39 protein-coding genes and 1 tRNA gene are annotated in these 44,833 nt (G+C 57.7%); 33 read left to right on the top strand and 7 right to left on the bottom strand.

Translation table 11 applies throughout. From position 1 onward, the window contains the following. Nucleotides 1–662 precede the first annotated feature (662 nt). Entirely contained in the window at nt 663–2,585 is a 1,923-nt protein-coding gene (locus CF137_RS11800) for an EAL domain-containing protein (RefSeq protein ID WP_162515922.1), read from the top strand. Nucleotides 2,586–2,606: 21 nt separating this feature from the next. On the opposite strand, the gene CF137_RS11795 is transcribed toward CF137_RS11800, so the two are convergent. Next, on the bottom strand, nt 2,607–3,530 hold the full coding sequence (locus CF137_RS11795; RefSeq protein WP_139719180.1) for a 1-aminocyclopropane-1-carboxylate deaminase/D-cysteine desulfhydrase: 924 nt from the start codon (nt 3,528–3,530) through the stop codon (nt 2,607–2,609). Nucleotides 3,531–3,616: 86 nt separating this feature from the next. On the opposite strand from CF137_RS11795, the gene CF137_RS11790 reads away from it, so the two are divergent. The 26 genes from CF137_RS11790 (at nt 3,617) to tldD (ending at nt 32,551) form a co-directional block, all read left to right on the top strand. After that, entirely contained in the window at nt 3,617–4,480 is an 864-nt protein-coding gene (locus tag CF137_RS11790; protein WP_139719178.1) for an MSHA biogenesis protein MshI, read from the top strand. Further along, nucleotides 4,480–5,073 carry a PilN domain-containing protein gene (locus tag CF137_RS11785; RefSeq protein WP_101346008.1) on the top strand — a complete coding sequence of 198 codons (594 nt, stop codon included), beginning with the start codon at nt 4,480–4,482 and terminating at the stop codon, nt 5,071–5,073. The genes CF137_RS11790 and CF137_RS11785 overlap by 1 nt, the downstream gene beginning before the upstream one ends. Beyond that, the gene (locus tag CF137_RS11780; protein WP_042019678.1) at nt 5,073–5,720 is read left to right on the top strand and encodes a hypothetical protein; all 648 of its coding nucleotides are present in this window, start codon (nt 5,073–5,075) and stop codon (nt 5,718–5,720) included. Before CF137_RS11785 ends, CF137_RS11780 begins: the two co-directional genes overlap by 1 nt. Next, complete coding sequence (locus CF137_RS11775; protein WP_139719176.1) at nt 5,713–6,042, top strand: SctD/MshK family protein; 330 nt, start codon at nt 5,713–5,715, stop codon at nt 6,040–6,042. Before CF137_RS11780 ends, CF137_RS11775 begins: the two co-directional genes overlap by 8 nt. Before the next feature lie 70 nt (nt 6,043–6,112). Continuing rightward, nucleotides 6,113–7,786, top strand: a complete 1,674-nt coding sequence (gene mshL, locus CF137_RS11770) for a pilus (MSHA type) biogenesis protein MshL (protein ID WP_139719174.1) — start codon at nt 6,113–6,115, stop codon at nt 7,784–7,786. Nucleotides 7,787–7,878: 92 nt separating this feature from the next. Then, nucleotides 7,879–8,769, top strand: a complete 891-nt coding sequence (locus CF137_RS11765; protein WP_101316750.1) for an ExeA family protein — start codon at nt 7,879–7,881, stop codon at nt 8,767–8,769. Then, nucleotides 8,766–9,893 carry a tetratricopeptide repeat protein gene (locus tag CF137_RS11760; RefSeq protein WP_139719172.1) on the top strand — a complete coding sequence of 376 codons (1,128 nt, stop codon included), beginning with the start codon at nt 8,766–8,768 and terminating at the stop codon, nt 9,891–9,893. The genes CF137_RS11765 and CF137_RS11760 overlap by 4 nt, the downstream gene beginning before the upstream one ends. Nucleotides 9,894–9,961: 68 nt before the next feature. Beyond that, a complete protein-coding gene (gene mshE, locus CF137_RS11755) occupies nt 9,962–11,671 on the top strand; it encodes an MSHA fimbrial ATPase MshE (RefSeq protein WP_068978345.1) in 1,710 nt (569 codons plus the stop codon). 74 nt (nt 11,672–11,745) lie between these two features. Next, entirely contained in the window at nt 11,746–12,966 is a 1,221-nt protein-coding gene (locus CF137_RS11750; RefSeq protein ID WP_098971035.1) for a type II secretion system F family protein, read from the top strand. A 202-nt stretch (nt 12,967–13,168) separates the two neighbouring features. Further along, nucleotides 13,169–13,630 (top strand): hypothetical protein, encoded by a 462-nt coding sequence (locus CF137_RS11745; RefSeq protein ID WP_139719170.1) that lies wholly within the window; start codon nt 13,169–13,171, stop codon nt 13,628–13,630. Nucleotides 13,631–13,707: 77 nt separating this feature from the next. Next, complete coding sequence (locus CF137_RS11740; RefSeq protein ID WP_098971030.1) at nt 13,708–14,379, top strand: prepilin-type N-terminal cleavage/methylation domain-containing protein; 672 nt, start codon at nt 13,708–13,710, stop codon at nt 14,377–14,379. Nucleotides 14,380–14,393: 14 nt separating this feature from the next. Next, a complete protein-coding gene (locus CF137_RS11735; protein ID WP_139719168.1) occupies nt 14,394–14,852 on the top strand; it encodes a prepilin-type N-terminal cleavage/methylation domain-containing protein in 459 nt (152 codons plus the stop codon). A 59-nt stretch (nt 14,853–14,911) separates the two neighbouring features. Next, nucleotides 14,912–15,403 (top strand): prepilin-type N-terminal cleavage/methylation domain-containing protein, encoded by a 492-nt coding sequence (locus CF137_RS11730; RefSeq protein ID WP_139719166.1) that lies wholly within the window; start codon nt 14,912–14,914, stop codon nt 15,401–15,403. Further along, the gene (locus CF137_RS11725; protein WP_139719163.1) at nt 15,390–15,950 is read left to right on the top strand and encodes a prepilin-type N-terminal cleavage/methylation domain-containing protein; all 561 of its coding nucleotides are present in this window, start codon (nt 15,390–15,392) and stop codon (nt 15,948–15,950) included. The genes CF137_RS11730 and CF137_RS11725 overlap by 14 nt, the downstream gene beginning before the upstream one ends. After that, nucleotides 15,950–16,864, top strand: coding sequence for a PilW family protein (locus CF137_RS11720; RefSeq protein ID WP_139719161.1), 915 nt, complete (start codon nt 15,950–15,952; stop codon nt 16,862–16,864). Before CF137_RS11725 ends, CF137_RS11720 begins: the two co-directional genes overlap by 1 nt. 37 nt (nt 16,865–16,901) lie before the next feature. After that, nucleotides 16,902–17,327 carry an MSHA biogenesis protein MshP gene (locus CF137_RS11715; RefSeq protein WP_139719186.1) on the top strand — a complete coding sequence of 142 codons (426 nt, stop codon included), beginning with the start codon at nt 16,902–16,904 and terminating at the stop codon, nt 17,325–17,327. Next, nucleotides 17,324–20,989 carry a DUF6701 domain-containing protein gene (locus CF137_RS11710; RefSeq protein ID WP_139719159.1) on the top strand — a complete coding sequence of 1,222 codons (3,666 nt, stop codon included), beginning with the start codon at nt 17,324–17,326 and terminating at the stop codon, nt 20,987–20,989. The genes CF137_RS11715 and CF137_RS11710 overlap by 4 nt, the downstream gene beginning before the upstream one ends. 204 nt (nt 20,990–21,193) lie before the next feature. Next, nucleotides 21,194–22,234 carry a rod shape-determining protein gene (locus tag CF137_RS11705; protein WP_042019651.1) on the top strand — a complete coding sequence of 347 codons (1,041 nt, stop codon included), beginning with the start codon at nt 21,194–21,196 and terminating at the stop codon, nt 22,232–22,234. A gap of 42 nt (nt 22,235–22,276) precedes the next feature. After that, nucleotides 22,277–23,167 carry a rod shape-determining protein MreC gene (gene mreC / locus CF137_RS11700; protein ID WP_042019650.1) on the top strand — a complete coding sequence of 297 codons (891 nt, stop codon included), beginning with the start codon at nt 22,277–22,279 and terminating at the stop codon, nt 23,165–23,167. Further along, nucleotides 23,167–23,652: a rod shape-determining protein MreD gene (mreD, locus tag CF137_RS11695; RefSeq protein WP_068978355.1), complete on the top strand. Its 486-nt coding sequence runs from the start codon at nt 23,167–23,169 to the stop codon at nt 23,650–23,652. Before mreC ends, mreD begins: the two co-directional genes overlap by 1 nt. Nucleotides 23,653–23,654: 2 nt before the next feature. Beyond that, the gene (locus tag CF137_RS11690; protein WP_042019646.1) at nt 23,655–24,242 is read left to right on the top strand and encodes a Maf family protein; all 588 of its coding nucleotides are present in this window, start codon (nt 23,655–23,657) and stop codon (nt 24,240–24,242) included. Nucleotides 24,243–24,335: 93 nt separating this feature from the next. Beyond that, complete coding sequence (rng, locus tag CF137_RS11685) at nt 24,336–25,805, top strand: ribonuclease G (RefSeq protein ID WP_042019644.1); 1,470 nt, start codon at nt 24,336–24,338, stop codon at nt 25,803–25,805. Beyond that, on the top strand, nt 25,806–29,696 hold the full coding sequence (locus tag CF137_RS11680; RefSeq protein ID WP_139719155.1) for a YhdP family protein: 3,891 nt from the start codon (nt 25,806–25,808) through the stop codon (nt 29,694–29,696). It begins immediately after the preceding gene. 48 nt (nt 29,697–29,744) lie between these two features. Continuing rightward, nucleotides 29,745–30,065 carry a Dabb family protein gene (locus CF137_RS11675; RefSeq protein ID WP_139719153.1) on the top strand — a complete coding sequence of 107 codons (321 nt, stop codon included), beginning with the start codon at nt 29,745–29,747 and terminating at the stop codon, nt 30,063–30,065. A gap of 37 nt (nt 30,066–30,102) precedes the next feature. Then, nucleotides 30,103–30,924, top strand: coding sequence for a carbon-nitrogen hydrolase family protein (locus CF137_RS11670; RefSeq protein ID WP_139719151.1), 822 nt, complete (start codon nt 30,103–30,105; stop codon nt 30,922–30,924). A gap of 178 nt (nt 30,925–31,102) precedes the next feature. Beyond that, nucleotides 31,103–32,551 carry a metalloprotease TldD gene (gene tldD, locus CF137_RS11665; protein ID WP_068978361.1) on the top strand — a complete coding sequence of 483 codons (1,449 nt, stop codon included), beginning with the start codon at nt 31,103–31,105 and terminating at the stop codon, nt 32,549–32,551. A gap of 131 nt (nt 32,552–32,682) precedes the next feature. On the opposite strand, the gene CF137_RS11660 is transcribed toward tldD, so the two are convergent. From CF137_RS11660 to pepA, 5 genes are all read right to left on the bottom strand, one after another. Continuing rightward, complete coding sequence (locus CF137_RS11660) at nt 32,683–32,886, bottom strand: hypothetical protein (RefSeq protein ID WP_042019766.1); 204 nt, start codon at nt 32,884–32,886, stop codon at nt 32,683–32,685. 159 nt (nt 32,887–33,045) lie between these two features. After that, nucleotides 33,046–33,768 carry a MarC family NAAT transporter gene (locus CF137_RS11655; protein WP_101326149.1) on the bottom strand — a complete coding sequence of 241 codons (723 nt, stop codon included), beginning with the start codon at nt 33,766–33,768 and terminating at the stop codon, nt 33,046–33,048. Nucleotides 33,769–34,120: 352 nt separating this feature from the next. Further along, nucleotides 34,121–36,985 carry a valine--tRNA ligase gene (locus CF137_RS11650; protein ID WP_139719148.1) on the bottom strand — a complete coding sequence of 955 codons (2,865 nt, stop codon included), beginning with the start codon at nt 36,983–36,985 and terminating at the stop codon, nt 34,121–34,123. Between the two features lie 65 nt (nt 36,986–37,050). After that, nucleotides 37,051–37,506: a DNA polymerase III subunit chi gene (locus CF137_RS11645; protein WP_098971001.1), complete on the bottom strand. Its 456-nt coding sequence runs from the start codon at nt 37,504–37,506 to the stop codon at nt 37,051–37,053. 174 nt (nt 37,507–37,680) lie between these two features. After that, nucleotides 37,681–39,189, bottom strand: a complete 1,509-nt coding sequence (pepA, locus tag CF137_RS11640) for a leucyl aminopeptidase (RefSeq protein WP_042019624.1) — start codon at nt 39,187–39,189, stop codon at nt 37,681–37,683. 172 nt (nt 39,190–39,361) lie between these two features. Here pepA and lptF point away from each other — a divergent pair, with 172 nt between their 5' ends. Continuing rightward, nucleotides 39,362–40,474 (top strand): LPS export ABC transporter permease LptF, encoded by a 1,113-nt coding sequence (lptF, locus tag CF137_RS11635; RefSeq protein ID WP_162515921.1) that lies wholly within the window; start codon nt 39,362–39,364, stop codon nt 40,472–40,474. 25 nt (nt 40,475–40,499) lie between these two features. After that, entirely contained in the window at nt 40,500–41,570 is a 1,071-nt protein-coding gene (gene lptG, locus CF137_RS11630; RefSeq protein WP_139719144.1) for an LPS export ABC transporter permease LptG, read from the top strand. Between the two features lie 84 nt (nt 41,571–41,654). Here lptG and CF137_RS11625 read toward each other — a convergent pair whose 3' ends face one another. After that, nucleotides 41,655–42,182: an RDD family protein gene (locus CF137_RS11625; protein ID WP_139719142.1), complete on the bottom strand. Its 528-nt coding sequence runs from the start codon at nt 42,180–42,182 to the stop codon at nt 41,655–41,657. 142 nt (nt 42,183–42,324) lie between these two features. On the opposite strand from CF137_RS11625, the gene CF137_RS11620 reads away from it, so the two are divergent. The 4 genes from CF137_RS11620 (at nt 42,325) to CF137_RS11605 (ending at nt 44,590) form a co-directional block, all read left to right on the top strand. Next, nucleotides 42,325–42,410, top strand: a tRNA-Leu gene (locus tag CF137_RS11620). A gap of 251 nt (nt 42,411–42,661) precedes the next feature. Continuing rightward, the gene (locus tag CF137_RS11615) at nt 42,662–43,720 is read left to right on the top strand and encodes a hypothetical protein (RefSeq protein ID WP_139719140.1); all 1,059 of its coding nucleotides are present in this window, start codon (nt 42,662–42,664) and stop codon (nt 43,718–43,720) included. Then, nucleotides 43,717–44,049 carry an STAS-like domain-containing protein gene (locus tag CF137_RS11610; RefSeq protein WP_139719138.1) on the top strand — a complete coding sequence of 111 codons (333 nt, stop codon included), beginning with the start codon at nt 43,717–43,719 and terminating at the stop codon, nt 44,047–44,049. Before CF137_RS11615 ends, CF137_RS11610 begins: the two co-directional genes overlap by 4 nt. Then, entirely contained in the window at nt 44,027–44,590 is a 564-nt protein-coding gene (locus CF137_RS11605; protein ID WP_139719135.1) for a hypothetical protein, read from the top strand. Before CF137_RS11610 ends, CF137_RS11605 begins: the two co-directional genes overlap by 23 nt. Nucleotides 44,591–44,833 lie beyond the last annotated feature (243 nt).

The following is a 44,833-nucleotide window of genomic DNA, read 5'->3' as shown; positions in this document are numbered from 1 at the left end:
GTAATTGGGACATAGCCTTTAATTTCGGCCATTTTTTGGCTAAGCAGATGGTGTGCCATCGGTTGGCTGAGCAATGGCACCAGAGCTTGGCTGATGACCACAGGCGCCATGAACAGCAACACACTGAGCCAAACGGGTGAGATGCGTAACAAGGGATACCTGCCAGTTTCATAAGACACAGTTGGAGATTGTCATCATAATGCATTAGTACAATCAATTTGAATCAGAGTTATCAAACTGATTGGGGTTGATATTAATCATTTGATTTGTAATGAATTTTATAACTTTCACGCAAGATTCAATCGCTGACCTGTCATAAATGACAATTGCTCGGCTTATCCGAACTGGATTAGAGTGACTGTGCGGTTTGACTCACCGTGTGTTCAATACTCCTGTATCTGTTTTTTTATCAGTAGCACAGAGTGTTAGTTTTGATATGAGTGTTCCTTTTGGTCCCCGTTGAGGGACCATTTTTCTGCTGGCTATCTCCCCTCGTACCGCATCAGCCCCGCATCAGCGCCCCCCATTCTTGGTATTCTCTCCGTGCTTTGGTTATGCTGCCCGCTTAAATTGCAGAAGCGGGCGCTTCATCCATAGCTGCGGTACTGACGCCGCTGCTAGCATGAGGTCACATGGATGGTACCGGGCATACGGAAAGGTGCATGAAACTCACAACACAGCTTGTCTCCTTTATCACCCTGTGCGTGATCGCCGCCATGGCGACCGTGCTGATTGGCGGGGTGTTCAGCTTTCGCCAGCTGGGCATGGAGTTGCAGCAAAAGAAGGTCGATGCGCTGGTCGAGGTGATCGACAAGCAGCTGGATGTGGCTCATGACATGGAGGATATGAGCCGTTGGCTGCCCACCCTGTTGCGAGCCGCTCATGTGGTGGAGCTGGAGGTTCGTCAGAACGACCAGCGGGTCTACTGGTTCCGCAACGTGCAGGATTCAGTCGATGAACAGCTGTTGCAGCCATACAGCCTGCCGTTGCCCCACCAGGCCGACATGCAGGCCAATTTCAAGCTGGAGCGCCCTTTCAAGGAGGCGGAGTACTCCATCAGGGCGATGTCCGGCATCTCGTTCGGCGTCTTTATCGTGGTGTTCGGTCTCTGGTACTCCATTCGCTGGCTGCGCCAGCAGTTGCTCGGTGCCGAGCTGTTGAGCATTCGCGCCCAGCTGATCCTCGATGACAAACTCTCCAAGCTGAATCATGACCCCGCCGAAGAGTGGCCTGTGGCTGCCAGTCAGGCCATCGATCACCTGCTCGCCGAGCTGGCGGATGCTCGCAAGGAGCGCAGCCGCTTCGACAACTTTATCCGCAGCAACGCCTATGTCGACAAGATGACCGGTATCGGCAACCGGTTGTTTTTTGACAACCGGCTGGAGAGCGCCATCATGGAGGCGAGCGTGATGAGTGGTGGCGTGTTGCTGATCGATCTCGCTTGCCTTGAAGAGCTGGAGTCCGAGCCGCTCGAGCTGCAGAGCCGTGACCTGCTGTTAGAAGCTAGTGCCACCATCGGTGCCTTCGTGCGCAAGCATAATGGTGCTCTGCAGGCCCGTTATGCCGGACAAGTGTTTGCCGTGTTGCTGCCCAATATGTCCGAAAGTGAAATGGTGGAGGGGGCGAACCAGCTGCTCAAGAGCCTGCAACGGCTGCACTGGCCACAGACAGTCAATCCCGAAACAGCAGTGTATCTCGGTGCCGTCTGTTATCAGGCCGAAGATAGCCTGCTCAAGGTACAGGAGGAGGCTGAGCTGGCCCTCAAGAGTGCCCGCCTGCAGGGCCACAATGGCTGGTTCCTCTATGAGAAGCAGTTGAATGAGGAGCAGAGCAGCAAGGGCTCGGTGCGCTGGCGCACCCTGATCAGCCGTCGCCTGGAAGAGCAGGGCATCGAGTTCTATAGCCAGCCGATCCAGCAGGATCGGGACCAGGTGGTGCTGCAGCAGGAGTTGCTGACCTATCTCCATGACGAGCAGGGACGGGCCCTGCAGGCGGGGATTTTCATGCCGATGGCGGAGAAGGTGGGGCTGTTGTTGCCACTGGATCGCTGGGTGGCAGAGCAGACCCTGGTCCTGCTGCGCCAGCGCCCCGAGCAGAGCTGCCCCATCAGCCTGACCCTGAGTGCCCAGAGCCTGCTCAACCGCGAGTTTCAGCGCTGGCTGTTCTTCGCCCTGTTCCAGCTGCCCCGCAGCACCAACGAGCGGTTGGTTCTGCAGTTGTCAGAATCCCAGGTCACTCGCCATTTTGAGGCGCTCAAACGGCCGCTGCGCTCCCTGCGGATGCTCGGTTGTCGGCTGGCCATTGATCACGCCGGTCAGGATGTGGTGAGCACCCAGTACATCAAAGAGTTTGAAATTAACTTCCTCAAACTGCATCCCAGTCTGGTGCGGGAGATCCATCTCCGTCAGGTCAACCAGATGGCGGTGCGCAGTCTGGTGGGGGGCTGTGCCAATACCGGCACCCGGGTGCTGGCGGTGGGAGTGGAGAGTGGCGACGAGTGGAAGATGCTGCGCCACCTCGGGGTGCATGCCGGTCAGGGCCCCTGGTTTGCTCCGCCTCAGCGGCTGTTTATTGAGCCAGCCTGATCCTGAAAAGAGGGTTGCGGCTTAGAGGCGGCCTTGCTCTTTCAAGCCCGCCAATCCCTGCATGCCGCCGGTGTGGATAAAGATGATCTTGCTGCCGGGGGCGATGCGGCCCGCCGCCAATTCGCGAAACAGTCCCCACATCGCCTTGCCGCTGTAGATGGGTTCAAGGGGCAGACCGGTTTGGGCGTTGAAATCCTGCACCCACAGCCAGAGGTCAGGGCTGAATTTGGCGTAGCCACCATCGTGGTGATCCAGCGCGATCCGCCAGCCGGGGATGCTGGTGGCCGCAGGATGAAGGCGGCACACCTCGTCGGCGATAAAGCCACCTCCCTTGAGCACCGCAATGGCGAGGATCTGTTCTTGTTGCCGCTTGCCTGCAATCAGCCCTGCCAGGGTGCCGCCGCTGGCGCAAGGCAGGACCCAGAGATCCGGCGAAAAGGGCACTTCAGCCACCAATTCGGCGACGCCGGGGATGGCCAGCGGGCTGCTGCCCCCTTCCGGCACGATCAGGGTGTCGCTGGCCGCAAATTGGGCTAGCCACTCGGGGTGTTGCCGCTGCCGATAGCTCTGACGGTCGACGAAAACGAGATCCATACCCCAGCGTCTGGCATCCTGCAGGGTAGAGTTACTGACGGCATGGGATTCGCCCCGTATGATACCAGTGGTACGAAGACCAGCTTGGCACCCTGCCGCCGCCAAGGCGTGGATATGATTGGAGTAGGCGCCGCCAAACGACAGCAGATGCTGCTTGCCCTGCGCTTTGGCGTGCAGCAGATGGTGTTTGAGCTTGCGCCACTTGTTGCCTGATATGGTGGGATGGATCAGGTCATCTCGCTTGCACCAGAGCTCGACACCATAGCGGTGCAGCAAGGGGTGATGGAGGCGTTGCAGGGGCGAGGGCAGGATCGCGGCGTCATCTGACTCAGCTGGAAACTTGGCTTGCAATGGTGAGTCCGTCTTTTATATGGAAGCTAATTTGCTGTTTATGTTAATATTTCAAACATTTAACCACTATTGATGGGCGAGCTCACATGAAACAACTGTTCAGGGGATCGACGCCAAGCCGCCAGGTGGGGCTGTTGCTGGCCAATGACAGGATCATGCTGGCTGCGGTGGGCAATTCCCCCGTTTTTGCGACTCGTTCTATTAACGGTCCACAGGAGTGGGCGGTTGCCATCAATGAGCTGTTCAGTCGTCATGGGCTGGCCAAGTCTAAGGTGCGGGTAGCCCTCGCCGCCAGCCTTTATCAACAGATCCAGATCGACAAGCCCGCGGTGCCCGATGCCGAGATGGCGGGGGCGCTCCCCTGGGCGGTAAAAGATTATGTCAGCGAGCCGGTGCTGCAACTGGCAATGGATTATGTCGATTTGCCGACCGCGCCGGCCGGTCGGCCGCGCATCAATGTGATCTGCCTGCCCAAGAGCCGGGTGCAACAGCTGGCCGATGCCATCAATGGTATTGCCACTCTGCAATCCATCATCAGCGACGAGCTGGCACTGACCTCTCTTTATGATGCGGACGAGACGGTGCGCATGCTGCTGTGGCAGCCGAAGGGGCAGGATCTGCAACTGCTGGTCTTCCATCAGGGGGGTCTCTGCTTCTCTCGCCAGTTGCGCGGTTTTACCAGCCTGACTGGCGAGCATGAGCCGGACAGCATGCTGCTCGACTCGCTGGCGCTGGAGATCCAGCGCTCTCTTGACTATCTGGCGGGCCAGCTCAAGTTGCCGGAGCTCGGTCAGATGCAGCTGGCCATTGCCTCGTCCTTTATCGGCACCCTTTCCCACCACATGCAGCAGACCTTCGGCTTTGCCGTCTCCGCCATGGCCAACAAAGCGGTGCTGGCTGGCGTTGAGTATCTCTCGGCCTATGCCGCCGCCATCGGGGAGGATGCGTGATGAAACGTCAGATAAACCTCTATGGCGCCGAGTTTCGCCCCAAACGGCAGTGGGCCAGCCTCAATCAGATGGCGCTGGTATGGGGCTGCGCGCTGCTGCTGATCTTGCTGGTCGGCGTCGGTTACAGCTGGCAGCAGCAACAGGTCAGCCGAGCGCTGGCGCAGCGCAATGTCGAACTGGAGCTCAAACGCGGCGAGGCCCAGCGACTGGACGCCGAGTTGGCTCGTCATCAGGCGGATCCCCGCCTGCAGCAGCAACTCACCAACCAGCAGGATGAGCTGACCGCCAAGCAGGGGCTGATGCGTCAGCTGGGCAGTCTGAGCCTGCAAAAATCCCAGGGCTACGCCAGCCTGATGGCGGACTTGTCCCGCATTCGCAACAGCAACCTGTCGTTGCAGCGTATTGAAATCAACGAAGGGCGGATCAACCTCTCCGGCTTTGCTGGCCGCAGTCAGGATGTGCCGGCCTGGGTCAACCGCTTCAAGCAGACCCCGAGTCTGGTAGGCAAGGAGTTTGGTGAACTGACCCTGAGCCGTGACAAGGAGGGTCGCCTGACCTTCCAGTTGAGCGGCATCGCGCGGGAGAAACCCTGATGAACCTGAAAGCACAATGGCAAGCATGGGGCCAGCGCATCGCCGTGTTGAGCCAGCGGGAGCGGGTGTTAATGCTGCTGACCGGTCTGGTGTTGCTGGGGGCTGCCGGATTTTATGGTTGGCTCGATGACGCCGATATCCGTTTGCAACAGGATCGCATCGCCCTGAGCGCCGCCGAGCGCGACCTCGAAATCATGACGTTGGAAAACCTCGGCAAGCAGGCCCGGCTCAAGCGGGATCCCAACCAGGGGGTTCACGACCAGCTGGCGCAGGTGGCGGTCGATCTGGCCCGGGTCGATGGTGAGCTCAAGGCCCAGACCGTGGATCTGATCCCGGCGCACGAGATGCCGCTGGTGCTGGAGGCGTTGCTCTCCCGCTCCGCCAATCTTCATATGCTGGCCCTCAGTTCGCTGGAACCGACCCCGCTGATGGCGGGAGAGCAGCAGGTCAATCTCTACAAGCACGGTATCCGGCTGCAGCTTGAAGGCGGCTATTTCGATGTCTATCAATATCTTAAAGCGCTAGAAGCCTTGCCGCGCCACTTCTACTGGAAGCAGTTCGACTATCAGGTCAAAGCCTATCCCGGCGCCGTGGTGGAGATGGAGATCTACACCCTGAGTACCAGTAAGGAGTTTATCCGTGGCTAGAGTGTTTGCATTGTGCTGTTGCCTGTTCAGCTTGCTGGTACAGGCGGAGCAGGTCGAGGTATTGCAGGATCCCACCGCGCCGCTGGCGGGTGTGGCGGTCGGTGCCAGTGCGACTGGCGAGAGCAGTGCCGGGTTGCCGAAGCTGCAGAGCGTCATGCTGGGTAATGGCCCGGCACTGGCAGTGCTCAATGGCAAGAGTTATCGGGTCGGGCAGCAGGTGGATGGCTATATGCTGCTGGCCATCAATGCCGATGCCGTGGTGCTGGAAAAGGCGGGAAAACGCCATACGGTGGCACTGTTTGCCAGCAAGATCCGGGTTTGAATCGGTGTTGCCTCCTGTGAGGTGAGCCTGTTTTATCGAGTTTAATTGCAAGTCAGGGTGCCCTAATTACATGAAAACACACCGTCTCTGTCTGATCACTTTGGCCATGATGGCCGCGGGCTGTACCACGTATCAGCACCCCGAGCCGACCCAGGCCAAGGATGCGCTCAAGCATGCCATGAACGAACAGCAGAAGCAGGCTGCCCCTCTGACGACGCTGCCCAAATCGGTGCAGAGTGAATTGCTGCAGCTGAACCGGCCCCAGATGCCGGTAGGCATGCCTGAGAAGCGGCTGCGGATTGCGGCCAATGATGTGGAAGCGGTGGAGTTTTTCGGTTCCCTGTTCAAAGGCTCCCGTTACAGCGTGGCAGTCCATCCCGGGGTTGCCGGGCTGGTGTCGGTCGAGCTCAAGGATGTGACCCTGCCGGAAGTACTGGCGGTGGTGGGCGACATGTATGGCTTCGATGTGCAGCGCAAGGGCAATATATTCCATATCTATCCGGCTGGCCTGCGCACCGAGACCATCCCGGTCAACTACCTGATGATGTCCCGTCGTGGTCTCTCCCGCACCTCGGTCAGCACTGGCGGGGTGACCGCCAATGACAGCAATAACAGCAGCAGCGATAGCAGTTTTGATAGTGCGTCCAACAACAGCGGCAGCAACAGCTCATCCAGCAGCAGTTCGGGCGGTGACAACAACAACGGCACCCGTATCGAGACCGATACCAACAGCGACTACTGGACCGATCTGCGCGACTCCCTGCAGACCCTGATCGGTAGTGGTGACGGCCGCGCGGTGATCACCAGTCCGCAGGCGGGTCTGGTCACCATTCGTGCCTACCCGAAAGAGCTCAAGGCGGTCCGTGAGTTCCTCACCCAGTCCGAAAGCCACCTCAAGCGTCAGGTGGTGCTGGAGGCGCGGATCATCGAAGTGGCCCTCAACGAAGGCTACGAGCAGGGGGTGGACTGGAGCGGTCTCTCCGCCAGCTGGGATGGCAACAAGGGAATCACCGGTGGTGGCTCGGCGGCTAATTCAGGGTTGCCCACCACCCCTAACCAGATTTTCAGCGCGCTGGGGGGCGGTGCAGGCTTTACCATCTCCGACGGCAACTTCAACGTGGCGGTCAACCTGCTCAAGACCCAGGGTGATGTGAATACCCTCTCCAGCCCCCGTGTCACCGCAACCAATAACCAGAAGGCGGTGATCAAGGTGGGGACGGACGAGTATTACGTCACCAATGCGTCCACCACCATTACCACTACCTCGACGGGCACAGACAAGACGCCCAATGTGGAGCTGACCCCCTTCTTCTCCGGTATCGCGCTGGACGTGACGCCGCAGATCGATGAAGAGGGTAAGGTGCTGCTGCACATCCATCCCTCCGTTATCGATACCGAAGAGCAAAACAAGGTGATCGACATGGGCACCTCGGGTGGCAAGTTGCAACTGCCGCTCGCCAAGAGTTCGATCCGCGAGTCCGATACCGTGGTGCAGGCCAATAACGGCGACATCATCGTCATCGGCGGTCTGATGAAGACCGACAAGCAGGAGATCGTCAGCAAGGTGCCGCTGTTGGGTGACATCCCCTGGATTGGCGAGGCCTTCACCAACCGCCGTGAAAGCACCAAGAAGGTGGAGCTGGTGATCATGCTCAAACCAACCGTGGTGGAGAAAGATACCTGGCAGAATGAGCTGAAACGGTCTTCCGATCTGCTCGACAAGTGGTATCCGGCCAAGGGCTGAACCATGACACACGATGCGGTCACCCTTATCCCGAGCGGCCTGTGCTGCCTTGCCAGCACAGGCCGCTTGTGCGCCTTGGCAGGTGACGCCTGATGTACCTGACCCACTTCGGCCTGCAGGAGGCGCCGTTCAGCCTCACCCCCAATACCGGCTTCTACTACGGCCTGCCGCCCCACGAAGAGGCGCTGCAGGTACTCAACTGGGCGTTGGCGCAGGGGGAGGGGTTTATCAAGGTGACCGGCGAGGTGGGCACCGGCAAGACCCTGCTCTGCCGCAAGTTGCTGAGCGAACTGGGCTCGGAAGCGTGCCCGGTGCGCCTCGCCTGGTTGCCCAATCCCCATCTCACCCCGGCCGAACTGCGTATCGCATTGGCGCTGGAGCTGGGGTTGGCAGTGCGGGATCAGAGCGAGCTGGATCTTACCGATCGGATCCATCGCCACCTGATCAGCCTGCATCAGCAGGGCAGTCGGGTGGTGGTGCTTATTGATGAGGCGCAGGCGCTACCGGACGAAACCCTGGAGGCGATCCGCCTGTTTGGCAATCTCGAGACCGAATCGAGCAAGCTGCTGCAGATCGTGCTGTTCGGCCAACCGGAGCTGGATGCCAGACTGGCCAAGCCGCACCTGCGCCAACTGCGCCAGCGGATTGGCTTCTCTTACTGCCTGCGTCCGCTGCGTTTTGACGAGACCCGCGCCTATCTGGAGCACAGATTGCAGGTATCCGGTTATCGCGGTGCGCCGCTGTTTGCCAGCAGCGCCATGCGCAGGTTGTGGCGGGCATCGCGCGGTATCCCGAGACTTATCAATGTGCTGGCGCAGAAGTGCCTGATGCTGGCCTACGGTCAGGGGGCGCGCCAGATCGACAGCCGTCTGGTGCGGCTCGCCATTCGTGACACCGAAGATGCCAGCCGCCTTGCGCCGTGGCGTTGGTGGCCGCTGTTACTGTTGCTGGGGTGCGCCCTGGCTTATGGAGTCTGGCCATGAGTGTAATCAACCAGATGCTCAAAGATCTGGATCAGCGCCAGCAAGGATCCGATGGCGCTGCCGTCTATATTGCCCCTGCACGGCAGCAGGGATGGTGGATGTTGCTGCTGACCCTGATCTGTGGTCTGGCGCTGGGGATCCTCGGCTGGCGAAGCTGGATCTACTGGCAGCAGACCCATTTCGTTGCGGCACCCAGCGAAGTGGTCGCCCCCGATGCGGTGACCCCCGATGTGGTTACAAGGGTCGCCGCGCCGGTTAGTCAGCCCGAGCCGGTCGAGGTGGCCGCAGCCCTGCCATTGCCCCGTCATCAGGCTATCGCTGACGACCTGGCCGACGAAGATCAAGATGCTGTGTATCAAGATGCAGGGGATGACGAGAGCGAGCTGGCTGATGGCGCGCCCTTCGATGCCTCCAGTGATGTCGATGAGTCTGAACCTAGCGCCGAAGAGCTGCAGCCCGAGCTCTACGCCGAACTGGCGGCAGAGCAGCAGGCGGTCGCTAGCGCGCCGCGCAAACCGAGTGTATTGAAGATTGAGACGGTAGAGCTGTCGGCCAAAGAGCTGGCGGCACTGGCGGATCGCAAGGCAACCACCGCCATGGCCAAGGGCAGCCTGCGCGATGCCCAGGACAACTACTATCAGGTGCTGGCCCACGACCCTTACAGCCAGGGGGCGCGCGAGCAGCTGGCCGGGTTGCTTTACGGCGAAGGCCGCCTGACCGAGGCCCGTCAGCTGCTGGAGGAGGGGATCCGGCTCAACCCGCAACAGCCTGATTTTCGCCTGCTGCTGACCCGCCTTGCCATCAGCGAGGGGCAACAGCAGCAGGCCCTTGGCTGGTTAGCCGGTTATCAGCCGGATCTGGCCAGCAACATGGACTATTACGCCACCTGGGCCGGGCTGACTCAGGAGCTGGGCCAGAATGCCGATGCGGCGGCGCTCTACGTGAAGCTGCTGCATCAGCAGCCGGATCAGGGCCGCTGGTGGCTTGGCCTCGGCGTTGCAGAAGATGGTCAGGGCCACAGTCAGCGGGCGCTTGATGCTTATCGCAATGCGCTGCTGCACGGCAACCTCGGCGAGGCGTCAACCAGCTGGCTGGAACAACGTATTGGCCAACTAACCCCTTGATAAATCGTAGATTCGATTAGCGAAGCGGGCTTGGTGGCGGGTTTTGAATCACATTTATCGGAGTAGTAATGGCACAACCCAGACTGAAAATGCGCCTCGGCGACCTGCTGGTACAAGAGCAGATCATCTCTGATGATCAGCTGCAGCTTGCCCTGCAGCAGCAGCGTCAGACCGGTCGCAAGCTGGGCTCGACCCTGATTGACCTCGGTTTTATCAGTGAAGTGCAGTTGCTGCAGTTCCTGGCTCGCCAGCTGAATGTGCCCTTCTTCGATCTCAACAACCTCACCATCGATGCCGCCGCAGTGCCGCTGCTGCCTGAAGTGCAGGCGCGTCGCTATCGGGCGTTGGCGGTCAATCTGACCGACGACCGGGTCACGGTGGCGATGTCGGACCCGGCTGATTTGAGCGCCCTCGATGCCATCGCCGCGCTGCTCAGTCCGCGCATCATGGTGCTGGCGGTGGCGCGGGAAGGGCAACTGCTGGAGTATTTCGACCGCCTCTATCGCCGTACCCGCGAGATCGAGAGCTTCGCCGAACAGCTGCAGGAGGAGTATCAGGACTCCGGTTTCGAGCTGGGCTCCAGCAATCTGGGCGCCAATGACGAGGGTGAGGCGACGGTGGCCAAGCTGCTGCGCTCCCTGTTCGAAGATGCGGTGCAGGTGGGTGCCTCGGATATCCACATCGAACCGGACGAAAAGGTGCTGCGCATTCGTCAGCGGATCGACGGTATCCTTCACGAGAACATCCTCAACGAGGTGCGGATCGCCCAGGCGCTGGTGCTGCGCCTCAAGCTGGTGGCGGGGCTCGATATCTCCGAGAAACGCTTGCCGCAAGATGGCCGCTTCAACATGAAGGTGCGTGGCCGCGATGTGGATGTGCGGATGTCGACCATGCCGGTGCAGTATGGTGAGTCGGTGGTAATGCGTCTGCTGGATCAATCCTCCGGCATCCTGTCACTGACCGACAGTGGCATGCCGCCGGATATCCTGACCCGCTTCCGCCGCCAACTCCATCGTCCTCACGGCATGATCCTGGTGACCGGCCCGACCGGTAGCGGCAAGACCACCACCCTCTATGGTGCGCTTTCCGAGCTCAACCAGGCCAGCAACAAGATCATCACGGTGGAAGACCCGGTGGAGTATCGCCTCTCTCGCGTCAATCAGGTGCAGGTTAACCCCAAGATCGGTCTCACCTTTTCTCAGGTGCTGCGCTCCACCCTGCGTCAGGATCCGGACATCCTGCTGGTGGGGGAGATGCGGGACAACGAAACCGTGGAGATCGGCCTGCGGGGCGCCATCACCGGTCACCTGGTGCTGACCACCTTGCACACCAACGATGCCATCACCAGTGCCCTGCGCCTGATCGACATGGGCGCGCCGGGTTATCTGGTGGCGAGCGCCCTGCGGGCGGTGGTCGCCCAGCGGCTGGTGCGGCGGGTGTGTGAGCACTGCGTCGAGGAGAGTGCGCCGGACGAAGGGCAGGCCACCTGGCTCACCGTGCTCTCTGGCGAAGCGCCGGGCCAGCACACGTATCACAAGGGCCGTGGCTGCCAGAGCTGCAACTTTACCGGCTACTCTGGTCGGATCGGGGTGTACGAACTGCTGGAGCTGGATCAACCCATGATGGATGCCCTGCGCCGTAACGATGCAGAAGGATTTGCCAAGGCGGCCCGTCAGCACGAACACTTCCGCCCGCTGGCGCTGACGGCGCTCGATTATGCCCGCCAGGGGATCACCTCGGTGGACGAGGTGCTGCGACTGGCCGAGGATCTGGGGTAAGCCATGACTCACTTCATCGCCAACACCTGCTATGGCTGCCATGACGCTAGCGCGCTGTGGGGCAGGTACATCTTATGAGTTCCTTTGCCTACAAGGGGCGTGACAGTCAGGGCAATGCCACCAGTGGCGTCGTTGAGGCGGCCAACGAGATGGCCGCTGCCGAACAGCTGATGCGCCGCGGGGTGATGCCGACCGAGCTTAAACCGGGCAAGGCCAAATCTGCCGCCATCGATTGGTCACTGCTGCTGGAAGGGGGCGTCAAGCTGGATGAGCTGGTGATTTTCAGCCGCCAGATGTATGCCCTGACCCGGGCCGGGATCCCGATCCTGCGCGCCATCGCCGGATTGGAGGAGAGCTCCCACAGCAAGCCGCTCAAGCGGGCACTCCATTCACTGGGGGAGGATCTGGGTAACGGTCGGCCACTGTCGAGCTCGATGCAGGCTCACCCCAAGGTGTTTAATAGCCTGTTTGTCGCCATCATCCATGTGGGTGAGAACACCGGTCAGCTGGAAGAGGCCTTCTTGCAGCTTGCCACCTATTTCGAACTGGAGCTGGAGACCCGCAAGCGGATCAAGACCGCCATGCGTTACCCCAGTTTCGTGATGATCGCCATCGGTATCGCCATGGTGATACTCAATATCATGGTGATCCCGGTGTTTGCCGGTATGTTCGCCAAATTCGGGGTGGAGTTGCCGCTGGCGACCCGCATTCTGCTCGCCACTTCCCACTTTTTCGTCAACTACTGGTGGCTGCTGCTCGCCATGCTGGCGGGCATGGTGTTTGGTTGGCGTCGCTGGGTTGCCACCACCAAGGGCAAGCTGACCTGGCACAGATGGCAACTCAAATTGCCGATTGTCGGCACCATCATAGAGCGTTCCCTGCTGGCCCGGTTTGCCCGCAGTTTTTCGATGATGCTTAAAGCCGGCGTCCCGCTGAATACCGCCTTGACCCTGGTGGCCGATGCGGTGGATAACGCCTTTATGGCTGGCAAGGTGCGGGACATGCGCGCCGGTATCGAACGGGGCGAGAGCCTGCTGCGCACCGCTGGTAGCAGCGGCTTGTTTACCCCGCTGGTGATGCAGATGATTTCGGTAGGGGAAGAGACTGGTCAGGTCGATGACCTGTTGCACGAGGCGGCCGAGTATTACGAGCGGGAGGTGGATTATGACCTCAAGAGCCTTACCGCCCGCATCGAGCCGATCCTGATCGGGATCGTGGCGGTGATGGTGCTGATCCTGGCGCTCGGTATCTTTACGCCAATGTGGGACATGATGCGCGCGGTTCGCGGTAAGTAATCTTGCTGGAACTGGAGATCTTCACGTCTGAGTGGTGGGACGTGATGAGAGCAGTAAGAGGCAAGTAATCCCCTGTCATTGGGTATCTTCACGTCTGAGTGGTGGGACGTGATGGGCGCCGTAAGAGGCAAGTAACTCGGTATCTTCACTCTTGAGTGTTTTTACGTGATTAGCAGGTGTGATCGGTGGAGTCGAGGGCTGGATGAGCAGACAGACGCAGCAAGATGATCGCTGGCTGGCGGGATATCGGCAGATTGCCGCTGTGATCCTGCTACTGGTGATCGTCGCAACCTTGGTGCGCAGCTATCAGAGCAACCGGGAGGAGGCGCAGCAGCTCACCCTTACCCTGCTGGGGGAGCAGTTTGCCGAACGGGCACAGCGTTTGCACGGACTTTGGCTTGATGAGCGGCGTCCACCAGTGCTGCATGTGGTGGGAAAGGGGTGGCAGTTTGACGCCCGGGGTTGGCCCCTGGGGCTAGTGCCACTGCAATCCCCTTCGGAAAATTGCCGCCAGTTGTGGCTGGCACTGGTGGGTGAGACGGACGGTGGCATGCCTCCCCTGCAGTTTCTGGCCCGCCCCGATGGCAGCGGTTGCGAGATGGGTTGGGATGGTTATTGGCTCTTTTATCAGTTTGCTGACGGGCGGGTGATGAAAAAGCCTTGAATGAAGCTAATCATATGACCCAACTACATGATTTTTTTAGGCCAGCATGGAATAATGTCGGCCCTTACCAAGGGAGCATGTCAATGAAACCAATGGCACCATCAATGCCACAGAACGGGATGATGAGAGACGCATCGGGCTTCTCCCTGATTGAGCTGGTGATCGTTATCGTGATCCTGGGGATCCTTGCGGTAACCGCGTTGCCCCGTTTTCTCGATGTGACAGATGAAGCGAAAAAGGCCAGTGTGGAAGGGGTTTCCGGCGGTTTTGCTACCGGTGTCTCGCTGGTGCGGGCCCAGTGGGAAGCTGAGGGGCGAGCCAAGCAGGATAGCCTCAATACCGTGCTCTATGATGGCAGCCGTTTCTATCTGACCACACCGACCGAAACCCAGATCAGCAATGGCGAACTGTCCCCCGGTTATCCGATGGATAGCGCCGCCAGCGGCACACCGGATGTGGACCCGACCAATCTGACCGCAGATCGTTGTCTCAATATTTGGGAGGGGTTACTGCAAAACCCGCCCAAGGCTACGGCCAGCTTCAATGAAGTGCGCGGTAGCGGGAATGACCTGAAATACTATGCCACAGTGAGCAGTAATGGCCTGAGTTCGGTCTGCCGCTACTATCTGGTCAATAGTCTGAGTAAGGGTAGTGATGGCAAGTATCAGGATCCGCAAGGCAAAACTGATGCATTTATGAGTTTCAGTTACCGTCCGGCCTCCGGTCAGGTGACCACCAATATTAATTAACAGAGGAAAGTGAAATGAAAAAACAGGCGGGTTTTACCCTGATCGAACTGGTTATCGTGATTATCATTCTGGGTATTCTGGCAGTTACCGCTGCACCCAAGTTCCTGAATCTGCAGGATGATGCGCGTACATCCACTCTAAAAGGTGTGGAAGGTTCTCTGAACTCCGCAGGTGCTATGGTGTATAGCAAATCGGTTATCGCAGGTAATGATAAGTTGCCTGATACTACTCTGGATATTGGCAATGGTGTAAATGTTGCGATTGCTTATGGCTATCCGAAAGCTACCGAGGCAGACCTCAAAAAGGTACTCGATTTGAGTGCTGGCGATTGGAGTTTTGGTACCCCAGTATCAAGTAGCATCAAGATTTTCCCAGCTGGAGTTTCTGCTAGCACTGCGACAAATTGCTTTGTTACCTATACCGAAGCAGCATCTGGCTCTTTGCCGACTACAGAAGTTAAAGATTGTAAATAAGCCTTATACACACAAAGATGGAGAGCGACTGTCTCTCCATCTTTTTTAAAGGGCTACATATGCCAGAAAAAAATCGAGGCTTTACCCTGATTGAACTGGTACTGGTGATCCTGTTACTCGGGATTCTGGCCGCCTTTGCCGTGCCAAAATGGCTGGGCAAAGGCGGCTTTGAAACTCAAACCGTCCGTGACGAACTGCTGACCCGGCTACGGCTGGTACAGACCGTCAATATGCATGAACCCGCCAACCGCTGTACCCAGCTGGTGGTTGCTTCTCCCCGTTTTGCCCACCGTACTTATGCTGCGTGTCCTGCCAGCGATGATCTGAGCAGTGGCTGGACCGATAATCTGCGCACTCGTGGTCGGCTGGTGACCGCGTCGACGGGTATGACAATTTCCCTTAATAGCAACAACAGCTTCGTGCTGCGCTTCGATCAGATGGGGCGTCCGCTAGGCACCTGTGCGACGGGTTGTACCTTGCAAGTAACCGATGGCCGTGAGACTAGCCGTATCCAGATCGAACGCGAGGGGTTTATCCATGAGATCCCTTAAGCGCGGTTTCACCCTGATTGAACTGATCGTCGGCATCGTGCTGCTGGCGGTGGCGCTGACCGGAATTTTGGGGTTGTTGATCAATCAGGCGCCGCAGGCGGTGGATCCGGTGCAGCAGGTGCGTGCCGCCCAGCTAGCCCAGCGCCTCTCCGGCGAGATCCTGCAAAAATCGTTTGATGAACAGTCGGATCATAACGGTGGTCGCTATCGCTGTGGCGAGCAGGTTGTGGGGGTGACCATCTCTCCTTGCTCCAGCAGTTATGGCACGGATGGCGAGCCCGCCCCCTATGCCTATAACGATGTGGATGATTTTGATACCGCAGATAACTGGCTGAATGCCAACACGCTTACCCAGACTGCGGCGGGGATCAGCGGCGAGGAGTATCGCAACTATCAGGTCAAGATTGTGGTCAGTGCCGTCGATTTCAGCGATGGCACCTTCAAGAGTTGCACCGCCCCCTGCTCTGTGGGCAAGCGCATCGATCTGCAGATCAAGCTGCCGGATGGGAGCGTGCTCGAATTCTCCTTCTATCGGGGGAACTACTGATGGACTGCTCCGCTGTTGGGTGTTGCCTGCCTGCCCAAATGTCCGCTCCTGCAGCCACTTCTGTCGTCCGATTACGCCTACCGACTAATCGAACCTACCGTAAACCTCGGGGTAACCGCGGTTTTACTCTGGTCGAGTTGGTGATGGTGATCCTGCTGCTCGGCATCATGGCGACCTTTACCAGCCAGTTTATCGGTATCGGCACCCAGATTTATGGTGATGCCAGCAGCCGTGAGCAGCTGATGAGCGACGCCCGCTTCGCCATGGAGCGGCTTAACCGCGAACTGCGTGATGCGGTGCCGGGCTCGGAGCGAATTGAAGATCAGGGTGGCAACTGGCTGGACCAAGGACCCTGTCTGCGGTTCTGGCCGATCAGCAACTCTGGCCGCTATCTTGCCCTTAATCGCCCGTCTGGCTCCTCATCCACACTTGAGTTGGTGATGGTGGCGCCGCCTGTTTCGGTTGAGCAAAACAAGGACTGGTTGGCGGTGTTTCCCCAACCCGTTTCCAGCGGTACGCAGTCGATATGGGACCGCTGTGATTATGGCCGCTGCGTGGCGCAGGTCGCTGCTGTGGGGCCAGTGATCTCTGGCGCCCAGGCAATCGGATATAGCGGTGCGCCGCTGGACGGCCAATCGCCTGGCAGCCGGGTCTATTTTGCTCGTGAGCAGGTGCGTTATTGCGTGCAAAACGGAGCCTTATATCGCGCCAGTGCTGCGATCAGTACTGTAGGCGGTAGCATGCCGTTAGGTACTTTGATGGCTGAGTCGCTCCGGCCTGGCAATGTCTTCTATCGGGAGACCTCTGCCTCGACTTTTAATGCTGCAGGGGGATTTGGCATGCGCTTTATCTTTGAGCGCAAGGGCGAGTCGGTCACCTTCAACCACAAGATAGAGGTGCTGAATGTCCCTTGATCCGCACTCTTTCGGCCGGATGCGCGGCAGTGCCCTGATGATCGCCCTGTTTGTGATTGTGGTGATGGCGCTACTGGCTGCTGCCATGGGCCGTTTTCTGGTGGATAGTGGCGAGAAAAATACCGTGGAGGTGCGCAGTGTGCGTGCCCTGCTGGCTGCCCAAAGCGGGCTTGAAGTGGCGCTATATCGATTGTTCCCCAATCGCACGCTCGCCCAACCGACACCAACTGCGGTCTGCCCTGCAACCAGCACGCTGAACTTTGCCAACAATCCCGGGCTAACCAACTGCCAGGCTGCGATTCGTTGCGCCATGGTGCCGGTGACCTATAACGGATCAGTGACCAATGGCTATCGTCTCGAGAGTGTCGGAACCTGTGGTAGCTCGGACCTCAACAGTGCCAACCCCGATTTTGCTGTAAGCAGAACCCTGATGGCCGAAGCTTATGATGGAGCTAACCCATGATTCGTTACATGATCAATTGCTGTGTTCTAATTGGCCTGTTATTTAGTTCGCTGTCATGGGCGGATGTTTTTTTGCCTGGTAAATTTTACATTGGTAATAATAATGGTGATGCGTTACTCCCTACTGTAATGGTGCGGCAGAGCGGGGGGGTATTTATCCCTGTTGCGCCCATTAATTTTTCACTATCAGAAGCATTAACTATTAGTGAGGTGAAACTGGATGGAGCTGCAGGATTAGATGCTGGGGTTAATGTTGTTATATGGAATGAAAACGCTGATGTGTTGTTTGACAAGAAGTCAAACGATTTAACACCAGACCTCATATCCAGTCCAATATCGCTTCCAGCTGGCGAATATAAAATGGCGGTTTGGGGGGGGTGCTTCAGAAATGGTATATATCAGTGGCGTTATCAATCAAATTGTTCTGACTGGGATGATTTTCAGTTTAATGGTATAAGGCTCGTGTCTGCAGGAATAAGTGATGCTTTTCATTTTATCGAGCGGACTCATCTTGGTGATAACTCGGATGGAAGTCGTTGGTATCCACCTTCTCCAAGTGGAACGTACGTTAAGCACTTATTTACACTCAATCAAAAATCAAAATTAAAAAATCTCAGTTTATTTAATTTAAGAGACTGGGGTGTGCCGAATGGCAGTCGGATGTTTATAAGGACGCAAGGGTCTGTCGATACACCGCTGGTCTTCTATTTTTCTGGAAATGGTGAGGTCAACTGGCCAATTGAGTACGAGTTAGCTGCGGGTACCTATGAGTTATGGTTAGAGACATTAGGGAGAGGTGATCTCGATGATATTTCTTGGGATGACATCATCTTACGGTATGAACCGAGTCCTCAGCAAAATGACTTTTCTGCTCTTTGCAAGCAAGCATTCCCTTATCCAGCACAAGGACGAGCAGCAAATCATCAGATTGACTTGAGCGGGAGTGAGTGGTCGCTGATGGGCTTGATAAAAGGAACAACCCGTGGTGCGCTGGGGTATAAAAATAGTGGGCAAATCAGGGGGGATCATCCTCAGTCCTGTGATGGTGGAAGATGCTTGCCATCAGACAATACAGCTAATCTGTCATTTCCAGCTTTTCCATCATCATGGCCAACCAGCCCCAACATTGGTATTCAAGAAGGGGTCGATAGGTATTTAACAGTCGCAGATGGTAAATCATTCGGAACTATATCGACAAAGAATGGTTCTTCACTAGACATCAGGCAGGCTGGTCTGACTATAAATATACTTGATTTGGGGAGTGGCCGGAATGGTAAGCCTTACACGGTACGTTTGGCTGCAGGTGACTATTGGATTAAAACCTTGAAGATGTATGATAATACTCTTATTGAGGCTGCTGGGCCTGTTCGATTATTTGTTGAGAACGTAACTATGATCGGTGCTAGCTTTATTAATAGTACAGGTGCAAATATTCGAGGGGATATAGGTAAATTACTACTGGTTACATACGATACTTTGGATATGGGCGCTCAAGCAACTATCAGTGGCTTGGTCTATCAGCAAGAGGGGGGAGTGGGAAATATTTTGAAAATGGGCTCACCTTCCTACATCCATGGTCGAGTAAGTTCGCCGAAGATAAAAATGGGTATGAACTCAGTTATCGACTCTTCTGGATACTCATGCGGTGGCAACCAAAATCAGGTTGATCATTATGAACTGCACTATGGTGCCCAGACGCTGACCTGTGAAGTCGCCACTGTGCAGCTAAAAGCCTGTGCCAATGGCGACTGTTCAACATTGTATGATCTCGGCGCTAACGTGACATTGTCACCCACGCAGGGGTGGAGTAGTAATCCGGTCGTGATGGGTTCTTCAGGTAGTGCCGCGTTGAATTTGCAACGTTATCAGGCTGGCGCTATCCCGCTGTCTATTGTGACAGCAACGCCTGCTGCTCCGCTGCGCTGTTTTAAAGATGGCGTGCTTGACGCCAATTGCTCCATTTCGTTTGTCGATGCCGCATTGCGTTTCAATGTGCCCACCTTCTATGCCGGTGCTTCGGGGGTTACCTCGATTCGCGCTATCAAATCAAACGATGCGGGGGCGACCAAGGTGTGTGCTCCCTTGCTAACGGGTAATCAGACCCTCCAATTTACGTCGATCAAGGTTGTGTCTGAGGCGGCCAGTAACGCTGTACCGAGCGTCAATGCTGCAGCGATCACGTCATCCAGCAACGCGAGCGTGACATTCGATAGTGACGGTGTGGGGCAACTGACCGTGCAATACCCGGATGCGGGGGTGTTGCGGCTGGATGCCACTTTCCAGAAAACCGATGCCACGGGCACCCTTAAGCTGACCGGTAGCGATACGGTTGCTGTGATTCCCAAAGCGATCGCACTCCAGGCTCAAGGACAGGGTGTTTGCTCGGGCAATAGCGACAGCACGTATGCCGCCTGTCCCGTGTATCGCAAAGCTGGTGAGTCTTTTACGTTACAAGCCAGTGCGGTCAATATTCAGGATCAGTTAACCCCAGGCTTTGCGACCAGTAATAAGACGCTCTCTTGGGCGCTGCTGGCACCGGCTGCGGGTGCTGCAGGTGCTTTTTCGCCAACCGCGATCTCGTTGGCGAACGGGGTGGCAAATAATGTGGTAGCGAATTGGTCGGAGGTAGGGGTGATCCAGTTAGGCGTCAGCAATTTTGTGCCTTATCCCGCTTATCAGGATGAATCTCCCCAACTTGAGACAGTGCAGCGCTGGAGCTCGCCCATCGGTCGTTTCGTACCTTGGGATTACAGTTTGAGTGGTGGTTTTATTACGCCTGCCTGCAATGCCTTTACATACATGAGTCAGCCCTTTGCCAGTGGTTTTGTGCTCACTGCGCGCAATCTGCAGCAAGGGACGACACAGAACTATAAGGGGGCGTTCGCTAAAGGGGTTGCCGAGATGGTGGCGGCGAATGCTCTGGATGGGGTCGCGCGTGACAAGCGTATTACACTGTCCCCCTCGCTTAGTTGGGCAAGTGGCGTCGCCAGTATAAATCAGCAGTCACCTTTCGGGCTGAATACCCGCTTTGATCGTGCTGCTAGTCCAGAAGCACCGTTTGCCACGTTGAGCTTTGGTATCAAAGTCGATGATAAGGATGGCGGTACTACGCGGTTGGCGAATCCGAATATGAATGCGGTTGTAGCAGGAGCCTGCGCTGGGGCTAGTTGTGATGCGGTGCGGCTGGGCACTCAAAAACTGTTGTATGGCCGCCTATTGGCAGGGACTGAGGCCGGGGTTGCCTCGGCACCGCTGGCCATTCCACAGCGGATGCAATATTACGAAGCGGGCAACTGGCTGCTGAATAAGGAAGACCAATGTACCCAGCTCTCTCTGGCCAATCAGGGGTTCACTTTCATCAACCCGAGTCACACCTTTGATGCGGCGACCCGCGAGTTGAATCTGGGGGCGGGCCGCAAGATCAAGCTGGGGTTGGGAAGCTCGGCACCGGGTGGTGATGCTGCACAGGCGAAAGATGGGGAGATCTTGTTCCACTTTGCCAAGCCGGATATCTCGGTACGGATCCCCTACAAGGTCGATTTGGCAAAACAGCCATCTTCGCCGACGTGGTTATCTGACCCCATTAGCTTGCAAGGGGAGGCCATTTTCGGCTCCAGCCGTGGTAATGACAGAATTATTTATCGACGTGAAGTGATGCAGTAACGGAGGTAGGGGGATGGATCTTCAGGATCTTACCCCCTATCTCCTTGTTTATTAGCGTTTGTAAGCCCGCGGCAGTGAGTGATGACTCGCACTTTTGTCGCGACTGATTGACTGGCGACAGTTTGAGCGCTTGCCCATTGGGGTGGGCATTGGTAAAGTTAGCCGGTTTTCTGCACCTCCAAATTCTTAGGATTTCCCGTAGCCATGTTTAAAAAGCTCAGAGGCGTTTTTTCCAACGATCTGTCGATCGATTTGGGAACTGCCAACACCCTGATCTATGTAAAAGATCAAGGGATCGTCCTTAACGAACCCTCAGTTGTCGCCATTCGCACAGAGCGCGGGAACGCCAAATCGGTCGCTGCTGTCGGTCATGCCGCCAAGCAGATGCTGGGCCGTACCCCAGGCAACATCTCTGCCATCCGCCCGATGAAAGATGGCGTGATCGCTGATTTCTACGTGACCGAGAAGATGCTGCAGCACTTCATCAAGCAGGTTCACGACAATAACTATTTCCGCCCCAGCCCCCGTGTGCTGGTGTGTGTGCCGTGCGGTTCCACTCAGGTCGAGCGTCGCGCCATCAAGGAGTCCGCACTGGGCGCCGGTGCCCGTGAGGTTTACCTGATCGACGAACCTATGGCTGCTGCAATCGGTGCCGGCCTGCCGGTCTCCGAAGCGACCGGTTCCATGGTGGTTGATATCGGTGGTGGTACCACTGAAGTGGCCATTATCTCCCTGAACGGTGTGGTCTACTCCCAGTCCGTCCGTATCGGTGGCGACAAGTTTGATGAAGCTATCATCAGCTACGTCCGTCGCAACTACGGCAGCCTGATTGGTGAAGCCACTGCCGAGCGGATCAAGCACGAGATCGGTTCTGCCTATCCGGGTGAAGAGGTGCGCGAGATTGAAGTGCGTGGCCGTAACTTGGCGGAAGGTGTACCACGCAGCTTTACCCTCAACTCCAACGAGATCCTGGAAGCGCTGCAAGAGCCGCTGTCCGGTATCGTCGCTGCAGTCATGGTGGCGCTGGAGCAGTCTCCGCCGGAACTGGCGTCCGACATCTCCGAGCGCGGCATGGTGCTGACCGGTGGTGGCGCACTGCTCAAAGACATCGACCGTCTGCTGATGGAAGAGACCGGCATTCCTGTTGTCGTTGCTGAAGATCCCCTCACCTGTGTGGCCCGAGGTGGCGGCAAGGCGCTGGAGCTGATTGATATGCACGGTGGCGACCTGTTCCACTACGAATAAGACCCAAAGCCGGCCAGCGTGCCGGCTCTTTTTTGACGACCCATGAAACCCATTTTTGGTAGAGGCCCTTCGCTTCAGTTACGGTTGTTTCTCGCCGTCATCATCTCCATCGCTGCCATCGTCGCGGATTCCCGCTTCGGTGTGTTTACCCACGTCCGCGTCTACCTCAGTTCGTTAGTCAGTCCCCTGCAATACATGGCCAATGCGCCCGGTACCCTGCTCGACACCATGTCGACCCAGGTGCAGACCCGTGCCGATCTCATCGAACAGACCAAGCTGCAGGAACAACAGTTGTTCACCCTGCGTTCCCGTTTGCTCAAGATGGATCATCTGGAGCACGAGAACCAGCGGCTGCGCGAGCTGCTCGGTTCGCCGGTGCATAAAGAGTCCCGCAAGATGGTGGCCGAGCTGCTGTCGGTGGACTCCGACCCTTTTAGCCATCAGGTGCTGATCAACAAAGGCGCGCTGAATGGCGTCTATAACGGTCAGGCGGTGATCACTGATCAGGGGGTGATTGGTCAGGTGCTCCATGTGGGCTCCACCACCAGTCGCGTGCTGCTGATCACCGACTCCAGCCACGGCATTCCGGTGCGGGTGCTGCGTAACGACTTGCGCGCCATCGCCTCCGGCAGTGGCGAGCTCGACACGCTGGAGCTGCGCAACCTGCCGCGCAACACCGATATTCAGGTGGGTGATCTGCTGGTCACCTCGGGTCTTGGCGGCCGTTTCCCGGAAGGGTATCCGGTGGCGACCGTGACCCGTTCCGAGTATGTGGAGGGCAAGCCCTTCGCCCAGGTCGAAGCCAAACCGCTGGTGGAGCTGGATCGCTTGCGTTACTTGCTGCTGCTGTGGACCGACAAGAACCCTGAAGTGCATGATGAGGTTGGTGAAGCTGCCGCGCCGGCTGCGTCCGCCGCAGGAGCGACGCGCTGATGCTACAACCCGCCAGTGGCAGGATCTGGATCTGGATTTCGATCCTGCTGGCCTTGAGCCTGTCGATCCTGCCGCTTCCTTTCGAATTTGATCCCTTCCGTCCGGACTGGTTGGCCATGGTGCTGATCTACTGGGCGCTGGCTTTGCCCCATCGCACCAACGTCGGCACCGCCTGGGTCGCTGGCCTGCTGCTGGATGTGCTGCTTGGCAGCACCCTCGGTGTGCGGGCGATGGCGATGGCCATCACCACCTATCTGGCGGCCTTCCAGTTCCAGAAGATCCGCAACTTCTCCCTCTGGCAGCAGGCGCTGATCATCGGTTGCCTGTCGCTGGTGGGCAAGATGACGATATTCTGGGCCGAGCACCTGTTCAGCCAGGCCAGCCTGAATCTTGCCTATTTCTGGTCGACGTTGACGACGATGTTAATATGGCCCTGGGTGTTTCTGGTGCTGCGCAATCTGCGGCGCCGCTTCAACATTAGGTAAAAATGAACAAAAACAACGAACCACAACTCTATCTCGCCTCGGCTTCTCCCCGCCGCCGTGAGCTGCTGACCCAGCTTGGCTACCGCTTTGAGGTATTGAAACTGGATGTGCCCGAGCAGCGGGAAGAGGGTGAAAAGGCGCAGGATTATGTCTGCCGCCTCGCCCGTGACAAGGCCACCGCCGGTGTCGCCGCCGCACCGACGGCTTTACCTGTGCTCGGTGCCGACACTATTGTGGTGCTGGGGGATCGGGTGCTGGAAAAGCCCTCCGATCTGCTGGACGCCAAAGATATGCTGGAGGCACTCTCCGGCAAGGTCCATCAAGTGATGACGGCGGTGGCGCTGGCCAGCAAGGACCGTTGTGACGTTCGTCTGGTCAGCACCAATGTGGCGTTTCGCAAACTGGACGAGGCCGAGATCGAGGCCTACTGGCAGACCGGTGAGCCCTGTGACAAGGCCGGGGCTTATGGCATTCAGGGTATTGCCGGCAAGTTTGTCAGCCGTATCGAGGGGAGCTATAGCGCCGTGGTCGGCCTGCCCCTGCTGGAGACGGACCTGTTGATCAAGCATCATCTGGAACAGCTCAAATAATTTCCCGTCAGCTGTGCTCTGCTGCGTTTCCCTTGCGCGCGTTGTACCGGATTGGCTCTATAGAATTCAAAACTGGAACAGGCAAGGTTACTTATGTCAGTAGAACTGCTGGTTAACGTTACTCCCTCTGAAACCCGGGTTGCGCTGGTCGAAAACGGCCTGCTGCAGGAAGTGCATGTCGAGCGTCAGGCCAAGCGCGGCATTGTGGGCAATATCTACAAAGGCAAGATCAGTCGGGTGCTGCCCGGTATGCAGGCGGCATTCGTCGATATCGGCATGGACAAGGCCGCTTTTCTCCATGCCTCCGATATCGTACCCCACACCGAATGTGTGGCAGTAAAAGAGAAAGAGCAGTTCCAGGTCGGCAACATCGCCGAGCTGGTGCGCCAGGGTCAGGACATCATGGTGCAGGTGGTGAAAGATCCGCTCGGTACCAAGGGGGCCCGTCTCACGACCGATATCACCCTGCCATCCCGCTATCTGGTCTTTATGCCGGGCAGTGCCCACGTCGGCGTCTCCCAGCGTATCGAATCCGAAGGGGAGCGGGAGCGACTCAAGCGCACCGTGGCTAGCTATGTAGATGATCTGGGTGGCTACATCATCCGTACCGCCGCCGAAGGGGTGGGTGAGCAGGAGCTGGAGCAGGATGCTGCCTTCCTCAAACGGCTGTGGCGCAAGATCCTCGAGCGCAAGCAGAAGTATCCCCCTTGCAAGATCCTCTATGAGGATCCCAGCCTGGCATTTCGGGTGGTGCGTGACTTTGTCGGTGCCGAGCTCGACAAGATCCGGGTCGATTCACGCCAGAGCTTCGATCAGCTCAAGCGCTTCACCGAGGAGTACGTGCCGGAGCTGGCCAACAAGCTGGAGTATTACTCTGGCGAGTCGCCGATCTTCGATCTCTATGATGTGGAGAACGAGATCCAGCGGGCGCTGGAGCGCAAGGTGGAGTTGAAATCTGGCGGTTACATCATCATCGACCAGACCGAAGCCATGACCACGGTGGATATCAACACCGGCGCCTTCGTCGGCCATCGCAATCTGGAAGAGACCATCTTCAACACCAACGTCGAGGCAACGGCGGCCATTGCCCGTCACCTGCGCCTGCGCAACCTCGGCGGCATCATCATTCTCGATTTCATCGATATGCAGTCCGAAGATCACCGCCGTCGGGTGCTGCACAGTCTGGAGCAGGCGCTGTCCAAAGATCGCGCCAAGACCAACGTCAACGGCTTCTCCCAGCTCGGTCTGGTAGAGATGACCCGCAAGCGCACCCGCGAGAGTCTGGAGCATGTGCTCTGCTCGGAGTGCCCGGAGTGCAAGGGGCGTGGTCGGGTCAAGACGGTGGAGTCGGTCTGCTTCGAGATCCTGCGCGAGCTGATCCGGGTCAACCGTGCTTATGATGCGGATCAGTTCACCGTCTATGCGGCGCCAGCCGTGGCCGATTATCTGCGTGGCGAAGAGTCCCACAGTCTGGCTGAGCTGGAGGTGTTCATCGGCAAGCAGGTGAGGGTGGTGAGCGAACCCCTCTGCGGTCAGGAGCAGTTTGACGTGGTGATGATGTAATTGGTCTATCGCTGGCTGAGTCGGGGCTGGTTTGCCCTGGGGATCCTGTTCGTACTGTTGGCCATGATGGTCACCTTGGTGCGGGTCGGTGGTCCTTTGCTGAACCAATACCGGGAGAGTCTGATCCACACTCTGCTGGGGGATTCACAACTCAAGGTCAGCGTAGGTCAGGTGGGACTGGACTGGACACAGTCCGGCCCTGCCCTCGAACTGCAACAACTCGCCATCGCCCCGGATTCGGGGCGTTTTACCGTACAGCTCGGCAAAGCCTGGGTGCATCTCGACTTCTGGCGCACCCTCAATCAGCTCAAGCCGGTGTTTGGCGAACTGATCCTCAGTGATGGGGATATTACCCTCGATTTCAGCCAGCCAGCCAATAGCCGCGAGCCCGAGGGCGACGCGCAGCAAGGTGCCTTGCTGCGCTTTCTGCTGACCCAGCTCACCACTTTTGATGTACATAACACCCGTCTTAGTGTCACCACCTCCGTTGGTGATTTGCGGGCCCTCGATATTGCCCAACTGCGCTGGCAGAACCGCGGCAAACGCCATCAGGGGGTCGGCAAGGCCTACCTGATCAACGGGGTGGGCGAAAGCACCATCGATCTGATCCTGGATGTGGACGCGCCGACCGCCCGGCTCGATCGCCTCAAGGGGCAGCTCTATCTGGGCGCTCGCCAGCTCGATATCAGCCCCATTCTTGCCAAAATTCATGCCGGTGAGCCGAAACTGGCGGGCCAGATCGACTTTCAGCTCTGGAGCGAGTTTGACCACGGCAAGTTGGGCAACACCTTGCTGGAATTTGGCAACAATTATCTGATTTGGAAGGATCTCAAGGATCAGGGGCTGCATCGTCTCGGGCTGGATGGTGGCAAGATCCAGTTGCGCCGTGATGGCCAGAACTGGCAGTTGGCCAGCCACGATGTGATTTTCAAGCTGGATGACAAGCCCTGGCTGCATAGCCGGTTGCAGCTGGAGCGGGTCGGCGATCGAGTGCAAGGCTATGTGCCGCAGATCGATCTCGATCAGATCGCCCAGCTGAGCCAGCTGGTCTCCGGGATTTATCCTGCCCAGAGTGAACTGCTCAAGCAGAGCAAGCCCAAGGGCAAGCTGACCGATTTGACCCTGCAGGCGGATACCGATTGGCAGGATCTCTCCCTCAGCGGCCAGATTTCCCATGTGAGCTTGAACGCCTGGCACGACGTGCCCGGCTTTGGCGATCTCAACGGTGAGTTCTGGCTGACCCCCAAGGGGGGCAGCGCCAGCGTGGCACTGCTCAACGACAAGCTGGATCCGGCCCGTCACTTCAAGGAGCCGATCCCGGTCGACCGCTTCTCGGCTCGTCTCGACTGGTGGCGTGAGGCGCAAGGGTGGGTGCTCTATGGTCAGGATATCGCGCTGGATAACCCGGACCTGACCCTGGCCAGCCGCTTTCGGCTCGATCTGTTCGAACACCCCTTTCTGGCCCTGACCGGCCGCATCGACGTGAAGAACGCGGGCAACGCTGATCGCTACTATCCGTTACAAGTGATGGACAAGGGGCTGGTGGACTACCTGAGCGGCGCGCTCAAGGGTGGCAAGGCCAAGGGCGCTGACCTGCTCTGGTATGGCGAGTTCAGGGATTTCCCTTATGAGAAAGGCGAGGGCATCTTCCAGGTGGCGGTGCCCTTGGAGCAGGCTACCTACCAGTTCTTCCCCGGTTGGCAATCGCTGACTGACCTGCAGATCGATCTGCTGTTCCAGAACGCCAGTCTCGATATGCACAGCCGCTCCACCCAGCTCGGCAAGGCCAGCTCTGACTCGGTGCATGCCTGGATCCCGAGCCTCTCTCCCGGTGGCCATCTCTACGTGGATGCCAAGGTGCAGGGGGAGGGCCAAGCCATCAGTGATTACCTGCAAGATTCCCCGCTGGGGGGCTCGGTGGGTCAGGCGCTGCGGGAGATTGAGATCCGCGGCCCGCTGGCCGGTTCGGTCAAGCTCGATATTCCCCTCGATGGCGAGAGCGAAGTGAAGGCGAGCGGCGATGCCACCTTCAGCAACAACAAGGTGCGGGTCGCCAGTCTGGATCTGCCGCTAGAGCAGGTGCAGGGACGCCTTGAGTATGACAACGAGCAGACCCGTTTCAGCAATCTCAAGGCGAGCCTGTGGAACCAGCCGCTGACCCTCAACTATCAGGGGCGCCAGCACCCGGATCGCTATCAGGTCGATCTCGACTTCAAGGGGCAGTGGGATAGCCGCCGCCAACCGGCAGCCATCTCCTCATTCGGTATCCTCAATGGCCGCAGCAACTGGGGCGGCAAGCTGGGGTTGACCCTGCCTGACAGCAAGCCGTTCAGCTTCCAGCTGGCGATGGACTCCAACCTGCAGGGGATGGGGCTGGATCTGCCGTTGCCGCTGGCCAAGGCGGCCAGCAGCCGTCTGCCGCTCAAGGTGATCGCCCGTGGCCGGGAGGGCAGCGCCGACATTCGTGCCGTGCTGGGTGCCGATGTGGATATGCAGACCCGACTGGTCTACGGCGAAGGGGTGCCCTACCTCAGTCGGTTAAGGGTCGATGTGGGGCAACCGGGCGCCCGGGTACTACGGGATGTGCCCATGCTGCTTGCCATCAATCAGCAGGAGGCCGATGTGGGCGGCTGGCTGGCGCGACTCAAACAGTGGTTGCCAGCGCAGAACCAGAGTGGCAATGCGGTGGTCGGCCCCTCCTTCTTGCCGCAGGAGTGGTGGGTGGATGGTCAGCTGGCCCGCGCCTATATCGGCAGTGCCACCCTCAAGGCCACCCGCTTCACCGTGGGGCCGACCAATCAGGCGACCGAGGTGATGATCGACAGCCCCGACGTGATGGGGGTGATCCGCCTGCCTACGGTGGCCAATCGCCCGGTGGATGCCAAGTTTGCCCGCATCCACTGGTCCGGCAAGAGTTCGGATCTCAGCCCGGATCCCGATGCGAAGCAGGACAACGCCATCATGGCCTCCATTCCCTGGCTGCAGGTGAGTTGTGTCGATTGCCGCTTTGGCGAGCTGCCGCTCGGCGAAGTGAAAGGGGAGCTGGTGCCCGGTGCCAACAAGGTGACTCTCAAGGGACTGGATGTGCGACTGGCGGGCAGTCAACTGACCGGCAGCGTCGACTGGCTGGCCGATGGCAACCGGATGCAGACCCGCGCCCGTGGCAAGCTGACCAGCAACAACAGCGAGCTGCTGCTCAAGCGGCTCGGCTACACCTCGCCCATCGGCGATGCCCCCGGCTCCCTCGCCTTTGATCTCAACTGGCAGGATGTGCCCTATCGCCCGAGCCTGCCAACCCTGGGGGGAAGTGCCAACTATCAGCTGGAGGGCGGCACCCTGCGGGAGGTCAACGACAAGGGGGCTCGGCTGCTCTCCCTGCTCAGCCTCGACTCCCTGCTGCGCAAACTGCGCCTCGATTTTCGCGATGTGTTCGACAAGGGCTTCTACTTCGAATCCATGTCCGCCTCTGCCACCATCAAACAGGGGCAGGTCAGCAATGATGATTTCTACATGAAGGGGGCGGCAGGTAATCTGCGCGGCGAGGGGATCGCCGATCTGGTGCGCTGGCAGCTCGACTACGAGCTAAGCTTCTCCCCCAATCTGGGGGGCACCCTGCCGGTGGTGGCGGCCTTCTCCATCACCCCGGTCACCGGTCTCTATGTGCTGGCCCTCTCCAAACTGCTGGAGCCGGTGGTGGATGTGGTGACCCGCATCGATTTTCGCATCTCGGGCCCGCTCGATGCACCCAAGCTCATTGAAGCTGGCCGGGATCGCGCGCGCATCAAGCTCAACCAGCAGCAGAAACAGGCGGTCGATGCGGCGGCGCCCACGCTGCCAGCCGCCACCCCTTTCCTGCTGAATCCACAACCGGGTAGCCCGCGCCAGCCCTGATGCTGGCGCCGCCCTAGCCTCGACCTGCTCACGCTCAAGGAGAGAGCCATGATCCGACATATTCTGCTGATCACCTTCAAGCCCGATGCACCCCCCGCTGACATTGCTGCCGTCAGGGCCGCCTTTCTCGCCATGCCGGCCAAGATCAGCGGCGTGACCGCTGTGGAGTGGGGGCTGAATGACAGCCCCGAAGGGAAGGATGAAGGCTTTACCCACAGCGTGCTGATGACCTTCGCCGACGAAGCAGCCCGTCAACGCTATCTGCCCCATCCTGATCACGATGCCCTCAAGGCCATCTTTCGCCCGGTGCTGGAGCGCATCATAGTGCTGGATTACACCCTGCAGGCGGGGGATGCTGTCACCGTCTGATGGTCCAATCTACAAGGCAAGCGACAAGGAGAGCGTCATGTGGTTAGCCGCAATACAGCTGGTATCTGGCCGTCACTGGCAGGATAACCGGGAGCAGATAGCCGCCGAGCTGGCAGCCTTGCCAAAAGAGCGGCCAATGCTGGTGCTGCTGCCGGAGAACTTTGCCCTGTTTGGCGAGCGGCAGGGTTATCTGGATGGCGCCGAGGCGATTGGCTCCGAGCTGAGTGGAGCCGCGCCGATCCAGCAGCAACTGGCCGAGTGGGCCCGTGACTTTGGCATCTGGCTGGTGGCCGGGGCTATGCCGACCACCATCGAAGGTGCTGACCATATCCACACCAGCTCGCTGGTGTTTGACCCAAGCGGTGAGCTTAAGGGCCACTACCACAAGATCCACCTGTTCGATGTGGATGTGGCGGACAATCACGGTCGCTATCGGGAGTCGGAGACCTTCAGTGCTGGTCAGGAGTGCGTGTTGGTGGACTCCCCCTTTGGTCCCCTCGGCCTTTCGATCTGTTATGATCTGCGCTTTCCCGAGCTCTACCGCCAGCTGGCCGGTGCCGGTGCCCGTGTGCTGCTGGTGCCTGCCGCCTTTACCGCTGTGACTGGCGAGGCGCACTGGGAGCCGTTGCTGCGGGCCCGTGCCATCGAAAACCAGTGCTATGTGGTGGCTGCCAACCAAGGCGGCATTCACGAGACGGGGCGCCAGACCTGGGGCCACAGCATGGTGATCGATCCCTGGGGTCGAGTGCTGGCTTGCCAGCCATCGGGCCGCGCCACTGTGCTGGCACAGATGGATGCCGGGCTTATCGACGAATTGAAGCGCACTATGCCGGTGCTGAGGCACGCCCGGCTGCTGTGATTCCGGGGTGTTGATTGAGGTAGGGTGCAACAAGCGAAGCGCATTGCACCTGTGCCGATCTTGGGGTTGGCGGCGCCATTCACGGCGTTCATTGCACCCTGCGAATACGAACTGAACACCGGGCCACACCGGATGAATTAACCGTTACGACATCTCACCGCGAGATTGGAGAAGAAGATTGAGTCTATTGAGCCAGGTTAGTGCCTCCCTGTTGGCCCCGAATGATCTCGACGAAGGGCGCCTGCAGCAACTGCTCGGCAGCCTGATGAGCCATCAGGTGGAGTTCGGCGATCTCTATTTCCAGCGCAGCTGGCACGAGTCCTGGATGCTGGAAGATGGCATCGTCAAGGATGGCAGCTACAACATCGATCAGGGGGTCGGGGTGCGCGCCGTCAGTGGCGAGAAGACCGGCTTCGCCTACTCGGACGAGCTGAGCCTGCTGGCACTGCAACAGTCGGTGACTGCCGCTCGCGGCATCGCCGCTGCAGGTGCCCACGGCAAGGTGAAGGCGTGGGCTCGCACCGAAGCGAACCTGCTCTATCCGGCCATGGATCCGCTGCAGACCCTCGACAAGCACCAGAAGATCGCTCTGCTGGAGCAGATGGACAAGTTCGCCAGAAGTCTGGATCCCGCCATCAATCAGGTAATGGCCTCCATCAGCGGTGTTTATGAAGAGATCTTGGTGGCCGCTACCGATGGCACCCTGGCCGCCGATGTGCGTCCGCTGGTGCGCCTGTCGGTGACCGTGATCGCCGAGAAGGGCGATCGCCGTGAGCGCGGCAGTGCCGGTGGCGGTGGCCGCTTTGGTTACGATTGGTTCCTCGAACTGGACGGGCTGGAGAGCCGCGCCTTCGGTTATGTGCGCGAAGCCGTGCGTCAGGCACTGGTCAACATGGAGGCCATCGATGCCCCAGCCGGCACCATGCCGGTGGTACTAGGGGCTGGCTGGCCCGGTGTGCTGCTGCACGAGGCGGTGGGACACGGTCTGGAGGGGGATTTCAACCGCAAGGGCTCTTCCGCATTTGCCGGTCGCATCGGCGAGCAGGTTGCCTCCAAACACTGCACCATCGTCGATGATGGCACCCTGCCGGGTCGGCGTGGCTCCGTCTCTATCGATGACGAGGGGACGCCGGGCGGTTACAACGTGCTGATCGAAAACGGCATCCTCAAGGGGTATCTGCAGGACAAGCAGAACGCTCGCCTGATGGGCGTGCCGCTCACCGGCAACGGTCGCCGCGAATCCTACGCCGCCATGCCGATGCCGCGCATGACCAACACCTATATGCTGGCGGGTCAGTATGATCCGGCCGAGATCATCGCCTCGGTCAAGAAAGGGATCTACGCCCCCAACTTCGGCGGCGGTCAGGTGGATATCACCTCCGGCAAGTTCGTCTTCTCCGCCTCCGAGGCCTACCTCATCGAAGATGGCAAGATTACTGCGCCCATCAAGGGAGCAACACTGATCGGCAACGGCCCCGAGGCGATGAGTCAGGTCTCCATGGTGGGGTGTGACCTTGCGCTGGATCGTGGGGTCGGCATCTGCGGCAAAGAGGGACAGAGCGTGCCGGTCGGTGTCGGCCAGCCCACCCTAAAACTGGACCAGCTCACCGTGGGTGGCACTTCGTAGGTTGGATTAGCCGCGCAGCGGCCTAACCCGACGCAATCAGGCCCCGGTTCTTGCCGGGGTTTTGCTATTTAGCGGATGGCAGACAACAAAAAGCCCCGGTCAGTTGGCCGGGGCTTGCGGAGTAATCGGTATCAGTTGACGGAGATGGCGCGGGCGTCGATGAAGTAACGGGCGTTACCCAGTTTGTCGATCTGGATTTTGGCAACCAGCTGCTCTTGATCTTTATATTCCCAGCGCTGTTCGATCTTGGCGAGAGATGGGCTCGCAATCCCCACCACGTTCAGGTATTCGTGAAACAGGCTATGGCTTCCTATTTCGGTCAGCATTTTATCCATCTGCATTCTCTCCTGAAATTGAGTGGGTATTCACCAACAAACCTATCAGCGTCCGTCTGAATATAGTCTGTATGAAAAACAAGCTAACTCATCTGCATGTCAATAACATGATCAGGAACAAGATCAGTGCAGATCGTCAGGGACTTTTTGATAGCGTTTTCAATCAGCGCTGGCGGGCTTCTGCGGCAACTGATCAAACGCGCTGGAAACCTGCGGTAGCGCCGGTGCGGTTTGCACGGCCTGGCCGCCGTGGAAGACCGGATCTTGTGCCACTTCCTTGATGCCGTTGATGCAAAACTGCATACCCATGCAGACCAGCAGGAAGCCCATGATGCGGGTCATGGCGTCGATGCCGGTGGCGCCGAGGATCTTGCAGACCGGATCCGCCAGCTTCAGGACGCCCCAGCTAATCAGGCTCATCAGGGCAAAAGCAGTGATCATGGCGCCATAGATGGTGAGGCGGTTGTACTCGCCGGGCAGCTCCGCAATCTGTGCGGCCCCGCTGATCACCAGTGCCATGGTGCCCGGGCCGCACATGCTGGGCATGGTGAGCGGCACAAAGGCGATGCTCTGGTTGATGTCGACCCCGGTTGCCTGAGCGGGGGCGGGGAACAGCATGCGAAAGCCGATAAAACCGATGATGAGGCCACCCGCCAGTCGCAAGCCCGGAATGGAGATCCCGAACAGATCCAGAATTGAGGATCCGATAAAGAAGGTGATGCAGAGGGTGCAGAACAGATAGATGGCGGCCAGGTTGACCTGACGGCGCACATGTTCGCGCGACATCCCCTTGCTCAGCCCCAGCAGCAGGGTGGCAGTGGTGGGTGGATTGACCATGGGCAGCAACGCCAGCAAGGCGAGGAAGACGACCTGAAAAAACATGTTGAGCCTCGGATAACAGGGATGGATGGGGAGCCTTGAATCAGGTGCTCGCCTGACTCAAGAGGGAGGCTATCTTATGTTGGCAAGGGTGAACACAAGCCGTACAACAATTTCTGATTTACCCGAGGTTTGCTGGCCACCGGGATGAGGTAAACCAGCCGGTTGCTGCGGGTTCACTTGAGCAGGCTGGGGGGGGACATCCTGCCTGACCAGATAAGCGGATCCGTATCGCGGTCGCGCGGGTCGTCCGGCAGCAGAAAAGAAACAGCCCAGCAAGGCAGGCTTGCTGGGCTGTAGGTCAGACAGCGCTCAAAGTAGAGGCGTGTCTGTCGCGCGCAGTACGCGGTATTTATTACAGGGCGGCGATCTCGGCTTGCTGGGCTTCCAGCTTGGTCAGCTGGAGACGGTAATCTTCCAGCTTCTCGCGCTCTTTGGCGATGACCGCTTCCGGCGCCTTGGCGACGAAGGCTTCGTTGCCAAGTTTGCCTTCGATGCGGCCACACTCACCAACCAGCTTGGCCACTTCTTTGGCCAGACGAGCTAGTTCGGCGTCCTTGTCGATGAGGCCGGCCATCGGGATCATCAGCTCGGTGGCACCGATCAGCTTCTTCACTGACAGCGGAGCCACTTCACCTTCGCTAAGTACGCGGATGGATTCCAGACGGGCCAGCGACTTGAGGAAGGCCTCGTTGTCACCGGCGCGCTGGGCATCCTTGGCATCGCACTTGAGCAGCACGTTCAGACCGACGCTGGGTGCTACGTTCACCTCGGCGCGGATGTTACGCACCCCTTCGATGAACTCCTTCACCCACTCCTGATCCGCCATCGCGGTTTCGTCCACCTTGGCGGCGTCGAACTCGGGGAAGGCCTGAATCATGATGGTGTCGGCGTGTACGCCAGCCAGCGGGGCTACCGATTTCCAGATGGTCTCGGTGATGAACGGGATGATCGGGTGCGCCAGACGTAGCAGAGTTTCCAGGACGCTGACGAGGGTGTGGCGGGCAGCGCGCTGCTCGGCCTCGGAACCCTTGCCCAGTACCGGCTTGGTCAGCTCCAGATACCAGTCACAGAACTGGTTCCAGATAAATTCGTACAGCACGCCTGCGGCGATATCGAAACGATAGGTATCGAGCGCGGTGCGGAAGTCACGAATGGCCACTTGCAGCTGGGACTGGATCCAGCGATCCGCCAGACTGAACTCCATCTCGCCACCCTTACCTTGCGAAGAGAAGCCGCAATCCTGATCTTCGGTGTTCATCAGCACATAGCGGGAGGCGTTCCACAACTTGTTGCAGAAGTTGTTGTAGCCGTCCAGGCGCTTCATGTCCCAGTTGATGTCACGACCGGTAGAGGCCAGCGCTGCCAGCGTGAAGCGCAGGGCGTCGGTACCGTGTGCATCGATCCCTTCCGGGAACTGCTTGGCGGTACGCTTGCCGATCTTCTCGGCCATCTGCGGCTGCATCATGTTGCCGGTGCGCTTCTCCAGCAGATCTTCCAGCGAGATGCCGTCGATCATGTCGAGCGGGTCCAGCACGTTGCCCTTGGACTTGGACATCTTCTGGCCCTCTTCGTCACGGATAAGACCTGTGATGTAGACGGTCTTGAACGGGACTTGCGGCTGGCCGTTTTCGTCCTTGATGAAGTGCATGGTCATCATGATCATCCGGGCAATCCAGAAGAAGATGATATCGAAGCCGCTCATCAGCACGTCGGTCGGGTGGAAGGTCTTGAGTGCTTCGGTGTTGTTCGGCCAGCCCAGGGTGGAGAAGGTCCACAGGGCGGAGCTGAACCAGGTGTCGAGCACGTCTTCGTCCTGACGCAGGGTGGTCACGGACGGGATGCTGTGCTTGGCACGCACTTCCGCCTCGTCACGGCCCACGTAGACATTGCCAGCGTCGTCATACCAGGCCGGGATGCGGTGACCCCACCACAGCTGACGGGAGACGCACCAGTCCTGAATGTCACGCATCCAGGAGAAGTACATGTTTTCATACTGCTTGGGCACGAACTGGATGCGGCCATCTTCCACCGCTTCGATGGCGGTCTTGGCCATCGGTGCCACGCGCACGTACCACTGGTCGGTCAGCATCGGCTCGATGGGCACGCCGCCGCGATCGCCGTAGGGTTGTTGCAGTACGTGATCCTTGATTTCGGCCAGCAGGCCCAGCTCGTCCAGCTTGGCCACGATGGCTTTGCGGGCAGCGAAGCGCTCCAGACCGGCGAACTCGGTTGGCAGGGCGGCATCGTAGGCGGCGCAAGGGTTGCCGTTGGTATCGACCACTTCGGCCTCGGCACGCACATGGGCGTCCAGAGTGAAGATGTTGATCATCGGCAGGCTGTGGCGCTTGCCCACTTCGTTGTCGTTGAAGTCGTGAGCCGGGGTGATCTTCACACAACCGGTGCCCTTCTCCATGTCGGCGTGTTCGTCGGCGACGATGGGGATCAGACGGTTCACCAGCGGCAGCAGGATGTGCTGGCCAATCAGCGCCTTGTAGCGCGGGTCTTCCGGGTTCACTGCCACGGCGGTATCGCCCAGCATGGTCTCCGGACGGGTGGTGGCGACGATCAGGTGATCCTGACCTTCGGCGGTCTTGGCGCCGTTGGCCAGCGGATAGCGCAGGTGCCACATGTGGCCCTTAATCTCGCGGTTTTCCACTTCCAGATCGGAAATAGCGGTGTTGAGTTTCGGATCCCAGTTCACCAGACGCTTGCCGCGGTACATCAGGCCATCTTCGTAAAGACGGACAAACACTTCCTGCACGGCGCTCGAGAGACCCTCATCCATGGTGAAGCGCTCGCGCTCCCAATCTACCGAGTCGCCCAGACGGCGCATCTGGCGGGTGATGGTGCCACCGGACTCTTCCTTCCACTGCCAGATCTTGTCGATGAAGGCATCACGGCCGTAATCGTGACGGGTTTTGCCCTCTTCTGCAGCGATCTTGCGCTCAACCACCATCTGGGTGGCGATACCGGCGTGGTCGGTGCCTGATTGCCACAGGGTGTTCTTGCCCTGCATGCGGTTGTAGCGGATCAGGGTGTCCATCAGGGTCTGCTGGAAGGCGTGACCCATGTGCAGGCTACCGGTGACGTTCGGCGGCGGGATCATGATGCAGTAGGAGTCTTTGCTGGTGTCGCCGTGGGGCTTGAAGTAACCCTGGGATTCCCAGTGCTGATAGAGCGCCTGTTCGATGGCATTGTGATTAAAAGTCTTTTCCATGGTCTCGCCGTAATCTGGATGGATGGAGTCTGGTGTTGATTATTTTTTAGATCAATAGCTTACAGTCAGGGCTGCGCCGGATCCGGTGCGGCAAGGACGGGCTGCTCCCTCATCTCGAGGGTATGACCTGCCTGGCGATAGTGCTTGTAGCGCTCGCGGGCTTGCTGCTTTTGAGTTTCATCAGTGGGGACAAAATCTACCACTTGAGCGAAGTGTCCTGCAAACAAAGGTGTCTGTCTGGCCAGATTGATGAGGCGGGCATAGCGCCGTTTCGGCGGCTGATAGCCAATTTCCACCGGGGCCATGCCGCTTTCGCCCTGCAACTGATGGGGCACGAAGCGCTCAGGTGGCAGTTGCCACAGCAGCTCGTCGAGGCGCAGGGCCTGGGCTTCATCGTCACACAACAGATAGAGATGGCCCGCGCCCCACGACTCGGCCGCCAGGGTGCAGGCGAGCCGCTCGACCGCGGAGGCTTGCTCGTCATCCGGTTCGTTCATCAGGTAAAAGGTCACTTGGCTCATCAGGTGGATCCCGTTTTGCGGTGACGGACTATTGACCGCCGCAGAGGCTGACAGGGGATTTTCCCGTCTGCATCTCACTGAAACAACAATGAAACAAGGAAGAGGCGGGCCTCTTCCTTGTGGTTCAGGGTAACGCTAACCCTTCCGATGCAGCCATCGGAAGGGGCAGGGGAGTTACTCTTTCTCTTCGATATCCACGCCAGCCCGGTTCAGCAGGAACTGGGTCAGCAGGGGCACCGGACGACCGGTGGAGCCTTTATCCTTGCCACTCTTCCAGGCGGTTCCTGCAATATCCAGGTGGGCCCAGTTGTACTTCTTGGTGAAGCGTGACAGGAAGGCGGCTGCGGTGATGGTACCGGCCGGACGACCGCCGATGTTGGCCATATCGGCAAACGGGCTGTCGATCTGCTCTTGATACTCGTCAAACAGCGGCAGACGCCAGGCGCGATCGCCCGCCTGCTCGGAGGCGTTGAGCAGCTCATGGGCCAGCGGGTTGTGGTTGGCCAGCAGACCCGAGGTGTGGTGACCCAGAGCGATGACACAGGCACCGGTCAGGGTCGCCACGTCGATCACGGTTTCCGGATCGAAGCGGTCGACATAGGTCAGCGCATCGCACAGCACCAGACGACCTTCCGCATCGGTGTTGAGCACTTCGATGGTTTGGCCGGACATGGAGGTGAGGATGTCACCCGGGCGATAGGCGTTGCCACCAGGCATGTTTTCGCAACCAGCCAGCACACCAATCACGTTGATCGGCAGTTGCAGCTGGGCCAGCGCATGCATGGTACCCAGCACGGAGGCGGCGCCACCCATGTCGTATTTCATCTCATCCATGCCATCGGCCGGCTTGATGGAGATGCCGCCGGAGTCAAAGGTCAGACCCTTGCCGACCAGTACGATGGGTTTGGCATCGGCGTTGCCCTTGTATTCGATGATGGCCATCATGGCTTCGTTATCGGAGCCGCGAGCCACCGCCAGATAGGAGTTCATGCCGAGTTCAGCCATCTCCTGCTCACCGATCACTTTGGTGGTGATGTTGTCGAAGGCATCAGCCAGACGACGGGCCTGGGAGGCCAAATAAGCCGGATTACAGATGTTGGGCGGCATGTTCGCCACATCACGACAGACCCGCACACCCTTGGCTACTGCCAGACCGTGGGCGATGGCTTTTTCACCAATGGTCAGTTCCCGACGCGTCGATACGTTGAATACCAGCTTGCGCAGCGGGCGACGTGGTTCAGCTTTGTTGGTCTTGAACTGATCGAAACTGTAGAGGCCCGCCTTGGTGGTTTCTACCGCCTGGCGCACCTTCCAATAGGTATCCCGGCCCTTGACGTGCAACTCGGTCAGGAAGCAGACCGCTTCCATTGAGCCGGTTTCGTTGAGGGTGGTGATGGTCTTGTTGATGATCTGCTTGTACTGGCGTTCGTCGAGTTCCCGCTCCTTGCCGCATCCGACCAGCAGTACGCGCTCGCTGAGCACGCCCGGTACTTGATGCAGCAGCAGCATCTGGCCTGGTTTCCCTTCCAGGTCGCCACGGCGCAGCAGCGAACTGATATAGCCATCGCTGATCTTGTCCAGTTGTTCGGCAACCGGAGAGAGGCGACGAGGCTCGAATACGCCGACCACGACGCAGGCGCTACGTTGCTTCTCAGGACTGCCACTCTTTACACTGAACTCCATGGAATCTCCTACATCCTAAAGACAAAAGGCACCTTTTATTGAATAATGCGGTGCTTGTTGGGGTATCAGAGGCGGAGCGAACAGCCACAGGCTCCGCAGTTCAAACTGGTAAAAATCCAATATACGGCCCTATTTTTCAGGCATTCGACTAAAAACACAAGTTTACTTGGGAATGACTGTGATCGTATTCCGATATTTGTTCAGGGAAACCCTGAAAACCCAGCTGGCAGTGCTCTTCGTATTGCTGCTTATCTTTGTCAGCCAACAATTTATCAAGATTATCGGTGATGCCGCCGATGGTGAGGTACCGACACGGCTGGTATCTACCTTGTTGCTGCTCAACTTGCCCAATATGGCGCTGTTGATGCTGCCAATCAGTCTCTTTTTAGCCATCTTGTTTGCCCACGGTCGTCTCTATGCCGAAAGCGAAATGACGGTGATGCATGCGGTGGGTTTCAGTCACCGTTTCGTGATGCGCAGCGCCATGGTGCTGGCGTTGCTGACTGCCGCCGTCGCCGCCTTCAACACCGGCTGGATCGCCCCGCAAGCCAAGGAGCGTGAGTATCAGGTGATCGACGAGTTCAAGGCGGATCCGGGGATCTCCTTCCTGCAGGCAGGCCGCTTTATGGAGCTCGACAAGGGGCGTCTGGTTGCCTATATCCAGGATTTGAACGAAAACGGTTCAAAACTGCAGAAAATCTTCGTATTGCAGCGGGCGGAGGGAAACAATCCCCCCTCGGTGGTGGTGGCGACCGAAGGGGTGGTGACAGTCGATGAGAACGGTCTGCAGTGGCTGACCCTCAAAGATGGTTCCCGCTACGAGGGAAACTTCTCCGGCAAGCAGTTCCAGGTCTCCGATTTTAGCGAATATGGTCTGGTGATCCGCCAGCAAGAGCTGGAGCGTTCCAACCGCAAGGCGGCGGCCAAACCGACTCTGGAGCTGTTCGGTACCCAGGACAACAGCATGATGGCGGAGCTGCAGTGGCGTCTGTCGTTGCCCCTCTCCATTCCGGTGCTGACTCTGCTGGTGGTACCGCTGGCGCGGGTTAACCCCCGTCAAGGGCGCTATGCCAAACTGCTGCCGGCCATCATGCTCTATCTCTCTTACTTCCTGCTGCTCAGCGCCGCCCGCTCGGCCATCGATAGCGGTCGTTTGCCCTACTGGCCGGGGATGTTCCTGGTGCCGCTCGGTTACCTGCTGTTTATCGGCTTGCCCCTCAATGTGCAGGGTACCAGCTGGTGGAACGGGGTGAAGGGCCGTTATTTCAACAGAAAATCAGCATGATGCTGCAACATAGGAACTTCTGCTGATGTTTGGCATTCTCGACAGATATATCGGTAGGGTCATTTTCATGTCGATCCTGCTGTGCGAAATCACGCTCGTTGGCCTTGCGGCGCTCATCAAGTATGTGGAGCAGCTCAAGTCGGTCGGGGAGGGCAACTATGACATGGTAAATGCCCTCTACTATGTGCTGCTCTCCATGCCCAAGGAGGCGGTGCTGTTCTTCCCGCTGGCGGCGCTGCTTGGCGGTCTGATCGGTTTAGGCCAGCTGGCGACCAGCTCCGAGCTGGTAGTGATGCAGGCGGCGGGCCGCTCCAAGATCAGTATCGTGATGGCGGCGCTAAAGACGGCGATCCCGTTGATGATCCTGGTGGGGCTGATGGGTGAGTACGTGGCCCCTATCGCCAAACGGATGGCGGATGATATCCGTGCTGGTGCCATCTCCGAGGGGCGATTGACGGTCTCTGCCTACGGGGTGTGGGCTCGCGATGGCAACAACTTCGTCAATATCAACGGTGTGCGCAATGATGGTGCTCTGACCGGCATCACCCTCTATCGCTTTACCCCCGAGCGCAAGTTGATCGATGTGGTACAGGCGCAAGAAGGGGTGTTTGATCAGCACCACTGGTTGCTCAAACAGACCCTGGTCACTCGCTTCGACGACCCTGCGCAGATCAACAGCGAGCAGCATGCCCAGATGGAGTGGAACTCCGAGCTGACCCCAAAACAGCTGGGGGTGGTGAGTATCGACCCTGAAAATCTCTCGGTCTCAGGTCTGCGTGACTACATAGGTTATCTGGACGCCAACAAGCAAGATGCCGGTCGTTACAAGCTGGAGATGTGGCGCAAGCTGCTGTCACCGCTCTCGGTGGTGGCGATGATCCTGCTTGCCTCCTCGTTCATCTTCGGCCCGTTGCGCTCGGTGAGCATGGGTGCGCGGATGCTGATGGGGATCATGACCGGCTTCGCCGTCTATGTCAGCGATCGGGTATTTGGTCCCGTCAGTCTGGTCTACGCGGTGCCGCCGATCCTGGCTGCCGTCGCCCCCAGCCTGCTGTTTGGCGGTATCTCTTTCTACATTCTCAGTCGCAAGCAGTAAGCCGTGGCGCGGCCATGCAAAGAGGGCACCTTTTGGTGCCCTCTTTCGTTGCTACATTGCTTCCGTTGCTACATTGATTCGGGATTACTTGTTTAGCATCTCCAGATTCTCTTGCTTGCTCAGCACTATGACCTCGCACTCGGCCCAGATATCCTGGAAGGCACGAGGTTGCTTGCGGTTGAACAGGCACATCAGGTTACCCAGCCCAAAGGCTGCGGTGGCAAGGCGGATCAGCGCCTGGGTGACACGGATATGGCTGCCATCCTCGTTCTGAATACGCAGGCGCCAGGCGCGCATGCCGATGGTCTGGCCGGCACGGGTCCAGAACCAGGTGTAGAAACCGCAGACAACGAAGGCGAGCCAGAGGGTATAGATCAGGCTCAAGGGGTGGCGGGTCAGCAACCAGACCGTATCTTCGCCTGCCGGGACGCTGGCCAACCCGCTGACCAGCAGCAGTTTTGCCACTGCCATCCCGATAAAACCGGCGATGATGAGCAGGGAGGTCACGACCAGCGCATCATAGATCAGCGCGCCAATTCGTCGCAGCAGAGTGGCCGACGGGTATCGGGGGAGTGTGGGGGATTTTTGTTGGACTTGTTTAGGCTTGGCCATCGTTTTATTCCATTAAGATGATGGCGGCATTCTATGTAACTGGCCCCTTATCGGCAAGGCGTTGAATAAATGAGCAAACGAGCGTATTCAATAGAAAAACCCCTTGCATGGCATCGCGCCATTCGTATAATCCCTCGCAGTTGCCCGGGTGGCGAAATCGGTAGACGCAGCGGATTCAAAATCCGCCGATGAATAATCGTGTCGGTTCGAGTCCGACCCCGGGCACCATTAGAATTGAATGACTTAAGGCCACCCTAAAGGGTGGCTTTTTGTTTTTGTGCCTCAAAGTGGCGGCAAAATGGCGACACAATATCTTTGCTGTATAAATGACCAGATGCTTTGTTTGTAGATTAGTTGCGATAATGACTAGCTTTTCTTTCTTGGGGATCTAAATGAGGCTGCTTGAAAAACGAAACTCAAAGGAATGGCTGAGAGCAGCTCACCGTCGTTTCATGAGGCGGTTCTCTATCAGAGTCCGTATGAGAGGTCCAAAGAGTAAAACAGGTCGTTTTTCTCATAATAGTGCCATGGTCACTCTGGATGCCCCGAAAGTTATTGATCTCTATAATCCAAGAAATCGAGCAAAGTCATCGATTTTCATCAGTTCTATTGTCAACGCAATCAAGTCCCCTTGTGGTTCAGACCCATCGACTAGAAGAGTTGTTCATATCAACTTACGTTGCACGGAACTAGCTACTGCTGCTGCAGTTTTATCCATGATCTCATCAGTCGAATTTGCGTTGAACAACGTGAAAGGGGCTAAGCCACGCTTCAGGGTTACTCGTCCTCATGCAGTCAACATCAATGGCGGCAAAGATCGAGTCCGGATTGTTGATAGCGTATTAAATCGTCTTGGATTCTACGCTGCGCTCGGTTTTAAGCAGTTTACTTCTCGTGAGCTGGCTAACGTAAAGTGTTGGGACATCATCCGAGGGGTAAAAGTGAACAGTGATGCAGCTGGTCAAATGCTCCAGGCTGTAGAAACCTCTTTGGTACAGAGAACGGGCGGAAAAGCACAGCGTCTTTTTGGTCCGCTGGTTGAAGCAATGAATAACGTTGTTGAGCATGCCTACTTCCCTGCTATTTGGAAAGGCGAGCAACCTGAAGGCCACAGATGGTGGTGTTTTACGGCGTTGGTTGCGGATCAGCTGACAGTATTGATTGGGGACAAAGGTGTCGGCATATCAGCGACATTAGAGCAGACGCAACCAAAGGGGTTGTTAGATCTTTTGAAACAGAAGGTAGGCGGCGTTTTCTCTAATGATGCAGACTACATCATGGCTGCAATGGATGTTAAAAGGACTCGCACAAGTCTCTCCCATCGAGGGAACGGTGGAAAGGATTTGAAGTCTGCAATTGAAAAGATTCCAAATTCTCGGCTTACAGTAATATCAAATAAAGGTGTTTATCGTTACCATCATGTCGCAAGGAATGGTAACGATCCGGTCCTTAATGAGTCCAGAGAAAGTAGTGAACAGTCCATTGTTGGCACAATCGTCGAGTGGACTATTCCTTTGCCTAAAGGTGTTTTGAAATGAAAACCATTTTCGTTAAAGACTTTTCTGTCTTCCCAGGACCTAGAACAAAGGAACTTGGTGAGAACAGTGGTGAGGCCTTTAGAGACGATATCCTAATTCCAGCTATTCGTAGTCATGGGCAGGTATGCGTTGATCTGGATGGGGTTTTTGGATACGGCTCTTCATTTTTGGAAGAAGTCTTTGGTGGTTTAGTCCGAGTAGGGACAAGCTCGGGGATTAGTGAGTCTGACATTCAGTTTGTCAGTGAGCATCTGATTTCGAAAGATGACCCTTCAGTTATTGTGGAGATAAGAGAGTACATCACGAATGCCTTGCAAAGAAAAAAGTGAGGTGACGTCTGGTGAACGTTGGAGTTTCATTTTATGGTGCGAGATATGTTTCATCCCAGCTCTGATCACTCTGATTGTCAGTGTCAAAAATGGGGAGTTACCAAGCACCGCAGCTGTGGCTCTTTCTACGATCCCGATAACTTTGTTGGGGTGGTTTGCTAGCGCCTCTCTTAATCGAAAGAATGCTGCAACCCAAGCTAAAAATAGTGAAGTTAACAAAGCGATCGAGCAAATAGAAGCAGCACTAAAGGATTTGTCAGAGTCCTTTAGCACTGCCATGAAAGAAACTGACCGAAAGGCTCAAGATTCTGTGATTATTGCGCAGATTAATGTAGCTAAGGTTCAGAGGATAAAGAATCTGTTAGCTCGATTACATGCTCTTGACTCAAGTCAGGAAAGCATGGACAGCTATATCATACAGCTTCGTAAGCTTGCCACAGATGAGTCCAATTTTGTAAGTGACGACAAACTTGCAAAAACTTTTAACATGCTTGTGAGAATTGAAGAACGGATGTGCTCACGGTTTGTTCGGCGTTTTTAGGGTGAGTCAGTGTGCTTTATCGGTCTCTGCTTAAAAATTGATATGAACTCGCAGAGCGACTAGACATGTTTCACATAAAACCGATCTCTTGTAGAGCTGGCTAATGTGCAAATCAAAACCATAGCGTCCTTTTATCAGCTCAATTTTTAGACCGGTCTACATAAAGCTTGGCTAGTTGAAATGTAGATTATTCCTGCCAAGTCACAGTAACGGTTGAACATCTCCTAGGGACTGTCGTCATAA

This window comes from Aeromonas sobria, assembly GCF_006243315.1.
GTDB classification, from domain to species: Bacteria; Pseudomonadota; Gammaproteobacteria; order Enterobacterales; family Aeromonadaceae; genus Aeromonas; species Aeromonas sobria_A.
Note: the sequence above shows the minus strand (reverse complement) of the source record. Positions and strands in the feature narration are given on the sequence as shown.

Coding starts and splice junctions, on each gene's coding strand:
- CF137_RS11800 (WP_162515922.1), top strand. CDS start 663: ATGAAACTCACAACACAGCTTGTCTCCTTTATCACCCTGTGCGTGATC.
- CF137_RS11780 (WP_042019678.1), top strand. CDS start 5,073: ATGAACCTGAAAGCACAATGGCAAGCATGGGGCCAGCGCATCGCCGTG.
- CF137_RS11660 (WP_042019766.1), bottom strand. CDS start 32,886: ATGGATAAAATGCTGACCGAAATAGGAAGCCATAGCCTGTTTCACGAA.
- CF137_RS11760 (WP_139719172.1), top strand. CDS start 8,766: ATGAGTGTAATCAACCAGATGCTCAAAGATCTGGATCAGCGCCAGCAA.
- CF137_RS11720 (WP_139719161.1), top strand. CDS start 15,950: ATGGACTGCTCCGCTGTTGGGTGTTGCCTGCCTGCCCAAATGTCCGCT.
- mreC (WP_042019650.1), top strand. CDS start 22,277: ATGAAACCCATTTTTGGTAGAGGCCCTTCGCTTCAGTTACGGTTGTTT.
- CF137_RS11650 (WP_139719148.1), bottom strand. CDS start 36,985: ATGGAAAAGACTTTTAATCACAATGCCATCGAACAGGCGCTCTATCAG.
- CF137_RS11740 (WP_098971030.1), top strand. CDS start 13,708: ATGTCAATGAAACCAATGGCACCATCAATGCCACAGAACGGGATGATG.
- mshE (WP_068978345.1), top strand. CDS start 9,962: ATGGCACAACCCAGACTGAAAATGCGCCTCGGCGACCTGCTGGTACAA.
- CF137_RS11785 (WP_101346008.1), top strand. CDS start 4,480: ATGAAACGTCAGATAAACCTCTATGGCGCCGAGTTTCGCCCCAAACGG.
- CF137_RS11765 (WP_101316750.1), top strand. CDS start 7,879: ATGTACCTGACCCACTTCGGCCTGCAGGAGGCGCCGTTCAGCCTCACC.
- CF137_RS11730 (WP_139719166.1), top strand. CDS start 14,912: ATGCCAGAAAAAAATCGAGGCTTTACCCTGATTGAACTGGTACTGGTG.
- CF137_RS11725 (WP_139719163.1), top strand. CDS start 15,390: ATGAGATCCCTTAAGCGCGGTTTCACCCTGATTGAACTGATCGTCGGC.
- CF137_RS11670 (WP_139719151.1), top strand. CDS start 30,103: ATGTGGTTAGCCGCAATACAGCTGGTATCTGGCCGTCACTGGCAGGAT.
- CF137_RS11790 (WP_139719178.1), top strand. CDS start 3,617: ATGAAACAACTGTTCAGGGGATCGACGCCAAGCCGCCAGGTGGGGCTG.
- CF137_RS11715 (WP_139719186.1), top strand. CDS start 16,902: ATGATCGCCCTGTTTGTGATTGTGGTGATGGCGCTACTGGCTGCTGCC.
- CF137_RS11710 (WP_139719159.1), top strand. CDS start 17,324: ATGATTCGTTACATGATCAATTGCTGTGTTCTAATTGGCCTGTTATTT.
- CF137_RS11605 (WP_139719135.1), top strand. CDS start 44,027: ATGCCTTGCAAAGAAAAAAGTGAGGTGACGTCTGGTGAACGTTGGAGT.
- CF137_RS11625 (WP_139719142.1), bottom strand. CDS start 42,182: ATGGCCAAGCCTAAACAAGTCCAACAAAAATCCCCCACACTCCCCCGA.
- pepA (WP_042019624.1), bottom strand. CDS start 39,189: ATGGAGTTCAGTGTAAAGAGTGGCAGTCCTGAGAAGCAACGTAGCGCC.
- lptF (WP_162515921.1), top strand. CDS start 39,362: ATGACTGTGATCGTATTCCGATATTTGTTCAGGGAAACCCTGAAAACC.
- CF137_RS11675 (WP_139719153.1), top strand. CDS start 29,745: ATGATCCGACATATTCTGCTGATCACCTTCAAGCCCGATGCACCCCCC.
- CF137_RS11750 (WP_098971035.1), top strand. CDS start 11,746: ATGAGTTCCTTTGCCTACAAGGGGCGTGACAGTCAGGGCAATGCCACC.
- CF137_RS11690 (WP_042019646.1), top strand. CDS start 23,655: ATGAACAAAAACAACGAACCACAACTCTATCTCGCCTCGGCTTCTCCC.
- CF137_RS11615 (WP_139719140.1), top strand. CDS start 42,662: ATGAGAGGTCCAAAGAGTAAAACAGGTCGTTTTTCTCATAATAGTGCC.
- mreD (WP_068978355.1), top strand. CDS start 23,167: ATGCTACAACCCGCCAGTGGCAGGATCTGGATCTGGATTTCGATCCTG.
- lptG (WP_139719144.1), top strand. CDS start 40,500: ATGTTTGGCATTCTCGACAGATATATCGGTAGGGTCATTTTCATGTCG.
- CF137_RS11705 (WP_042019651.1), top strand. CDS start 21,194: ATGTTTAAAAAGCTCAGAGGCGTTTTTTCCAACGATCTGTCGATCGAT.
- CF137_RS11645 (WP_098971001.1), bottom strand. CDS start 37,506: ATGAGCCAAGTGACCTTTTACCTGATGAACGAACCGGATGACGAGCAA.
- CF137_RS11655 (WP_101326149.1), bottom strand. CDS start 33,768: ATGTTTTTTCAGGTCGTCTTCCTCGCCTTGCTGGCGTTGCTGCCCATG.
- CF137_RS11745 (WP_139719170.1), top strand. CDS start 13,169: ATGAGCAGACAGACGCAGCAAGATGATCGCTGGCTGGCGGGATATCGG.
- rng (WP_042019644.1), top strand. CDS start 24,336: ATGTCAGTAGAACTGCTGGTTAACGTTACTCCCTCTGAAACCCGGGTT.
- CF137_RS11735 (WP_139719168.1), top strand. CDS start 14,394: ATGAAAAAACAGGCGGGTTTTACCCTGATCGAACTGGTTATCGTGATT.
- CF137_RS11610 (WP_139719138.1), top strand. CDS start 43,717: ATGAAAACCATTTTCGTTAAAGACTTTTCTGTCTTCCCAGGACCTAGA.
- mshL (WP_139719174.1), top strand. CDS start 6,113: ATGAAAACACACCGTCTCTGTCTGATCACTTTGGCCATGATGGCCGCG.